Consider the following 56,120-nt stretch of genomic DNA (forward strand, 5'->3'; position numbering starts at 1 on the left):
ATTCTCACCAATGTCTGAGTCTGATTTTGCTAAATTACACATTTTAGTCGGTGATAAACCTGATTTAGAAAATATTGTTCAATACAAAGAAAAACTAATTGAAGCGAGTGATATTATTCAAGCTACTTATGACTTTAATGCTGAAAATGTTGTTAACTGGTAAGTAATATTTAATATTTTCAATTTAAAGGTTAGTGTTTTAGGCACTAACCTTTTTGTTGTTTTTAAACTTAGGAATTATAATGGCTCTCAATTTTCGCTTTAACGCTCTATGCCTGACAATTTGTACTACCTTAATATTGACTGCCTGTGGTGAAAGCACCTCTAGTAGCTCAGGTGCCGGCTTTGGTACTAAAAATCCTGATAATGGTGGTACAACACCGACATTTGATGAATCTAAGTTAATTGCAAATTTAGTCGATCAAGTGATCACCCCCACTTTTACAGCATTTTCTGAGCAATCAAAAAATCAATTAACAGCAATTACTGATTATTGCACAATTGAGTCAAACTTTACCCCAGATGTTGATGATAATGCACCCGTTTTAGCGTCACTCAGCACTGCAAAATTAAGTTGGCAAAATACGATGTCAATTTGGCAACAAGCTGAAGTGATGCAAATGGGTCCTTTAATTGAAAATGAAAGTGAGCTAAGAAATAGAATTTATTCATGGCCTGCAATTAGTTATTGCGGCATTGACCAAGATGTTGCTTATTTTGAAGACGGCATTATTAATTTAGATTCAAATAAACCTTATGATATAAAATCACGTACATCTACACGTCGCGGACTATTTACCATACAAAGGTTATTATTCAGTACTGATTATAGTCATGCTTGTACTACAGCGAATGATGCATTAAGTGATTGGAATAGCCGAAGCATTCAAGAAAGAAAAGTAGCACGTTGTAAATTCGCTCAAGAAGTTTCTAAAGACCTTATTGATAATGCTGAAGAGCTATTAACAAAATGGAATGGTACACAAGGTTACGCTAATACCCTTAAAAATGCCGGTGAGCCAGGTAATAGCTTTGAAAATACGCATCAGGCAATTAACCTGATTTCTGATGCCATGTTTTATACAGACTCTATTGTAAAAGATAAAAAATTAGGCACACCTTTAGGTAAATTTCCTAACTCATGTGGCCTTGAGTCATGCCCTCAAGATGTTGAGTCATTAGACTCAGGCTTTTCATTAGCAAATATAAAAGCCAACTTAGTTGCATTTGAAATGTTATTTCTTGGCAACAGCGCTGATGCACAAGAAAGAACGGGGTTTGATGATTTTTTAGTTGAAGAAGGAGCCAGCGACACTAAAGATGCACTCATAAAAGGCATCACTGATGCTAAAAATGCCACTGACGCGATTGAGTCTAGCCTTAATGATGCGCTGACTTCTCAAACTGAAAAAGTCGAACATGCACATTCCAAAGTCAAAGATATTACTGATCAACTTAAAAATGACTTTATTAATAAATTAGCATTAGAACTACCAAAATCTTCTGCTGGCGATAACGATTAAAGCAAGGTCTTAACATGAAAAAAACAATATTAGCTTTATCTGTTGCAACTTTGCTTAATCCATTAAATGTAACTGCAGATGAAAAAGAAGTACAAGTACAAAGCAAAGCTGTTGAGCACATGCAAATTATCAGTCACAGCGATAAGTTAAGAACAGAGTCTGGCTCTGCTACTTTACTAACCGAACTTGAACTTGAGAAACATGAGTATGATGATATTCACCGTATATTAGCATCAGTACCAGGTGTGAATATTCGTGAAGAAGACGGTTTTGGTTTAAGACCTAACATCGGGTTTCGTGGTGTAAACCCTGAACGCAGTAAAAAAATAACCATATTAGAAGATGGGATTTTGATTGGCCCAGCGCCCTACTCGGCTCCTGCAGCCTATTATTTCCCTGTTACAACTCGCATGAGTGCTGTTGAAGTATTTAAAGGTCCAGCAGCGATAAAATATGGTCCACAAACAGTTGCTGGTACATTAAATTTAGTCACACGTCAGGTACCAATTGACTCTGAAGGTGCAATCGATTTATCTTTGGGTTCTGAAGGTTATGCTAAAGCACATGCCTATTTTGGTGAAACCCATGATGATATTGGTGTTTTAGTTGAAGCTGTACACCTTGAAGCCGATGGTTTTAAAGAACTTGATGGCGGTGGTGATACAGGTTTTGAAAAAAATGATATTTTAGCAAAATTTAATTATTTAATTGATGGCGATAAATTTGATCAAAAATTTGAGCTTAAACTGTCTTATGCTGATGAGTTATCGGATGAAACTTATTTAGGTTTAACCGATACAGACTTTAAAGAAAACCCATATCGTAGATATGCAGCCAGTCAGCCGGCACAAATGGATACCGAACATAAACAAGTCATGTTTACCCATAATTTAAGCTCTGATGATATTAATATTACAACCCGTATTTACCGTAATGAATACCAAAGAGCTTGGCGTAAGTTAAATGGCTTAACGAATACAGATCTCAGTATTTCTGAAATATTAGATGCTCCTGAAGAACACCAGCGTCAGTATCAAGTCATTTCAGGAGGCCAGAACTCAATATTCAATGGTGAAACGCCGACACATTTAATTATGGGTACAAATGATCGTTCTTATTTTTCACAAGGTATTCAATTTAATGCTGACTTTGGTTTCAATTTATTTAATTTAGAGCATGATATCTCTGTGGGTGTAAGGGTGCATGAAGATGAAATAAATCGCAATCATTTTGAAGAAAATTATGAGATGCAAGATGGTTTTGCAAAGCTAGTTGAAGGCTCAGCTAAAGATGCAGCTCAAAATATTGAATCTACAAAAGCCGTTTCTATTTACTTGGAAGACTCTGTAACCATAAATAACTTAACCGTATCTGCTGGGCTTCGTGGTGAGTATATGGATATGCACTATAACGACAAGGTAGATACAACTAATTGGCAGGATAAAACGACGCGTATTTTATTACCCGGACTCAGTGGTTTTTATAAATTATCTGAAAATTCAGGGCTTTTAGCGGGTATATATCAAGGGTTTTCACCAACGAGCCCACAGCAAAAGTCTGAAATTAAGGTAGAAAAAAGCATCAACTATGAATTTGGTGGTCGTTATAATAATGATGACTTTCAAGCTGAAGTAGTCAGTTTTTTTAACAATTACAGTAATCTAAAAGCAAGTTGTTCACAGTCCAGCTGTAGTGATGCAAATGATCTTGATACAGAGTTTAATGCTGGTGAAGTACATGTTTATGGTCTGGAAGCCCAGTTTAGACAAAGTTATTCTTTAAATTCACAAATCGATATGCCTGTTAGTTTAGTTTATACCTATACTGAAAGTGAATTCAAAGAAGAAATATATTCTGAATTTGAGCAATGGGGACATGTTAAGCCTGGCGATGAATTACCTTATTTAGCCAATAACCAAGCTACTTTAAATTTAGGGTTAGATGCAAATAATTGGCAAGTAAACTTATCTATTAAATATGTTGGTGCCATGACTGAAGCTTCTGGCACAAGTTGGGCAAGCGATGACAAAACAACGTATGTTAATGTTATCCATGAAGGCCAAAGCACCGATAATTCAATAATACTCGACTTTTCTGCTAGTTATGAGTTAGGTGATTATGGAAAAGTATATGGTAAAATAGATAACTTAACCGATGAAGTTAAAGTTGTGAGCAGAATTCCATACGGTGCAAGACCCGGAAAACCAAGATTGTTTTCTGTAGGTTATAAATACCAGTTTTAACCTTTAATAAAATGATATATCAAAAAGACAGCTTAGGCTGTCTTTTTGATTATTTATTGATATAAATTAAACAATATAAAGTAAATATATTTCATAATAGTTAGAAATAAGCGTTCGGAGATTTTTGTGTTAGATATATTGTCAAAAAGTTTATTAGAACTGCCTTATTATTTTACCGATGCTAATAAACGTATTTTCGCAATTTATTTAATATCCGCCATTACTTTATCCATACCCGTTTTTATAAAAGTGAGTAAAATTAAAACCCTGCCCGCTTTTTTCAGATATTTATTACCAAAAGAAATTTGGCTCCATGAAAGTGCAAAACAAGATTATAAACTTTGGATCATTAATAAAATTTTAAAAGCCTTTTTATTTGCTCCAATTGTTTTAACTATGGTGCCCATAGCATTAGGGTTATCAGATTTACTTGAATCAAGTTTTGGAAAGTTAGAGCCCTTCACATTACCTAACTGGACCATAATTGGCATTTTTACGACAGCACTTTTTTTAGTGGATGACTTTACACGATTTCTCTTACATTGGATTTTGCATAAAGTGCCATTTTTATGGGAGTTTCATAAGGTACACCATTCAGCAAAAGTGTTAACCCCCTTTACAATATATCGTTCACATCCCGTAGAAAGCTATTTATATGCTTGTAGAATGGCAATAGTGCAAGGCGTTGTCGTTGGATTTGGCTATTATTTATTTGGTGCAACTTTAAGCATGTACGATATTTTAGGTGCTAATGTTTTTGTCTTTCTATTTAACTTTTTTGGCTCTAACTTACGCCACTCTCATGTTTGGCTAAGCTGGGGTGATAAAATTGAGTCTGTATTTATAAGTCCAGCACAACATCAAATACATCATAGTGACAACCCCGTGCATTTTGATAAAAATTTAGGTGCAGCCCTTGCTATTTGGGATAGATTATTTGGAACTTACATAAAAGCATCAAAGGTGGGGAAGCTCTCTTTTGGTGCTGGGCAGTATGACGCAGGACATAATAGTATTTTAGCGATTTATGTAAAACCATTTATTATGGCCCTAAAAACATTTAAATTAAAATCACATAAATAATGCCTTAAGCTGTGCATTTATCAATTCTGAGTATTTGTTTTTGTAAGGTATTATAGTTAAAAGGCTTCACAATAAAACCAGTGACTTTTGCTGCAATGATTTCTTTTACTTTCGCTCTTTCATCTTCTGATGAAATCATTAAAACGGGCAATTTTGAAAACTCTGTTTCTGCTCTTATCTTTTCTAACAATTGTTTACCATCTAAGTTTGGCATATGTAAGTCTGTAATGAGTAAATCATATTGTTTTTTATACAATAATGATAATGCTTGTAGACCATCTGTGGCTTCATCACAATCTGAATGGCCTATATCACGTAACATATGCATTAAAACATGACGCATCGAGGTCATATCATCAACTATTAAAATTTTCATAACAGACAAATCCTTTTGTTCTTTTATTTAGCTTTTAAATATAGTTCACTACTATTTGTTCTACAATCACTCAACGCCTCCTTTGGTAAAAAGATATTTTCTTCATTATTAACAACCTTTATTAAAATGACATTGCGTCTTATTTATACTTATATTTGAATGGCGAAATATGAATACCTAATCTATGATCACAACTCAAATTTTGGTTTTAAACATGCTCGTTAAGGATCATCATGCGCTATTTTTTTAATTGCAAACCTACTCTACTGCCCACATTTATTCTTTTAGTATTATCGAGTCAAACTATGGCTAAAGAGACTAATAAAAATTTCGAGCATATTGCTATTTTTGGTGATCAAAATACGGTCAATGACATTCCTGGAAGCGCACATTTAATATCAGAATCTGAACTAGAAAAATTTGATTTTACCGATATTATGCGTACCTTAACTGCTATTCCCGGTGTATATATTTTAGAAGAAGACGGCTATGGTTTGCGACCTAATATAGGTATGAGAGGGACAGGGCAAAACCGAAGTGAAAAAGTAACAATAATGGAAGATGGTGTACTAGCAGCTCCTGCACCATATGCAGCCCCTTCGGCATATTACTTTCCTACAGCTGGAAGAATGCAACAAATTGAAGTATTAAAAGGAACTTCAAGTGCGATATACGGACCAAGAACCACAGGTGGTGTTATAAATTTACTTTCTCGTAAGATCCCTGATGAAACGCTTTCTGGTGAATTAAAAGTTACCGCAGGTGAAGATAACTTTGCAAAATTCCATGCTTTTGCAGGAGGTTCAGGCCAAAACATCGCATCTTTGGTTGAGTTGTTCAATTATCAAGCCGATGGGTTCAAAAATATTAATCATACTAATACTGATAGCGGATTTGAAAAAAATGATATTTTGACAAAAGTAAAAATTAACAGTGATCCTAGTTCAGGGTATTACCAAGAATTAGAGTTCAAAGTTAAATACTCAGATGAAAAGTCAAACGATACCTATATGGGACTCACTGATAATGATTTCAAAACTTCACCCTACTCTCGATATTCTGCTTCACAACTTGATAACATGACAACAACGCATAAGCAGTTACAGATAAATCACAGTGTTAAGTTTTCTGAACTCTATCAACTAGGGACATCATTTTACTACAATGATTTTGCTAGAAATTGGTATAAGAGCAATAAAATTGATGGACAAAGCATAGGCGGAGAAGGTATTAAAATAGCTTCAAATTTTGATAAAGCAAACCAAGAAACTCCGCTTGAAGTTCAGATTAAAGCAAATAATCGTAACTACTTATCAAAAGGAGTGCAATCTATACTCAGTGCAGACTTAAATGAGCATCAAGTAAAGTTTGGCATACGTTATCATCAAGATGAAATGGATAGATACCAGTGGGTAGATAAGTATTTGTTGGACAATAATTATATCATCTCTTTAACTGATCCTGGGATCCCTGGTACTGACTCAAATAGAGTCGATAGCGCTAAAGCCCTTGCTATCTATATACATGATGAAGTTTCATATAATGACTTTATGATAAACCTAGGTTTAAGATATGAAGATATGACTATTGAACGTCACGATTGGGGTAAGAATGATCCTAAAAGAGGGATTTCACCTAGTTATAAAGTTAATAAACTAGATGTGTGGCTTCCTTCAGTTGCACTGACTTATAGGTTTGATAAAGACATAGTGCTATTAGCTGGAATACAAAAAGGGTTTGCGCCTCCAGCTCCAGGAAATGAAACAGCACAAGATGAAGAAAGTATAAATTATGAAATGGGTGTTAGATTAAATAAACAAGTATTTCATGGTGAAATCATTTCATTTTATTCTGATTATAATAATATGCATGGTAACTGTACTGCCAGTCAAGGTTGTGAAGACGATAATGTAGGTAATCAATACAATGCAGGTGAAGTAAAAGTGACTGGCTTAGAGCTAAAAACAGGATATGAATTTAAAAATGTGTCTTTCAGTATTCCTTTAGATTTCACATATACTTATACACAAACTGAATTTTTGACTGATTTTAATTCTAATTTGGATACTTGGAGTAATGTTTCTAAAGGTGATAACTTGCCTTATGTGCCTTCAAATCAATTTCAATTATCAACGGGTTTAGTATTCGAGCAGTGGCGATCTGATGTGATAATACGTTATACAGATGATATGCGTACAACCGCTGGGACAGGAACCATACCTAGTGAACAACTGATTAAAAGTCGTACAGTTGTTGATTTATCTGCGCACTATTATTTAACAAAAAATCAGGGAGTGACTTTCGCCGTAGATAACCTGTTAGATAATGAATATATATCAACCCGTACCCATGGCTCTATTATGGTTGGTAAACCTCGTACTTTTTCTTTAGGCTATAAATACCAGTTTTAAATCATAGGTATAGTTGATTTATTCAATTTTCCTAAGTACTAAAATAATTATACGCTGTCGTTAGCAATTATGTTAATCGAAATATATTTGCTAATTTGCTATGATAGCAATAACTCAAATTTTTAACTTTATATATGACTCAAAAACAAGCAAATAACCCTCTTCATGGTATTACACTAGAACAAATTATCATTAAACTTGAAAAAGAAATGGGCTGGGCTGAAATGGGGGAACAAGTAAAAATAAACTGTTTCACCAAAGATCCAAGCATAAAATCAAGTTTAAAGTTTTTGAGAAAGACCCCATGGGCAAGAACTCAGGTAGAACAGCTTTTTATTAATTTAAACCTAACTGAAACACCAAACAACAGCTTTTCCTGGTCAAAAAACAAACACAAATAGGCGTAAAAGCCATTTTTGAACTAGTCTTGTAGGTGAATTATAATCACGCGGGATTATTTCAATGAAATCACATCAATTACTTGCGTTGATCATCATGTCAGCGCTTTATTCCTTTAGTACTTTAGCCGAAGTTCGCATAAATGGATTTGCGTCAATTGTTGCAGGTAAAGATACATCCAGCAAAAACTTCAGAAACTCACCATACAACGATGAAATTAGTTTTAAACCAGAAACTAAATTTGCACTACAAGTCACAGCCGATTTATCCGAAGGTCTCAGTGCCACAGCCCAAATTATGGCTCGAGGTTCTAATGATTTTGATGCTAAATTTGAATGGGCATATTTAAGTTACGAAATAAACGATCATCATACACTCAGAGGAGGTAGGCTTAGATTACCCTTTTATAAATATTCAGATTATTTAGATGTTGGATATGCCTACCCTTGGGTTCGCCCTCCTCGTGCTATGTATAGTCTACTTTTTAGCTCTTACGATGGACTCAGCTTAATAAGTAATTATTCCGTGTTCGATTGGGATATTACAAGTAACCTTGTTTACGGTACCGTTGAGGATACTTTTTTTTCAACTACTTCACCAACTGAAGGTAAACTTGATGACCTTTATGCAATCAATGTACAGTTTTCTAAAGACTGGTTTAGTGCCTATGTAGCCTATCTTGGTACAGATGTACTTGTACCAAGAGCCGATATAGAAACAGTTGCAGCCATTACCGATGCTGTTGCGCCAGGAAGAGGGACTGATATTCGAATAGACTCTGATTATGGTGACTTTTTAGGTTTGGGTTTTACACTAGACTTTGAAAACTGGCTGTTTAATACAGAGTGGTCCACTGTTGCTATTGAGAACAGTTTATCCTTAGATGCTGATCAGTGGTATGCCAGTTTAGGCTATCGATTTGATAATATAATGCCTTATGTTTCTTATCAGGAAACTGAAAATAAAAGACAAACGGTATCTATATCAAATACTCCATTACCGGCTCAAATTCACCCGGGACAACCGCCATTAAATACTTTTTTACAAGGCGTATTTGATGGATTAAAATTTGAATATATCGCCTATACTATAGGTGTAAGGTACGACTTTCATCCAAGTGCAGCACTAAAAGTAGAATATAACCGTTACGAGGATATTATTGATGCAGGGAGCTTAGGCAGCATTTCAGATCCTGAAAGTTCAGGTAATTTTTCTGTCGCTGTAGATCTTGTTTTTTAGGGGATTAACATGAAGCTTAAACTATGTTTTGTAACACTCACCCTCATGAGTCATCTTGCTATTGCTGATATTGCTGTAATAGTACATCCATCAAATGCCAATGCGATGGATGCATCAGCCATTTCTCGGTTATTTTTAGGAAAATCTAAAAAATTTCCGGATGGAACTGTTGCAATACCTTTAAATCAAGCTGAAGCAAGTAGTGCCACGGGTTTATTTAATTCTAAAGCATTGAAAAAATCATCAAGTCAATTAAAAGCTTATTGGTCAAAATTAGTTTTTACTGGTAAAGGAACGCCGCCAAGAAGTGTTGAAAGTGATATTGATGTATTAGATCTTGTTGCATCAAACCCCAATATTATCGGTTATATAGACTCTGCAGCCTTGACCGACAAAGTTAAAGTACTCACTACATTTTAAAACTGTGGTTTCACTCAGTTTATGATGTTTAAAATGAATAAACTGAGTGAATTTAAAGCATTTATAAATATAATATTAGCTATGATGTTTTTTCTTAGAGTCTAATAGCATTTTCCAATGCATAATCGGCTCAGGTAACTCTGGAGTGCTCTCATTAAAATTTGCAACCTTCAATAATTCATCAATTTCAATGCGCCTTCCTTTATGTATAAATACACCTCGAACATATGCTACCGCATGTAAGGTATTTTCAGATTCAAATCTTTGCTCTATGTAATAGTACTTTTCATCCCAACCAATCATTTTTGTCTTAATATCAAATTTTTGAAAAGGCTTCACTTCTCTTATATAGGTAACAGTACAAGCATTCATGATAGGCATCCATTTATCTTTAATAAATAAATGTAACAATCCCATTTCGGCCATCAGCCAAGTTCGAGCTAAATCCATCATAGCTAAATATCGGGAGTTATTTAGATGAAAGTTAATATCACAGTCACTTGGTAAGGCACGAAATGATATTTTGCCTTCATCAAGTAATCCAATGCGATATCGTAATCTCTTAACTTTGAACAGTAAAATATAAAACAATCTAAAATATAAATTCATTAAGCACGCCTCTTTAAATTAAAGCTAGCTTACCAGTTTAATAGAATAAAAACTCTATATAAATTTAATGCTAGTTTAAAAATAAAAAAACAGACCTAAAGGTCTGCTTCATTATATTCTATAACTTTATATTAAAAGTTAAAACTCTGCGTTGTGATATACATTTTGTACATCATCACAGTCTTCTAGCATTTCGAGAAAACGTTCAAAAACGTCTACATCTTCACCGGATATAGCCGTCATAGACTGTGGAACAAAAGAAATTTCTTCAACATCTAATGTTACATTCATACCATCAAGAACAGTTTTAGTTTTGTTAAACTCTGTATGAGGTGCAAAAACAGTGATTTTACCCTCTTCGCATTCAACATCTGTTACATCTACATCAGCCATCATTAATGCTTCAAGAACAACTTCATCATCATCACCATCAAAAACAAAAATCGCTAAATGATCAAACATATGTGCCACAGAATTTTGTGCACCAATTTTTGACTTTGCTTTTGTAAAACAAACTCGTACATCAGCAAATGTACGACTATTATTATCGGTTAAACAATCTACTATTATCATAGTATTGCCAGGTGCATAACCTTCATAGCGCGTCGCACTGTAATCTTCGCCACCGCCGCCTTTTGCTTTATCAATAGCACGGTCTATAACATGTGTTGGTACTTGATCTTTTTTTGCTCGCTCAATTAAACGACGCAGAGCTAAATTCCCATCAGGATCTACTCCGCCATTTTTGGCACTCACATAAATTTCTTTACCGTATTTAGAGTAAATTTTAGTTTTTTGACCAGCTGTTTTAGCTATATCATTTTTTTTATTCTGGAAAGCTCTGCCCATCTGAATCCTACCTAATATGTGACAATAAAAATAATGAGCCAATTTTAACGGTAAAGAGGGGTCAAACTCCAGCATAATGATACGAATTTATGTCAGAAATCTATATATTTATACTTAAATAAAGGCGTTTTTTATTAAAGAGAGAAATTTAGCAGTTAGTTTTAAATCCTTCGTCGTTAAATACACTATCTAATGAAACAACTATGCTTGCTCGATTGAATTCGTGATTGTTTCTAAATACTTTACTCATATATAATAATGAATTAACTACAGGTGAAAAACGATATGAACAAAGTAAATATTGATGATATGCAAAAGAGTGCAATCAAAGCGGCTAAAATTCTTAAAGCGATGAGCAATGAAAGCCGTTTAATCATTCTCTGTCATTTAGGTATGGAAGAAATGTCAGTCACTCAGTTAAATAAGCATGTTCTATTAAGTCAATCTAGCCTATCGCAACATTTAGCAAAACTTCGCCAAGATGGTTTGGTGAAAACCCGACGCGAATCACAAACGATTTATTATAGTATTGCTGACGAAATTGTTGGAAAGATAATTACTTTACTACAAAACGAATATTGCTAATTGCTCACCAGTATTGTTCAACGGTGATATTCCCAGGCGTTCGTCTGCGATTACGTTCATAGCCTAACTTATTTAATGTTAAACTCGTTTCTTTGACCATATCTGGATTCCCGCAGATCATGAACTGACTCAATTTTGGCTCAGGTTTTAAATCAATAAATTTCATTAATTCACCAGACGCTATTAATGAAGGTATTCGTCCAGTTAAGCCACTTGGGTTTTTTTGTCTGCTTAATATTGAGACAAATTTTAATTGCGGGTTTTCATCACAGAGTGTTTGAATCAAGTATTGATAAGATAAATCTTCTTTCTCCCTAACACCATGTACTAATATCACTTCTTTAAATTTATGCCAGACTTCACCTTGTTGTAAAATTGATAAAAAGGGCCCTATTGCTGTGCCTGTTGACAATAACCATAATTGTTCACTTTTAGGAACCTCATCTAGTGTGAAAAAGCCTGATGCAGTTTGCGAAATTTCAATTTTATCTCCTACTTTCAAATCAGACAAAGGGCATGTCAGTTTTCCTTGTTCTACTTTAACTAAATAAAACTCTAAATCCTTATTATTAGAAGCATTTACAAATGAATAAGCCCTAGCAATTCTTTTAGAATTTACATTCATGGCTAACTTTGTAAACTGCCCGGCTTGAAATGAATTGATCGGAGCATTAACAATTATCGAAAATAACTTATCATTCCACCACTTTATGTTTTTAACTTTTGCGGTCAACCACTTAGCCATTTTAATATTCCAAACTATAAGTTACTTTAAAAATGGGCTTAAATTGTCTTTTTATCAAGGTTTTAACAATAAAAAAAGGACAACAGTCGTTGTCCTTTATAAACTTATTTGGGGAAAATGAGTTTAATTTATTTTGGTGTAGCTTCTAGCTTTAATGTCATACCAGATGCAGCTGAATAACCATAGATATCTATGTACCATTTACCTGCTGTTGGCGTCGTGAATGCACAAGATTCAGAATTCCCATTTTCAAATGGACGACAGTCATATGAAGACGATGTCGATTGTCTACCTTGAGTAACATACAAATCTGCATCACCTGTACCACCAGAAATAGCAACGTTTAAATCAGCATATCCTTCAGCTAAGTCGAAGGTATAACGCGTCCAACTTCTTCTTGAAACAGATACATCGTTAATAGTTTCATTAACTGGCTGAACAATACCACCATTTCCGCTATCTGCTGTGTAACTTCCTGTTAAGCTAACACCTGAAAAACCGCTATATGCTTTAATACGAACATGATAGGTTCCCGCTGTTTGAGTTACAGTACAAGACTCTGTATTGCCATTTTCAAATGGGCGGCAATCATAGCTGCTATCAGTGGGTGCTGAACCAAACTTAACGTACATGTCTGCATCACCTGAGCCACCGCTCATAGAAAATGAAATCTTGGTCGCACCAGCTGGCACTTCCATAGTGTAAACAACATCACTTCCAGTTATTGCTTCTAAACCCGTTGCTGCAACACCATTTTCAAGCACATTATTGCCTACTGGTGGCTCAACTGGTCCCGTGCCATTTCCATCACAACCGTTAGCTGTAATAGAGTCTATTGCATCTTTAGTTTGTACTAAACCATAACCAAACTTAACATCTCGCCCTGCTGCACCTAAATCTTGCGCTGTTGAGTTAAGTACATTACGAATTTCTACGTTAGTACATGAGGGATGATGACTCCATACTAATGCCGCAACACCAGCTACATGTGGAGAAGCCATTGAAGTACCACTCTTTTTACCATAGTTGCCAGCACCGATATTAATGCTTGTACTTGAATCAAGGTTAGCTAGCATAGTTGCGCCATCAGAATCTGATACTGTTACGCCAGGTATTGTTGTCGCATTAGTATCTCCTAATGTGCCACCAAAAGCGCCTGATGCATTATTGTATATAATTGCACCAATACCACCGCTATCTTCACAGGCTTTCACTTTATCATGAAAAGAAATATTACCTCGTTGAATTAAACAAATGCGACCTGATGCGCCATTATCTATCGCTTCACCTGTCCCTAAATTATAAAGTGTTCCACTTGCTGAACCTTTATTTTCCATTGCATTTGCCGTATAGCTAACACCCGCAACTGAAACTTCAATTACAGAGCCTAAGCCATCTGGATAAGTTGAATAAACATCCACACCAGGGCCTGAAATTTCAACTGGATTATTTTTTTGTGAAAAATCAGCAAGGGCTTTATTGCTATCTATAGCAGCAAATGACATTACAGAATCATAAGAAGCAGGGAAACTTTCGACATCAGTTGTATTAGTTGCAACCCCATCGTTACCAGCTGCTGCAATTAATAATACACCAGCATCATAAGCTGCTTTATACCATTTTTCTCTGCTGTGCTTGAACCTGTGCCACCTAAGCTCATATTAATGACATCTGCACCATTCGTTTTACAGGTATTAATTGCATTCACTAAATCAGATGAATAACCCCAAATACTTTAATAATATGCATGCTTGGGTTTGTTCCAATAACATTACGAACACCAATACCATTATTTAATGCCGCAATAGTACCTGCAACATGAGTTCCGTGTGGACCGCCGTGATCAAACCAGTTACCCGTTCCACTATCATTAGTGCCAGAAATGGTGTCACCTTTAAGGCCCATATCTTCATGTGGTAAGTTTAAACCTGAATCAATCACACATATTTTTTACCACCTGAACTAGCTGATGCGACACTATCATCGACTTGATCCGCTTGAACCATCGCAATGCCATAAGGTGAACTTTGTCCCATAAAACGTCGTGGTAAATCTTCTTCAACGTACTGCACATTATTATCAAAACTTAACACAATGGCATCTGTTGCACTTAGCTCTGCTGCGATCACATTAGTATTTGCATGCTCGGCTTTTATTTTACCCCCTAGCATTTTATTACCCTGGATGATTTCAATTATAATTCTTGTCTGCCCTAAAACGGAGCATGAATGCAACACTTGAAACAAAAATGAAATATATATTTAATACTCAAACTGTGAATGAATGTAAACACATACGATATACAATTCACCCTTGTTTTTACTAGGTTTAGGTTGCCTCTCTCATTGTTTCTATTTAATATACAATTTTTTCACTTCTTCTATGGAAGTTATTTCTTAAATTTAATTCGAATTTCAAAGAAAAAATTTACAATCTAACAAGCATTGCTTAGCAAATGTAAACAATGTGATTTTTATATTTTTTGGTAGAGAAAAAATGAATAACAGATGTTTTAATCATTTTTATTAAAATATTTTATTGAGGAAATACTCGAAATGAGTGAATTTCGATGTAAAAATATGCTTTGTACGGACATATTGAAATCATTTGCGTCATTTTATAAAAAACCGGTCCCGATGATCGGTTCTTTTATAAAATGATTGAAGTAAATACAGTTAATTACACAAGTTTTGGTGTTTTTACAAATTGGCTTGCTATTAAAGACATTAGCGCAAAACCAGTACCAGCATAAAAAACATATGACTTATCATATAGCCAAATTAAACCAAATGATGCAGGGATCACTACAGCTGCAATATGATTTATCGTAAAACTCACCCCAGCACTTGAAGCTATATCTTTAGGATCGGCTATTTTTTGAAAATATGTTTTAAGTGCAATTGCCATTGCAAAAAATAGATGATCAACAACATATAATATTGCAGCGAGATCAGCAGACTCAACCAAAGCATATCCTGTAAATACAACTGCTAACCCTATATATTCAACACTAAGTGCCCTACGTTCTCCCACCTTTGAAATCCACTTTCCAATCTTTGGTGCCAAGAAAAAGTTAATAATATGATTGATCATAAATAACAGAGTTATGTTTTGCACGCTATAGCCAAATTTTTCTACCATTAAAAAGCCTGCAAAAACCATAAATATTTGTCTGCGTGCACCTGATAAAAAAGTTAAAAAGTAATATAAACTGTAGCGTTTTCTTAAAATGAGCTTTTTATGTTGTACATGTTCCATTTTAAATTTAGGCATGGTTAATGCGAGCCAAAAGGTTAATATAACACCGATAGCACCCACTAAGAGATACATAAACTGATAATCAGTAGAAAATATACTAAACCCAAACCAAATAATGCCATAGCAAATCAAATGTGAAGCTGATTTAATTGACATGAGCTTTCCTAATTTTTCTGGCGCTTCATGTTTATTAAACCATTGTAAACTCAAAGAGGTATTTACAGTTTCATAATAATGATAGCCAATAGACATTAAAACAGTCGTTGCATATAAGCCATATACACTGGGAAATAACCCTGTTATTGCAACACCAATAGAGAGAATACATAAAGAAATTAATGCAAAAGTTTGCTCTATTAAAACCAATAAAACAAAAACAGCAGTAAAAGCTAAAAAACCGGGTATCTCACGTAAAGACTGTAAAATACCAATTTCAGCGCCTGTAAAAAAGACTTGTTCAATTGCAAAATTATTTAGCATGGCAACCCAAGCTGCAAATGTAATTGACATTATAATGCTTGCAATTGCTAAGAATGCAAACGGTGTTTGCCATAGCTTCTCATTTTTATTTATTATTTCAATTTTATGTGTCTGCATTTGAAAATTATTTGTTGACCCTAAGTGAAGCCAGTATATTATTTAAAAAAGGTGACCAAAAGGCAGATTATGACAGTTAGTTTATCAAATCAGACAAAATCAAAATGGTTAAAGCTTTCCAGAAATAAAAGTTATGATGTGCTGCCACGACCTGTAGTTCCCTTAATTGGTGAGTTTCGGGCCATGACTCAAATTCAGACTCATTCACATATATGGTCACAACTGGCATATTCATGTAAAGGAGTCATGCATATCGAAACAAATGAAGGTGTTTTTGTGATCCCCCCTGAGCAGGCTTTATGGTTACCACCAAATATAGAACATCAACATTTTTGTAGAACAGCAGTAAGCTATCGTAGCTTACATATAGATCCTACATGGAGTGATATTTTAGGAAACTGTGTAAAACCTTTAACTGTAGACCCTTTATTAAAAGCACTTATCTTAGAAGTATCAAACTGGGGTAAAGATTATACAGAAACAGCTCAAACCAATCGGCTATTACGTGTCTTGCTCGATAGACTTGCTCAAGCTCCCAGTAATGAGCTTTTTATACCAAAAATAAATGACAAAAGACTTTTACCTATCGTTGAATCTTTAAATCACGATCCTTCAAATAAACTCACAATCGAAGAATGGGCTGAGATTGTGGGTGCATCCAGTCGTACATTAAATCGGTTATTTAACAAAAGTTATGGCATGGGTTTTAGCCGTTGGAAACAAAAAATCAGAATCCTTAAATCATTAGAAATGATTAATTCAAATATGAATCTCAGTGACATTGCTTTTTCCTTAGGTTATGAATCAACCTCTTCATTTATCACTGGATTTAAAAAACAACTAGGCTGCTCTCCAAAACGTTATGCTCTTAAAACACATTAAAACTTAAACAAGGGGTTTACTCCCTGACAAAATAGAGTTTTTCTCCTAAGCTTGAAGTATTCAAGTGCCCCTATTCGGTTCCATATTTGATTCTCTTTCACTATTCATGTAATTAAAAAATACTCTGAAATTTTTGTATATGCAATCAATATGTGATCAACAAATATTAAAGTAAGTTTAAATGGAGAGTTTTACAATGAAACGTCATCTATTAATAAGTATATTGTTTGTATTTATCAGTGCATGCGGTGGATCAGGAGGAAGTGGTAACGATACTGTCGTTGAAGTGCCTACATCTGTTGGCAATTTAAATATTAGTGTTTCAGGCTTGCCTGAAGGTGAAAATGCAAGTATTACAATTTCAGGACCGGAAGGGTTTAGTCAATCTATAACAAATTCTATTGTCTTATCCGGATTAAAAATTGGTAGCTATTCAGTGACTATCAGTGACGTTATGATTTCAGGTATTAACTACCAAGGGTTTGATTCCAGTCTAGATTTATCACTGTCAGCTAACCTCACTTTAGATGCAAATATCACATATGGTGCATTAACACAAAGCCAAGGTGTTATTTCAGGATTTGGGAGTGTATTTGTTAATGGAACACGTTTTAATACCGATACTTCAATAATTACAACCGATGATACATTAAATGGTACAGATTCAGATCTAGACATAGGTATGTTGGTCTCAATTCAAGGATTAGTCTCTCATGATGGTAGTTTAGCCAAAGCAACAGTCATAGATTATTCTGTAAGAGCAAGAGGACCAGTAGATAACATTAATTTATTAGATAACAAAATCACTGTATTAGGCCAAGTTTTTTTAATCGATGAGTTAACTGAATTTAAAGATACGGACTTTGAATCATTATTAGTAGGTGACATAGTCGATATCAGTGCAATATTAAATACGGAAAATAATTTATTAGCCACTTTAATCAAGAAACGAGATGCAGGTGAATCAACATATATTGTAAGAGGCGAAGTCTCAAGTTTAGATACTGATGCGCACACTTTCATGCTTGATAATTTAACAATCAACTTTGCCAATGCAGAGGTTAAAGGTGAATTGGTAGAAGCTGTGACAGTTAAAGTTAAAGCCGATACAGCTCCAGTTGACAATATATTGCATGCCATTGAGGTCGAAATTGAAACCAGTGAACTAGCTCAAGGTCAATTTATTGCACTTGATGGTATTATTAATGAGTTTACGAATACCCAAGAGTTTAAAGTGAATAGCCAAGCTATTATGCTAACGACAGATACTAAAATAGAAAATGGCACTCTATCTGATATCAGTTTAAATAAAAGAGTCAAAGTATTCGGTCAACTTAATGAAAACCAAATTTTAGTCGCTAATAAAATACGGTTAGATAAACCAGGGATCATAAAAGTAGAAGGTCAAATAGGTGCAATCAATTTAAATGATGATTCGGTAACTGTGCTAGGTATTACTTTTTTAACGGATAAACACTCACACTTTTTAGATAAGTCTTCGGCTAAAGTAAAACGTTTTAGTTTATCTGATTTAGCTATTGATGATCGGGTTGAAATAAAGGCATTTGAACAAGAATCACAATTTATAATACGCCAACTCAAACGTAATAATCCAAACTCAGATATGGTTAAACTAGAGGGCATGATCAGCAATATCTCTGAAACTTCATTTGAACTTCAAGGTGTACTTATCATCACAACTGATATTACAAAATTTGAAGGTAATGAAGATGATGACATTACTCAAACTGAGTTTTTTGCACTCATTTCTGAAGGTGACGAAGTTGAAGTAAAAGGTCAGTTTCAAGAAAATGGCAGCTTGTTAGCCCTTAAAGTTGAACTTGGTGATGATGACAGCAATAGGGTTGAAGTGAGCGGCACAATAGATGATGGTTTTATTTCTAGTGCTGAATTCTCAGTAAACGGTCACGCTATCACAACAAATTCAAATACTGTTTATGAGGATGGCTCAGAATCAGACCTTCAAGCAGGGGTTGAAGTCAAAATAAAAGGTCAGCAAAGTGAGTCCGGTGTTATTTTAGCAACAAAAATTGAATTTAAATTATCAGATGATGATAACAAGGTGGAGTTAAAAGGTACTATTGATAGCTTTGTTTCTGCGACACAATTTAGCGTTAATAATCATCATATTACAACAGATGATAATATTGAATTTAAGCACGGTGCTATTGATGATTTAGAAGTGGGAGTCAACATCGAGATTGAAGGTATATTATTAGCATCAGGCACTATTCTTGCCAAAAAAATTGAATTTGAAGAAGATGACGAACACGAAATTAAAGGAACTGTTGCCAATTTCAATTCTATTACTGACTTCATGCTTGAAACACACGATGGCACATTACAAGCTGTCACGACCACTGAGCAAACTGAATATAAAGATGGTGATGAAGGTATGCTTGAAAATGGGGTGATGCTTGAAGTAAAAGGCCGTATTGAAAATAATATTTTAATAGCCAATAAAATTGAGTTTGAAGAGGCTGAAAAGATTGAATATACAGGCATTATTTCAGATTTTATTTCAACAACCGAATTTAAGGTTGATGGGAAAGCGGTGACAACAAACGAGTTTACTCACTTTAAAGGAGGTACAGTTGATGATCTTAATAATGGCATCTTGGTTGAAGTAAAAGGGACTTTAGATAGTAATCAGGCTTTAGTTGCTATAAAGCTTGAGTTTGATGATTAGTTATTTATTTTTAAAGTTAATCTATTAGTATGATAAATATAGATTAACTTTATTATCCAATGAATAGTAAATACAAGTTTAACGAGTTAGCGATAGCTTATTTATGACCTTAAAAAAGGTGGCTTCAAACCAAGGGGTAAATTGCTCCGGGTGACTTTTTAATGCTTGTTCTATTTCATTGATGCTTAGCCATTTTATATTATTTACTTCAACAGGATTTGGCCGAACCTCTAAATTATCAGATTCACTTTGTGTTAAGAGATTGACAAATAAATGATCAAACTCATGTTCAATTAAAGAGTTTTCAAGCTGCGCTTGATAGATATGGCTATCAACCCAAGTAATGCTATTTAATTTAAAACCCAACTCTTCTTCTAAACGTTTAAGTGCTGAATGTTGTAAATTATCATTCGGTTGTGGGTGAGAACAACAAGTATTACTCCATAAACCGGCACAATGATACTTAGTTAAAGCGCGTTGTTGTAATAGAATTTCAGTCTTATCATGAAATTTACGCATAATGAAAATAGAGAATGCGCGGTGTAATAAACCAGCTTCATGGGCTTGCATTTTATCAGCATACCCAAGTGAATTGTCATTCACATCAACCAATATTACTTTATTTCGTTCCATACACATACCTAAAAATAACCGCGCAGTATTATACCTAAATTCATCTAACTCAAGCTAGTAAAAATAATAAAGTAGCTATTAATAAAAATAATTGATATTTTGTTTATTAAATAAATTAGAATAAAAACTCTATTCGTGAGCGTTCCCAAAATGCCAAAACCTATTATTAACTTTGTACATGCCAATGGCTTTCCCGCTGCAAGCTATAATACCTTTTTAGAGTATATAAAACCTGACTATCAAATTATGGCCTTGCCACAATATGGTCACAATCCTTTATATGGCATTACTCATAATTGGCAATACTTAGTGGATGAATTAATAGAGTTTGTACTAATACAGAACCAAATAATAAAAGATAAAAATCAAAAGGTTATTAATGTCGGGCACTCTTTTGGCGGCGTTATTTCTTTCATGGCAGCTTGCCAACGACCCGACTTGTTTAAAGGTTTAATCATGTTAGATCCTCCTGCTTTCACTGGTTCAACTGCCTTTTTGATGAAACTCCTTAAGAATACGCGATTTATCGACCATATTACCCCTGCTGGTAGAACCAAAATGAGACGTAAACAGTGGCCATTAAGTGCAAATATGGTTAACCAATTTAAGCACAAGGCATTATTTAAAAATTTTGATCCCCGTTGCCTAGCTGATTATGCCCATAATGCTATCGTTCAGCGCAATCAAAAACTTGAATTAGCCTTTTCGGCTGAGGTTGAAACTGATATTTTTAGAAATTTACCCGTTAACCTTAATCAATTTAAAAATAAGCTAACAATTCCTGCAACGCTGATTTATGCGGAGAATGGCGTTTGTAGCCCACGTTTAGTTCATAAATTTTCATCTAAAAATAATATCAATGTTATTAAAAGACCTAACATTGGGCATATGTTTCCACTTGAACAACCTGAAGAAACCGCTTTATTAATAAAACACACTATTAAGAGTTGGCAATGATAGCACTTTGGTTAAAAAAGTTATTTTTTGGAAAAAAACTGATCTAATTTTACGGCACCTTTTCGTGAAAAGCGCTGAAATTTACTTAACCAAACTTTTGCCACAGGATACTCTTTACTCAATAAAACGAGTGCTATGGGAATAAAAATAATTGCAGGACCTGGCAAAATTATAAATATTAAACCTATTAATAATAAAATTCCGCCCATCAATGTTATTGCTAGTTTTTTCATTTAAAGACCTTAAAATTTCAATCGTAAATTTAATAAGGCAAACTTCATTCCAGATAAATATAGTAAATAAATCAATGAACTATAATTTACATGCTTTAAATTTAGGTGGGTTTCACTAAAAATTAGTCAATTAAACACATGAGTATTACTAATTTTTTGTAATGCTCAAAGGTAAATGTAAAATAAATTCAGTGCCCTTGCCAAGGGTAGAGTTCACGGTCACATCACCCTGATGTTCTTCTAAAATTGACCGGACAATATATAAGCCTAGACCGGTCCCTTTTCCAACAGACTTTGTGGTAAAAAATGGGTCAAATAACTTTTTAATATTATCGGGTGAAATACCCTGACCATCATCCTTAATACTAATGTTTATCTCTGAATCAAGAACAGTAGAACTTATCCATACTTTTCCTGATGTTTCTATAGCATGTGATGCATTCACTAACAAATTTATAAAAACCTGTAGTAGCTTTTGTGGGTAACCAAATACTACCGAGGACGCTTGTAAGTTCGTGATAAGTTCAACTTTATATTTCAATTCATTTGCAACTAATACTAAACTTTTTTTAATTAGTTCATCAATATTGACAGGCTCCATTTTTTCATTGTCTTGATGCGCGTAACTGCCTAAATCTTTAATAATTTTTGATACTCGCCCTGTTCCTTCCTGGCATGATTTAATGACAGCAACAATATCGTTAAATATATATTCTAGGTCCTGATCTTTATAATACTGTTCAGCTTCATTCATATTTTTATTTTCAACTACTAAAGTTTTATATCCCAAAATAACATCATAATATTCACTTAAAATTTCAATGTTACTTTGAATATAACCTACAGGGTTATTGATTTCATGGGCGATACCTGCAGCCAATTGCCCTATGGATGCCATTTTCTCAGCCTGAACAAGCTGTTGATTTAACTGTGTTAAAGCAAGCTGGTTGTTTTTCCTTTCATTTATATCACTTATTGCGATCAGGTAATGGTTTTCGCCAAGAATAGAAATCAAACATCCTGAGTATTCTATATATGGTTTAGCTATTGAGGGGGCCAGTATGCCTTCTTGCATGGTTTTAGTTGCACAATTTTTGTCAAAGTCACCATTTGTCATTGCAAGTATAGGTAAAAAGTCACTAATTTTTCTTTCCAATATCTCAGTATCAATACCTGAAAATAACTTATTAACCGCTTTATTTATTTCTTTAATGACACCCATTTCATTTACCAAGATTATTGATGTTGGCACTGAGTTCATAATGCTTGAGATTCTGATATTTGCTTCATCAGCGTTTTTTTTAAGTAATTCAGCTTGTGTAATTTCCCTTTTTATATGCTGGGTTAAGTTCTGAATTGTTTGCGACAGTTCAATCACTTCTAAAGGACCATGGTGCTGTAAAAATTCAATATCTTGCTCTGTATCTAATTGCTTATTTGCACTTGAAGTAATATTTTCTAATGGTTTTACAATATTCTTGCTGATCCAACGTGTACCAAATACTATGGCAAATAGATAAATGCCAATCAAGCCCGATACCCAAGCTTTTAATTTATTAATTGCATTTTTATGTTTGATAGAAAATTTGAGTTCTTCTGTTTTAAATTTCTGCTTTAACTCTTCAATTAATAGAATCGTTTTTGTTGTAATCGTATCTGAATGTTTAATGGCAATTTGCCATTTATTATCAGCCTGATTTGATAATGTTAACAATGAAGAAATAATCTCATCATTGTTTTTTATAAATATCATAAGTTGTGCTAACTTTTGAGTTTGAGTTGACCCCTTTAGTGATAAATTATTTAACTCTTTTAGGAGTATATCGGTTTGCTGATGTATTCCCTGGGCTAAATAAGCTTGTTTACCCGAGAAAAATAAATCTTGTGTTGTTAACCAGGTCTGAAACATCGTCGAAAAATGCCCGAAGGATTTGGATGATATACTTGACTGAAAGTGAACTCGAGATTGCAGTTCAACATTTTGATATTTACTCCAAATAAAACCAAATATACAACTCCCTATAACAAGAGTGAAAACGGCAATGATCTGATTATAATGAGATATCTTCATATTTTGTTTTTCTATTTATAAGGTATTCTCTAATTCAGTTTTCCATACTAACTCTGTCAATAATAATGTTTTTAATGCACACCTTAAAATAACATTGGCAAGTTCAGGGGCATCTCCCGCGTGACTTAACAGGTCTTGATTTGCAGTGAAACCGTCATCAGATAAATAAGTTTTTAGTTGATATAAATTTTTACCTATAAACATATTCTTAAATTTTTGATTATTAATCAATTTCTTTTTTGGGCTTCGACATCTTTGAAAAGCAAAGTCTTTAATTCTATACTCTTTATCAATTGCCCAAATGATCTCTACTAGTCCCCACTGACTTTGCTCCGATCTGACATGAATATATCCTAGTTTGGTTTTTTCTTGTAATGCAACATACAAGGTATGCTTCCCTAACTCTCCAAAATGAAGGTCGTTGTTAGGTAAAGCATGCTTGAGTTGCTGCCTAATGCCTTCATTTATTTGTTTAATGATAGAAAGCTGATTCGTTTTTTGCGGATATAAGAGTTTTATTTGTGCGACGGGATCTCTTAAAGCACAATATGCGTCGCCAAAGGCATTCGAAGAATAAACAATCGCAATTAGCATCAGAACATATCTCATATTAATACCTATATCTTATTTGTGCTCTAAATAATTCGTTCTTAATATTATTTGTACTTTTTATTTGTTTTTTATATTCGATACTTGCTTCTAACTGAGTATTAAGCTGATAACTCAAGCCAAAAACGCCCTGCTGTAAGGCTGAGTTTAAACTATCTTTATCTGTGTAAATATATTGACCATACATTTTTATGGCATCATCTAAAGAGTGTTTGTTGATTTCAAATAATGCGTAACTCTCATCAATATTATCTAATTCTCCTTGTGCTAATTCCGCTTTTACGCCCCATGTTTGAATATAATACTGTAAATCAAAAGCGATACGCTTCCTTTTTATATTATCGAGCTCTCCATTATAAAATGACAAACCAAATATATAATCATAATGACTTAACGTACTAAATCGTCCTGTAACTAATGAAGAGCCATCTACACTTTTAGGGTCATCTTTTCCACCTAAGGTATAACTCACTTTGTATTCAAAAGTATCATGCACTTTATTAATCAAAATCCCCCAATCAAGCTTAGTACCAAGATTTGCACTATGCCCGTAATCAAGTAAGCGGCCATTGGTATCATTACTATCTTCTAAACCAAATGGCATCGTAAAATGGCCAATACGTACATTGGGCAAAGCATATTTTGACTGCGTATAATTTAAATGCGCTTCCCTAACAATGACTTTTCCATCATCAGGTGAATCAAACATAAAGGGATAAGGGTTCTGATCTGATAATCTAGTGTAATAAAATTGCATTACGCTATATCCAAGATCTCCATTTTCATTTGAAAATACTTTATGACTATCTAAACCAAAAAAATAAATTTGGCTCGTTTTATCTGGCGTAATAAATTGATTATGGCGAATACTTGCATCAAGTGCCCAACGTAAATTGTCACTAAACAGGGCATTTGCACATCCTGGGAGAAATAAAAGTATGGAAAAACACAGTTTAGACTTCAATAGACAACACCTTAAATCATTAATATTTCCTTAAGTATAGGCAAGTTATGAATTTGTACTAAGATGTATATTTAAAATATATAAAAAAGCATGGCAAATGCCATGCTTTTAGGTGGGATTACAATTTAAACAGTTTTATTTATGTCATTACTGTTTTGTTGCGTTAATTTCCGCCTCACTATTCTCTAAAGCGAGCTTATAACCCAATGATACATGATGGTAACGTGCACTAGAATAATCGTCATGAATCGCAAAACCAAAGTTATATAATTTTCCTGGTTCTATATCTATATCCCCAGGCTTATTGGATTTTAGTTTACGTTTAATAACAACTGACCAAGTTCCTGATTTTAAAGATGCTTCAACTTCAGCGCCTTGCCCTCCGTGCATATCTCGTTTTTCTAAGATTTGACCATCTTCTATTTCACCAGTTCCTGATTTGTAACGAATTAAATCCATATATTGTCTGTTACCTTGCGCTGCTTTAATTTCATCTGAACCTTTAAGCTTATCCCAACCACCCAATGGTTTCTTCCTGCGTCCTTTCAACTCTAATTTAGAACGTGATTCTTTTAAGTATTTAGTTACACCTGAATTAAGGTTTAAACGTTCGACTAAGTCAGAACCAATGAGCGCTTCTTTTTTAGGTTCAAATGGCATACTGTTAGCATCAGCATGACAAGTTCCCCAACAGCCTGCTCTATCTGCAAACTCAACTTCATCGGTTGCTAGCATAAAGGCTAGCTTCATTGGGTTTTCTGGATCCATTTTTCCACCATCAACAAATGGCACAGCAATATGATCTCCATCAGCCCAACTAAAGCGTAGATATAAGTTTTCAAAATCATAGGTTGCATCTATTTGAACAGGAATACTCCCTCTTTTGCCAGGGATAACATTAGGTTCTGCTATTTTGTCACTTTCACCACTAACAATTAATTGGCCAATATCGGCTGTTTCTTCACCATGACATTCAACACAGCGATCTCCTTTTGTAAAAGCACGCTTACCACCGTGTTTACGGCCTAAAACCCATTCAATAGAGGCCGTTCCAGGGTAAAAGACTGTAATATCTTTTGATTGAGACTTAGCCCAGTCAACATGTATGCTATTTGTATTTTTAGCTGGTACATTATCTTTAATTTCAAGTGCAGCAAGTTTAACTGTTCCAACATTTGCCATAGCCAATTTAACCGCTTCACTAATTCTTTGCTCAACTTTAGCTTTATCTGCTAAATTCTTGGCTTTCAAATCTGCTGTCGATTTTGCTTCTCTGGCTTCAACTCTTGCTAAACCATCAATATATTCTTGTGGTACTTCACGAATATAATCTGGGTTTGGTGCTTCAAGCTCTTCTAATTGTTCATCAGTTAATAAATCTCTAACATCATGATGGGCAATGCCTTTATGGCAATCAATACAGGTTTGACCCGTTTCAAATGCATTCAGGTGCTGTTTTCGCGCGCGTGGCTTTTGAAATTCAGGATTCATAGATTCAAAATTGTGACAATTTCGACACTCTCTAGAGTCAGTGTTTTTCATTGCACCCCAAACACTTTGTGCTAATTCAAATCTATGTTCATTAAATTTTTCTTTTGTATCTAACTTACCTGTTAGCCAAGAAAAGACTTCTTTTGATGCTTGAATTTTACGAATTATCTTATGGATCCAAGGTTTAGGCACGTGGCAATCAGGGCAACCAGCTCTAACACCTGTTCGGTTCGAAAAATGAATGGTGGGTTTATATTCTTGGTATACGTTGTCTTGCATTTCATGACAACCAATACAAAATTCTGTGGTATTAGTCGCTTCCATTGCAGTATTAAAACCGCCCCAGAAAATGATACCTACTACAAAAAAAATTACTGCACCGGCTACAGTTGTGCCAAACATCAGTCGACGAGACCAAAAGCTTGGTTTATTTAAATTATTTTTAGCCATAATTTTTATCCTAACTTGCTCTATAAAATGTGACGGTTCAAAAAAGTAACGGGCAACACGCCCGCTACATTTTGTTATTCAATAGACTAAGTTTTATGGTTCATACGGTTGTAAACATTAAATTTACCTGTCGGCGTTGTTAAACCTTTAATGCGCTTAATTTCTTTAAGTGTTTTTGCATCGTAAACAACAATTTCACCTGTTGGATTTTTAGCATCTTTACGATTCCAAACTGACACCCAAACCTCAGTGCCACCTTTGTTAAATTCCATATGCAGTGCCGCTTTACCCGGCTCTGTTGTGACGCGTATCGTTTTAACAATTTCATGAGTGTCTTTATCAAATACTTGCACTGATTGTTGTATTTCTGGCTCTGGATGTTTTAGCTGATCGGCCCAAACAAATTGTGAGTTTTCATGAGTACGAATAAATGCACCAGCACCATCTGTTTCAACTTCATAACATAGTTTCCACGCTTTATCAGGGTGGCCAATTGGGTCATTTCCCCACACTGAAACGAGACCAGTACCCAAGTGAGTTGTACCACCTACAGGACCGCACTCTTTATCATTCCAGTTAGCGCCAGGTCCAGGATGCGGTAATGACTCAACATCAATCATCGCCTCTAATTTACGTGTTTGGCTATCAACTATGACCATTTTATTTGACGCATTCGCTGCAATTTGGAAATAACGCCCAGTAGGATCAAAGAAACCATCGTGTAAGAATTCTGTTGAATCAATTTGAGTAATTGTTAAATTTTCAATATCTCTATAATCAACTTGCCACATTTGTCCTAATTCTTTAACAGCAACCATGAAAGTTGGCTCATTAGGTGTAGTATAAATAGCCGCGACACGTGCTTCGTTAATGAACTCACCTTTAGTATTGACACCACGCGTTGAAATCACTTTAAGTGGATTTAAAGTTTCAGCGTCCATAATTACAAAGTGAGCAGGCCAATACCCCCCGGCTATCACATATTTTCCGTCTCCTGAAACTGCAATATCACGGGCGTCATAAGCCATTTTAGTCTCAGCAACTAACATTTTTTCTGGTGTTTGCCATAAATCGATTTTGTTAACTTTACCGTCACGACCAATTGTATACCAAAAACGACCAACATCTTTTGCATGATCAACTTTATGATGCTCTGTACCTTTAATAACATGAACCGCATATCCTGTATCTATATGGGTGATTATTTTTTTAGTATCACCATCAATAATGGCTGCAGTGCCTGCATCTCTTTCTATAACAACAAAAAAGTTTTTCCAATTTAAACCGTGCATTGGTTTAGTTGGGTAATCTTTAAGTGCTACATATTCCTTTGTGTGGGAGCGCATTTGCTCGATTGACATTTCTGGTGGTACAGGCGGCGTCATTTGAATAAAAGTGGCCAAATTTGAAATTTCATTTTTACTAAAGATATCATCAAAGTTATTCATACCACCTTCAGTGCCGTATGAAATAATTTTTTCTAAACGTTTCTGACCCTTCTTCAAGGTGTTCTTAGGTTCTAAATTTTTACCTGTTGCACCTTTACGTAATACACCATGACAACCAGCACAGCGTTGAAAATAATGTAATTGCGCTTTTTCAAAATCAGCCTTCGAAAGCGTAGGTTCAGCTGCAGAAACAGACACACTGATCCCTGTCGCGGCAAAACCAATCGCCATGGTGAGAACTGATAATGCGGTTTTTACTTTTTTCATCATTTATCCCTCAGGTTTACTTTTTAAAAATAAGCTAGGGTTACTTATTCTAATAATGCCCTGTTGTTTGACAGTGAATAAATATTCCCCTTTGAGCGCACTATCAAACATATTTGTTTCAAACAACCTGACCTAGATCAATTTTTCAAACTGATTAAAATTTAATTAAACCTTAAGTAAAATTTATTTGATCTAAGACAATAATTTGACCCGCATAAATTCATATTGTGGTAACAGATGTTACAAAAACCACATTAAAATTAAGGGTATAGCGAAATGAAAAAACACTCTAAGGCACTGATATATGCTGCAATTATAGGGCTTATTATCGTAGCAATATTTTTAGGCTTTTTATCAGGTATGAACAACCCCATTTCTTGGATTTTAATCCTAGCCCTACTACTAATACCTTTTATTTATAATAAAACAAAATCAGATACACAATTGAAATGGAAGGAAGAATATAGTGTCAACATTGAAGTATTAGATTCAGATCATAAAAAACTGATTAACCTATTAAACCAGTTTACCACCGCTTATGACTATGCCATGAGTGAAGAATTTGAACGCCAAGCATTATCTGACTTGATTGATTACACAAAATATCACTTTAATCGAGAAGAACAAATTATGCTTGATAACGATTACCCCGATTTTGAATCTCATAAACAGCAACACCAAGATATGATTCAGAAAATTTCACAAATGGAGAATAAATATAATGAAAAAGGTCATGAAGTATTCGAAGAAGTATGTGAATTTTTAACGAATTGGTTAATCAAGCATATAAATGGTACTGATAAACAGTATTCCCAACATTTAAATAGTCGAGGAATTAAATAGGCTAAAATGTATTATGCTATGCCCAATTGATAGCAACGAAAAACAAGACATTGATCAACTTTATTAAATTTAATCCTTGATAGAATTAGTTAATGTCTTAATATTTACTTCACACACTATGACTTATCAACACGCACGCACAGTTACTCGAACATTATTTTTCTTGTTGTTTTTATTCGCCCCTTTGCTCAATATATTTCGTTTTGATTTAACTTTAGGTCATTTTATTTTTTTTGGTCAACAGTGGACTTTAGGCTTAGACAGTGTCTTATATGGTGAGGCTGGGGCAATACAAGCTACTGAAATTATATTTTTAAAAGTTTTTTTACCTGCAATTGCCTTTATCAGTATTTCACTTATTTTAATATATAAATATGGCCGTATATATTGCGGCTGGTTATGCCCTCACTTTTCAGTTGTTGAAATGATCAATCAAGTCATGTTGAAACAACTTAACCGTGTCACTTTGTGGGAAAAGCCAAGTAAACAAAATAATAGTATTTTTGCCCGCGTAGTTGTTGCAGCAGTGAGTGTTTTTATGGCATTCATTTGGGCTCTTGGTTTATTAAGTTATCTGATGCCTCCTATTCCATTATTAATAGATTTAGTTAATTTTGAAGTTGCGTTTGGTTCAACGATTTTTTTGTGCGTTGCAACCTGTATATTTTCATTTGATTTTATTTTTGCTCGTCATGTTTTTTGTAAATATGGGTGTGCTTTGGGTTTATTTCAAAGTTTAATTTGGATGGCAAATAAGCAAGCCATGGCCGTGAAGTTTGATAGGAGTAGGGCTAAAGCTTGCCGAGACTGTGATAAAGCGTGTGATAAGGCCTGCCCTATGCGATTACCAACTCGAAACATGAAACGTGCAAAGTTTACTTGCACTCAATGTGCCCAATGTATTTCTGCTTGCCAAAAAGTTCAAAAAAACAACCCAGAAGGTACTTTATTAAACTGGGTCAATGGCCCAGAAGCAATTGATATCGACAGACCAGCCGTGCAGTATAAACCAAAAAATAATTTATAAGGTCGTTGACTAATACTGGAATAGTTATCAGTTGGCTTGATCAAAATCAAAACCTAAATACGATAACAAGGTTATTTTAGTGTCCTAAAATGAATGTTCTTAAGGCTTCCTTAGTATGACTCAAACATCTGTAGTGCTATCAAACAGTATCATTAACATACAGTCTGATAATAAAGATTTATTTTATCAGGAGCAAAAAAATGAAGTCTCATTATTTGAATATGCTTATGCACATCAATTACCCGTATTGATCAAAGGTCCTACTGGGTGTGGAAAAACTCGGTTTGTTCAGCACATGGCTCAAAAACTAAATAAACCTTTATATACCGTTGCGTGTCATGATGATTTAACCGCAGCCGACTTAGTTGGTCGACATCTAATCGGGCCTAATGGTACTTATTGGCAAGATGGACCTTTAACACGTGCAGTGCGAGAAGGTGGCATTTGTTATTTAGATGAAGTTGTTGAAGCGCGAAAAGATACCACAGTTGTATTACACCCACTTGCAGATGATCGTCGCATTTTGCCATTGGAACGTACAGGCGAGCTATTAGAAGCCGCTCCTGGGTTCATGTTAGTTGTATCATATAATCCGGGTTATCAAAATTTACTAAAGGGCATGAAGCCGAGTACGCGCCAGCGATTTGTGGCTCTGAGGTTTGACTACCCAAAACCAAAAATAGAGCAAGAAATTTTAATGCAAGAATGTAATATCGATGCACATCTTGCATTTAAACTTATTGAACTTGCAGGTGCATTACGCCGTCTGGAAGATAATGATTTAGATGAGGTTGCATCAACACGGTTACTTATTTATGCAGGTCGCATGATGTCAAGTGGCATGCCCGCACTTGAAGTGTGTCGCTGCTGTTTAGCCGAGCCCCTAACAGACGACCCTTTAACAGTAGAAGCATTAATGGATGTAGCTCGTATTTACTTTGATGAGTGATATGAATTCTTTTATGCAAACAATTGATAAACCGCGACCTATGGAAACACATACTATCAATAAAAAACTACCAGGCGATTTAGCCATGTGGTTTTTTATTCTGGCTGAGCTTACGGTATTTGCGATTCTATTTATTACATTTGCAGTAACACGACAACTTCATCCTACTATGTTTATTGAGGGGCAAAGCCAGCTTCATCCAATAGCTGGCATTATAAATACACTGTCTTTGATCTGCAGCAGTTATTTTATTGTTTTGAGTGTGGATGCCATCAAAAATGGGCTTAATCTTAAAGCCAGAAATAACATTATTATTGCACTATTAATTGCCTCCATTTATGTCGTGACTAAATTATGGGAATACAATATGCTCAGTGATGCTGGTTTTGGCATTTCAACTAATACATTTTTTATGTTGTATTTTTTCATTACTTTCTTCCATTTTATGCATGTTTTATTAGGCATGATCATCTTAATGTTTATTGCTAATAAATCATCTCAAGCTAAATATCAAAAAAATAACACAGCAGGTTTTGAGTCTGGCGTATGTTATTGGCATATGGTCGATTTAGTATGGATTATTTTGTTTCCTTTAATTTACATCATTGCCTAAAGGGCCTGTAATGACAAAAATGAATGCAACTATTAGCTTGATTGTTTTAATGAGCCTGACTTTGACATCTGTTTTCATCGGTTTCTTTATGAGTGATGGCATACTCCTTAACAATGGTCTTGAAATATGGCTTATATTAATAACTATCATTATTAAAGGTCAGCAAATTGTTGATATATTTATGGAGCTTAAATGCGCCCCCAGACTTTGGCGTGCGCTATTATTAAGTTATGTAATAATAATACCCATTATAATTGGTTTAATTTATTGGGTTTAATTTATTGGGTTTAATACTAAACTGGATTTATCTCTAAATTACGATTTCAGTTCGACCAAACAACGAACTCATTACAACACGAGGGCTGAACTATTGTTATTTTTATTGACTGACTAGCAGTCAAAGATCAAAAAATCTAAGGAAAGCCAAATGAAAAATACAACAGATCCTCAAAAAAAAATGTCTGTGATAGCACAATCACTTTATTTGGCGAATTTACTTCTTTTACCTGGACTGTCTTTTTTATTGTTACTCAATTATTTTATTAAATTTAAATCTCAATCAGGTTTAGCACGAATTCACCTATATCGCGCCATGCAGTTATGCATTGTAAATGGTGTTTTGTTAGCGATTGTGCCTCTCATTTATATTTTCGTTTTTTCAGAAAAACCTGATACAGCCATAATGATCATGATTTTTTATTTTGTATGTGTGCACGCAGTATTTGTATTATTAGGCATGCTTAATTTATCTCGTGCAATGGCTAAAAAACTGCCTCTTTTCTAACATATTGTATTTATTAATATAAGTTCCAAGGCCCTGCGCTCCATAAATAATCAATAAAACCTTATTTTATATAAGGTTATTAACCTTTATAAATCTTATAGTTACAAACATTGATACAAATCAAGTTACATTTGCTCACAGTTTAGAAAACTTGATGCAAGTCAAATAACCCCCTGCTCCCATGACTTACTATTTATTTGTTCAACAACCGTTAGCTTTTTTATTAATAATTGGGGATGAGACAATGTCCGAAACCTTTACAAAAAGCATGGCGCGAAACATTTATTACGGGGGAAGCATGTTCTTCTTCCTATTGTTTCTCGGATTAACCATGCATACAACCAAAGAGATGCCAAAAACGGATCACCGTGAAAATATTACAGAATCGGTGGAACGTGGTAAGGCTTTATGGGAAGACAACAACTGTATTGGTTGTCATACATTGATAGGTGAAGGGGCATATTTTGCACCTGAACTTGGTAATGTATTTTACCGTCGTGGCGCGGGCAATCATGAAACATTTAAAGCCTTCATGAATGGCTGGATGAAAGCCCAACCTCTTCGCATACCTGGCCGTCGCCAAATGCCACAATTCAACTTAAATGACCAAGAAATTGATGACCTAGCAGACTTCCTGAAGTTCACTGCTGAAATGGACGTTAATAGCTGGCCACCAAACATTGAGGGTTAATGAAGTGAATACATTAAAATTTCAATCTCAATCTGTTGCAAAACCATATTTTATTTTTGCATTAATGCTCTTTACTGGCCAAATCCTATTTGGTTTAGTAATGGGACTACAATATGTTGTTGGTGACTTTTTAGGTGATGCAATCCCTTTTAATGTTGCACGCATGGTCCATACTAATTTACTGATCGTTTGGTTATTATTTGGATTTATGGGGGCTGCGTACTACTTAGTACCTGAAGAAGCTGAAACTGAACTTTATAGTCCTAAGTTAGCAATTGCATTATTTTGGATATTTGCAGCAGCGGGGACTTTAACAATTTTAGGTTACTTGTTAGTACCTTACTCTACCCTCGCTCATATGACAGGTAATGATATACTGCCGACTATGGGACGTGAGTTTTTAGAACAACCTACAATTACTAAAATTGGCATTGTTGTTGTTTGTTTAGGCTTCTTATTTAATTTAGGTATGACGATACTTAAAGGCCGGAAAACAGTTATCAACCTTGTGCTTATCACTGGCTTAATTGGTTTAGCTGTGTTTTTCTTATTCTCTTTTTATAACCCAGCTAACATCGCACTTGATAAGTTATTCTGGTGGTTTGTTGTTCATTTATGGGTAGAAGGTGTGTGGGAATTAATAATGGGCGCAATATTAGCTTTCATTCTCATTAAAGTAACAGGCGTTGACCGTGAAGTAATTGAAAAGTGGTTATATGTTATTATTGCTATGGCTTTGATCACAGGGATTTTAGGAACTGGTCACCACTTCTACTGGCTAAGCACACCAGAGTACTGGCAATGGATTGGCTCTATCTTCTCTGCACTTGAGCCGTTACCTTTCTTTGCTATGGTATTATATGCATTTAATATGGTTAATCGTCGTCGTCGTGAACATCCCAATAAAGCTGCTACATTATGGGCATTAGGCACTGCGGTTATGGCATTCTTAGGCGCGGGTGTTTGGGGTTTCCTTCATACACTTGCTCCTGTTAACTTTTATACTCATGGTACACAAATTACAGCGGCACACGGCCATATGGCGTTCTATGGTGCTTATGTGATGATAGTACTTACCATTATTTCTTACGCTATGCCCAAGCTTCGTGGTATTGGTGAGTCATCAAGCCCTAAAGCACAAGTTGTTGAAATGTGGGGTTTCTGGTTAATGACTATTGCCATGGTATTTATCACCTTATTCTTAACAGGTGCAGGTATTTTACAAGTTTGGCTACAACGTATGCCAGAATCAGCTGAAGCATTAGGCTTTATGGCAACACAAGATAAGCTTGCAATATTCTACTGGTTACGTGAAGCAGCAGGTGTGGTATTTATGATAGGTTTATTAACTTATTTAGCTAACTTCTTAGTAGACAGAAAAAAAGTCGCAGTTACCAGCGGTATGCCTGATACAAGTGGATTACAAACTGATACTTAACTCATGACATAATCGTTAAAATATAGTTTCAACCATTTAAGCCCTAAACATTGTTTGGGGCTTTTTTATTAATCAAAATTGTGATTTCTTTTTATTTCATACTGATTTAATTTTTTATGTAAATAGCTGCGGTCAACTGCTAATGACTTAGCTACTTGAGTGATATTTCCATTAAAAAACTTCAGTTTTTTTATAAGTAATTCACGCTCCATCATAATACGAAACTCTTTTAGACTTACTTCATCATCAATATATACATTATTTTTTTTATTTGTTATTTCATCTGGTAAATCAGACAAAGTAATTTTTTGATCCCCCATGATAAGCATTCTTTCAACAATATTAAGTAATTCCCGTACATTCCCTGGCCAATCATACTGACACATTATAGGGTAACAATTTGTATCGATAGATTTCTGAGCAACACCATTACGTTTACATAATAAATTAATAAAATAATTAACTAATAATGGAATATCACTTCGACGATCACGTAATGCAGGTGAAACAATTGGAATAACGTTGATCCTGTAATATAAATCCTCTCTAAATAAGCCTAATTTTATTTGCTCTTTTAAATCCTTGTGACTCGCAGCTAAAATTCTAACATCAACTTTAGTAACCTTTTCTGATCCTACTTTTTGAATTTCTTTACTTTCGAGTACCCTTAATAAACTTGCTTGAGAAGACATCGGCATGTCTCCAATTTCATCAAGAAATAGCGTACTTTTATCTGCCATTTCAAAAAAACCTTTTTTATGTTGTTCAGCCCCCGTAAAAGCACCTTTAACATGACCAAATAAAGCACTATCAATTAAATTTTCTGGAATTGCCGAACAATTAACTTTTACCAAAAGGTTTTTAGAACGATGGCTTTGTTGGTGAATGCTGTGTGCTATTAACTCTTTACCAGTACCACTTTCTCCAGCAATTAACACTGCGGCTTCAGATTGTGCAACTTTACAAATATCATTACGTAATATCTTCATCAATTTATGATCGCCAAACAACATATCATGCTGTTGTGAACCTTCCAATACTTTCACTCGTGACCTTAAATGATAAAACTCGATACAGTTTTTTAATGTATTAATCAATTTATCTGCACTAAAAGGCTTTTCTAAAAAATCATATGCACCCAACTTCAAAGACTGTACAGCTTCATCTAATGAAGCATTTCCTGAAATAAAAATAACCGGAATATTAATTTTATCATTGCACATTTGTTCAAATAACTTAATACCGCTTTGTTTTCCTAATCTAATATCAATAATTGCGGCATCATAAAGCTCATCATGCATACTTTTTAGCGCCGAACTAGGCTCTGTAAAACTTACAACGGTATAACCTTCAGGAGTCAAACAAGCCTTCATACTACGACAAATATTAACTTCATCATCAACTATGATTATATTTTTATTGTTCATTTAAAATCATCTTATTTATTTATTTATTTATTTATTTATTTATTTATTTATTTTTATAGGTAAACTTATTTTAAATGCAGCACCTTCTAGTATAGATCGACAAATAATATTCCCCCCATGATCTAACACTATTTTCCTCACTATCGCTAAACCTAAACCCATGTTTTCTTTTGTGCTTTTGCTGCTGTAATGCATTTTAAATATGACTTCTGTGTTTGAAATATCAATTGGCATTCCATCATTAAATATTTCAATTGTAATATCAGATTCATTTTCAAGACTTAATATTAACGATATATTTAATTGTTCAGATTCTTGATTAGCCTGAACTGCGTTAGTGATCACATTAATCAAGCATTGGTTAAATAATAAATGATCTATATCTACTGATACATTACTTACTTGAGCTTTAATTTCTAAAGTAAAAACAACATTCGGCCAAGCATTTTGGTGTTGACGAATAAAAGTAGTGCAATATTGTGCAATTTCACAGGACTTGAATACTGGCATTGGCAATTTAGAAAACTGAGAAAAATGGCTGACCATATTTTTAAGTTTATAAATTTCTTCACTGACTACATCTTTTGTATCATTCAAACTTTCTTCAAATACTTTAGGGGTTGTATTTTCATAAGTTCGAGATAAATTACTGACCATCATTTCTATTGGTGTGAGTGGGTTATTTATTTCGTGCGCCAACTTACTTGCTATAGCCTGCCATTCATCAAAATAAACTAGCTCTTGAATTTTTTCTGCCTTTTTGACATCACTTGCAGAAAGAACTTTATATGAACGCGCTACTTTATGACTCAGCCATATCGCTGTTAATAACGATAAAAGTAATACAGCAATGAATAAAACTAAATAATATGTAAGATAAGTATCTTGTAATATTTTCTTTAATAATTGTGGTTTTTCATAAATTAATAATTCATCAGTAGCTTGCAAAAATCGCACTTTATATTCTTTTTGATTATCAGGATCTAATCTTTTTAGAGTTTTTAAATCATCACGATAATTACGCAATAACTGCTGAGTATCAGGTTTAACTACCAAGGCTATTGCGCTATGTAAAACTTCACCTAATAGCCAGTATGACGCTAACAGAGGGCTTACTGCTAACGTCAATATAGCACCTATTAGATAGATATTTATTTGCTTATTTCTCATCTAAAAGATTCTGAATATTAATATCGTTTTTAATAATTTTACTACGCCACAATGCAGGTACTTCATCAGATGACATATATTGCTCTAAAATTTGATCGAATAACTTTTGAAAACGAGGCCTAGCGGCATTTAAATTCTCTGATGAATTATTTGATATATTATCAATCTTTCCTACTTTTAAGGCTCTAGATTCATTAGAAAGTGGAGCTCGGTTGTGCTGACTCTCATTTGAGTTATAGGTATATCCTTGACTAGTAGCGATCCAATTTTGGATTTTTTCTATTCTTTTTGAATTTACTGGGTTCACTAAAATCTGAGCATTTATTTCATAGGTGACATTAGGTTCTAATTGCTTTAAGGCATTAGAACTAAGCATACCAATATTGCTAATAAACTCTCTTAATTCAGAAGCTGTTTTAATAACTTCTAAATGTGAACTTTTTTCACTGGTTGAGGTTTTAATAATATATATTTCATCCCATAGATCATAAGTAATTTGATGGTTTAGTGTAAATATAAATACCTTTTCCCCTTGAACGCTAGCAGATAAATGTAAACTGATATTATTCGGTAAACCACTATTTAATTCTTTGTCTAATATAGACTTTGGATAGTTAATATCAGTCATTTTTATATTCAGTTGCTCATTCTTAACGGACTGTTTAACTGTAATTGCAAATGAAGTGTGACTCATAAAAACAATTAAAACGAGAAGTAATAGCAAAACAGGTTTTAAAAGATAAATCTTCACTATTTATACTCCTGCTTATCATAACCCAGCGTAAAACGATAAATCATGTTATCAGTTTGATGTGTATAACCAGCATTTACATTCAATATCAAAGAGTTTGCATCATGATTAGGCCAAATTGTATTTCCAATTTTTGTGCCTATATACCAACCTGAATAACGACCATTTATTTTGTCAATTGAACTAATGTGTGTAAATCGAGCAGATAATTCACCACCATAACCGTAATTATTAGATGAGTGCTTAGATTGCGTATATATGACACTACTACCTAAAGAGAATATTTTATTCTCAGCTAAATCAAAATTATATTTATAATAAACACTGCCTTCTTCACGTGTTTCAGTTGATGTGATACTGCTAGAAAAAATCTCACCTTGAGTAGGAAATAACGCATCATCTTCAGTATTCCAACCATAACTCATGCTATAAATTTTATGAGCAGAACCAAATGGATTCGATTTCCTGCTTACATCCAAGCTTATATAAGAATGACTAGCAAAACGACGACCTAATGAAAAATCAATATTTGTGAGCTTATATTTTGTTGGTGTAGATATTGAGAAGGCATAAATACCGTTAGAATATAATTTGTTATTTTTTTGTTTATGTGTGTATTTGGATTCACGAATATTTGCACTTAAATAATAACGCGAAGAATCAAATAAGTGAGGATCATAGTAATGTAATGAGAAATCGTAATTATCATTATCTGATTTTGATGGTTCGCTTATGTTTTTTAAATAAAAACTATTGTTCATGAATGAATCGGCTGGGCTTGCTTTAACCTCTGAATTTCCACGCTTGCCAAAAAACATAAAGGATAACTCTTTACCATTACCAAGGAAGTTAAAATCTGTAATTTTAGCATTGATTTGATAATCCGATTGTTTAATATTAGTAGTCACAAAAAAACATGAACTGCTTTCACTGCCTAGGTCAGAGTAACAGTATTGTTCTCTTGATTTTTCTGAATTTTGTTCCGCATATTGATATCCTGCACCTAGGTCATATTGAATGTTACTGGCTTCTGTTATATCAAAGACAACAACAACATGCCCCCGTTGACCTCCTTTTTCTAAATATATGTCTACACTTTTAAATTGAAATAAAGTGCCAAGGCGTAACTTTGCATCAGCAATTTCATCTGTATCTAGAATATCCCCTATTTGTTGATAATATTTTTTAGTAACAAAACTACATTCTGTTGTTTCATTACCATTACATCTAATATCATCGATAACTAATGTGGGTGTGCTTACTTCAGATACATTTTTTGTTTCAATCACCTTTCCCATAACTGAACCAGGCATTAACATTAACAAACAAAAGACAAAAAATAATTTTTTTGCAACAAGGCTGTGCATTTTCATATTATAAATTCCTATTTAAAATTATTGTTAGTTAATGGAATTGCAAAGGATATACCAAAAGAAAACTTAAAACGGTAAATTTATAACTACTTGTTTTATAATGAGAATAAATTAATTTAACTATACTAATTTTAAATACTCTAAAATTCTGTGTGGAGAAAAAACAACACGTGTAAAATAAATACCTCATTTATGAACTGGAAAATTTTCCGTAATATAAACATGCAATTAAACTCAGTCAACCGTTACTGGCTAGCAAATCATGAAATTTATAATAATTTATTTTTCGTTTTGTTATGCAATAAAAATTAGATTTAACAAATCTATGTAAAACACCTTTATATTGAGGTAAATCAGCTAAATCTATCTTTGTAATTGTTATTATTTCTACGTTGTAAGCTTAATGAGAATTAATTATGGAAGAATGGGTTGGTAGTGTTTGGCATAAATATATCACTAAAAAAGCCAGTACAGATTTTGATGATGCTAAAGTAACATTTTCGCAAGTGAGTAAGTCTGCGGGTATGATATTTAGGGCCCTTGGCGGATCTCCTGCAAAACGCATAGAAGCTGCAGCACCTCGCGACTATTTAGTACGGCGCTCATTTTTACAAAAAGTATCAGGGTCACACCATCAACTTAGTTTGGCTTGGCAAGATAAAACGAGCTTGAGGCTGCCAGAGTCTATTGCCGTTTTTCCAACAAAATCTTTAAATAAAGATCTTTATTTATGGCTTGCTGCATTGGCAGCACATTCTGAGGAAAACTTTCAACACTGGGCTAAAGACAATCAGGAAAGAGTACAAAATATTTTACAGGCCTACCCAAGTTTAAATAAACGTTATTTTGCCATGCTAGATGCTTTGCTATTACTTAGACCATCAATCAGTACCTTGCCAAAAGAGCATCAACCACTCGAAAAAGCGGTTATTCAGGCACTTAAAAAACCAGGTTCCGTGAGTGAGTTCCCTATGACTAATTATGCACCTCAGGCCATCTATTTATGGCTTTATCCAAGTGCTAAAGTGCAAATGGCGCCTCCTGTAGATAATAATAAAAATCACGATGAAAAAGAGTCTGTAGAAAATAAACAACAGAGTGATGCTGCACGAAAAAAAACTGAGCGTATACAAGACCCTCAAACACGTGATGGCATGATGATTTTCAGGTTAGAAAATTTATTTTCATGGAGTGAATTTTCAAAAATGAATCGCGCTGAGGATGATACTGAAGATGATGACGCACAAAGAGTGGCTGAAGACCTTGATAAAATCACCTTATCGCAGCAACAAGACCAAAAAAGCGCTAAATTAAAAGTTGATTTAGACCTACCTTGTGCAGCTGAAGATGATATTCCTCTTGGACCTGGTATAAAACTCCCTGAATGGGATTATAAATCTCAACGTTTAAAAGCCGACCGTTGCTTATTACAACCTATGTTACCAAAGAATAGTTTTGCTCAAAAGTTGCCTATTACATTATCTGCTACGGCTAAAAAAATACGTTCTCAGTTTCAGCAATTACAAAGTGTCAAACAATGGTATAAAGCACAACCTCAAGGTGAAGAGCTCGATATATCAGCATGGCTAGACTTTCATATTCAATCAAAGCAAGGCCCTGCCCCAGAAAAAGGTTTATATAGAAGTTTTAAAAGTAACCATAGAGATTTATCTTGCTTACTATTAGCAGATATATCTATGTCAACCGATGCACATATAGACAATACTAATCGCGTAATTGATGTTATTCAAAGTAGCATGTTGCTATTTGGTGAAGCGCTTGAGGCTGTAGGTGATGATTTTGCAATGTACGGATTCTCATCGGTCAAAAGGCATCATGTCAGATTTACTATGCTGAAAAATTTTTCTGAAAAATATACTGATGATGTTCGAGGTCGTATTCAAGCTTTACAACCCGGGTTTTATACTCGCATGGGTGCAGCTATTCGCCAAGCAACTAAGGTATTATCTATACAGAAAAACACACAAAAATTATTACTGATTTTAACCGATGGTAAACCCAATGATATCGATCATTATGAAGGTCGCTTTGGCATTGAAGATACGCATCAGGCCATATTAGAGGCAAAACGTTTAGGGTTAAGACCATTTTGTATAACAATAGATCAGCAAGCTGATGAATATTTACCTTATTTATTTGGCAGTGATGGTTTTACCGTTATTTTAAACCCTACGCAATTGCCAACCAAATTGCCTCAGTTATATCACCAGTTAACAAGCTAGGAGTATTTTATATGATAGAAACCATACATTGCCTTTATTGTGATACTGAAAATACCTTAGCCCAAGGTCAAACTGATTTAAATTCTATATCTCCAAATCAAACAACAACCCAGTCTAAATGTTTAAACTGTGGTATGCCCTTACCTAAATGTCATCCTCATAGCGGTACATACAGAAGGCGCATATTCAGATATGCCTTTTGGCCTATAGCCCTTTTTTGTATTCTTATGATGATTTATTTACCAAGGTAGGTTTAAAGTAGCCAGTTAATTCAATAGGCTTTTAAATTCACGTAACAAAATTTTGATGGATATAAACTGCCTGTTCAAAGAAATGTAGTGGTACAGTCATTTTGGCCACCTAGTTAGAGGTGATATCATTCATCTCAGTATTTTTATAGGTGACACAATGAAGAAAACAGATAGGCAGTTCATTTAATAAACTAATGAGTCTATCAAATAAGTAAAGCTTACAAATTTATTTCATGGGTATAGGAAATTGTCACAGTATAATCATCCTCTATTTCATCTTCACTGACATGGCTAACCATAAAACTAAATCCGCCTTTACTTAAACTGATATTATAATCTTGGTAATCTCTTCCCTTATCATATTCATAGCCGCCTATATGTATTCCTAACTCTACATCTTTTATAGCTTCAAAACTGAAATTTATTTCATAATATGTATCATCACCAAAATCAGAATCCCAGTCACTATCAGCCAAAGTAGAAATACCAATTGAAACAAAATTCCACGAAATTGATGCCATTACCTCAGAGAAGTTGACGTTATCACCATCGGGGTATTCGTAGTATATATAGCCAAAATCATATGAAATATCACCTAGCTTATTGGCAAAACCTGCATATAAATCAACCTCTGTTGATGCATCGGAACCAGATCCGAAGTCTACATTAGAGCCCCATACACCTGCATAAAATCCAGAGTTATGGCTATAATCTAAACCACCTGATACTGCAGGTTTTTTATCGCTTTGTGTAATACCGCGCCATAAATAATTATTTGTAACCCCAACATTAGCAGTCACTCCTCCATCAGCAGATGCATTAAACGAAACCCCTGAAAATAAAGCGCAAACAAAGCTAGCCAAGCATATATAATATTTCATTATCTTCCCTTCTTATTTGAAAAGTATTGTAATTCATACAACTTAGGTAACACTGCTTATTTCGTTACACCACAATAGTTAACTTTAGACCAATTTCTAAATTTATCTCTTTAGTATTTATATTTTATTTTCTTAAGCTTGATTTAGGTCGTATTTCTCAAAATATGTCTGATATACCATAACAGCAGAAATTTTAAGGTTATTGGTTTTCTAAAATGATTCCTGAATTTGGACACTTAGCACTGATCATCGCATTAGCATTTGCAATGTGTTTAAGTACACTTCCGCTGTTTGGCATTTATCTAAAAAACAATACAGTAATGCGTTACGCTTGGCCTTTAACTTATTTTATGTTCATTTTTACTTTAATTAGCATTACTATTTTGGCTTATTGTTTTGTCTTAGATGACTTTTCAGTTAAATATATCGCCAGTCACTCAAACACTCAATTACCCTATTATTTTAAAATAAGTGCCGTTTGGGGCGGACATGAAGGCTCTTTACTCTTTTGGGTATTCTCACTTACTTGTTGGGCTGCCCTTGTTGCTCGATTTAGTAAAAAAATTGACCGTCAATTTATTGCGCAAGTACTATCTGTTATGGGTATGATAGCTGTTGGCTTTATTGCTTTCACTTTATTAACTTCAAACCCATTCGAACGTTTACTACCTAACTTCCCACTTGAAGGACGGGACTTAAACCCTTTATTGCAAGATGTGGGTCTAATATTCCATCCACCTTTGCTGTATCTGGGTTATGTAGGGTTTTCGGTTGTATTTGCATTTGCAATATCTGCTTTGATCAGTGGAAAAATGGACTCTACCTGGGCTAAATGGTCTAGACCTTGGACTATTTCCGCTTGGGGATTTTTAACTTTAGGCATCACACTGGGCAGTTGGTGGGCCTATTATGAACTTGGTTGGGGAGGCTGGTGGTTTTGGGATCCTGTTGAAAACGCATCTTTTATGCCTTGGCTTGTTGGTACAGCCTTATTACACTCTTTGGCTGTTACAGAAAAAAGGGGGATTTTTATAAATTGGACAATATTGCTAGCCATTATTACATTTAGTTTGAGTTTATTAGGCACTTTTTTAGTACGCTCAGGGGTGCTAACTTCCGTTCATTCATTTGCATCAGATCCAACACGTGGCGCATTTATTTTGATTTTACTGGCCATTGCTGTTTCAGGTTCATTACTACTTTTTGCATTTAAAGCCAGTAATATTCAAAATGTTCGTGAGTATGCATTATTTTCTCGAGAAACAACGCTGTTAATCGCAAATATTATCTTAATCATAGCAGCAGCAACTGTGTTACTCGGGACTCTCTATCCCTTACTAATAGATGCATTAGGCATGGGTAAAATATCCGTAGGCCCGCCTTATTTCAACACTGTATTTGTACCTATCATGGCTTTATTATGTGTATTTATGGGGTTTGGTCCTCTTCTTCGATGGAAAAAAACGAAACTCAAAGCATTAAAAAATACGATCAAGCTTATTCTGTTAATCAGTTTAATTTTAGGTTTTTTATTTCCTATTTTATATACAGGGAAATTTAACTTTATTGTTTCTTTGTCTATGTCATTAGCATTTTGGATATTGTTAACAAATATTAAAGCCTTACATGCAGAAAAAAAACGACCTTTAAGTTTATACGGTATGTTTAGTGCGCATATTGGCATTGCCTTTTGTATCATTGGTATCACCTTAGTATCCACCTATGAAAATGAAATTAATGTTCGGATAGCCTTAAATGAACGCGTCGATATATCTGGCTATCAAATTGAATTTAAAGGTATAAAAATGATTGAAGGAGCAAATTATGTTGCCGAACAAGGTTTGATAAATGTATATAAAAACAACCAATTAATCGCCTCACTTCATCCACAGCGACGCAGTTACAATACCCGAGGAATGGGCATGACAGAAGCGGGTATTGATGCAGGGTTATTTCGTGATATTTATGTTGCGCTTGGAGAGCCTTTAGAGTCTTTAAACCCAAAAGAGCAGCCTTGGGCAATTCGCATTAGTTATAAACCTTTTGTTCGCTGGATTTGGCTGGGCGGAATATTTATGGCACTAGGCGCTTTATTTTCTGTATTAGATAAACGTTATTATCGTCAAAAATCTTTGTCTTGTTATAAGAGTTTGACTACTCACAATAGCGTATTAATAAGTCCTCAAAATAAGGAGATAACAAATGAATAAATTAATACGCTTTTTACCCTTATTTTTGGTCATAGCCTTATTTAGCTTTTTATATAAAAGCTTATCAATCAATCCAAAGGTATTACCATCTGCTTTAATTAATAAACCTTTTCCTGAATTTAATTTACCTGATTTATTATCAAGTACACAGCAAGATAGTTTTATAAATAAATCAGATCTAAAAGGAAAAATTATACTGCTAAATGTATGGGCTACTTGGTGCAGTAACTGTAAATATGAACAGCCTTATTTGATGAAACTAGCCCAAAACCCAAGTTATTTTTTATATGGCTTGAACTATAAAGATGATAAACAAGCAGCAATAAACTGGCTCTCCCAGTATAAAAACCCATTTATCAAAACAATTTATGATAAGCAAGGAAGCTTAGGATTAGATTTAGGTGTATACGGTGCACCAGAAACATTTTTAATAGATCAAAGTGGCACAATTCGAAAACGCTACGCAGGTCCAATTGATGAAATCACATGGCAAAAAGAATTTTTAAATTTAGTAAATAAAATAAAAAATGAACAACAAATGATTGCTCTGGAGGATTAAATGAATCAAATAATAAAATTGTGCCTCTTACTCTTATTATCTTACTGTTCGATACATACAACTCAAGCAACTCCAATAGACACTTTTCAATTTAATGATGAACTGACAAAACGCAGATTTAAAAATTTATCACAAGCGCTTCGTTGCCCAAAATGTCAAAACCAAAACTTATCTGACTCAAACTCCCCTATTGCCACAGATCTTCGTTTAACTGTTTACAACCAATTACAACAAGGTAAATCAGATCAACAAATTATAGACTTTATGCTTGCTAGGTATGGTGACTTTGTTTTATATAAACCCAGAATAACAAAAAATACCTATGTATTATGGTTTACCCCTATTGGCTTAATTTTAATGGGATTATGTTTTGTAGTTTTTATCATTAAAAAAAAACCTGTTCAGCAATATGTTCTAACGCAAAAAAATACAGTAATTGAACAGCAAAATAATCACCTTAAAACAATATTAAAATACCCAGTTAACAAAAATAAAAGTGTCTTTTTACCTATGGGATTACTTGGTTTTATTATTATTTTTAGTGGGATTTTGTACCAAAAGATAGGAGCTTATGAACAAGTACAAGCGCAAAAGTTAATGCCAGCAAATATCACAGCAAAAAGAGCCCAAGCGCTATATGATAGAAACAATCAAATAATGACACCTATGATAATGCAGTTGTTAAAAAAATCTCTCTCATTAGACAAAAATGATCCTACAGCCAATTTGCTTTTAGGTATGCATCATTTTTCAAATAAAAAATATAGCTTAGCCGTCAAACGTTGGGAAATGGTCAAAAATAGTAAACGAAATAATATTGATATCACAGCTTTAACTCAAGCTATAAATGAAGCTAAAATAAGAATCCAACAAGGCACTGATGAAACTAAAACACACATTACAATGCAACAAAAAATTGAATTTAACTTAACCCTAAATGTTTCTTTGAGTGATAAAGTGTCTGCAACTTTAAGTGAAAATAAAAACATCTTTGTTTACGCTGTTACAAGAAATGGCGCGCGTATGCCGCTTAGTGTTGTGAAAATAAAATCAACTGAGCTGCCTCAAACAATTATATTTAATAATGAAAATATCATGTTAGATATCGATAGTTTAGCTTCAATCGATTCTGTAAATGTATACGCTGTTTTATCACAATCAGGCAATGCCGGTATAAAAGCCGGAGATTTTAAAGTGCAAAAAAATAATATACCCATTTCACACGTTCAAACTATTGAGTTAATAATAGAAAAACAAGTTGAATGATTTTAAAGTGATAAGTTATGACTTAAATTAAAGCCACTTGCTTAACAGGAAACGCTTGTATTAGATTATCAGCAGGAAAATGATTCTGACTTATTTGAACCTGAACTTGATCATCAAATAATTGCAATAAGTGCCCTTTTGCAATTATCAAGTCTTTATTATTATGATCATAAATATTGACCTCAATACCTAGCCCACTTTGTAGCTTATTATGAAAACTATCGGTTTTAAAATCCGAGATTTTTTCTTGCTCTAGAAAAAAATCAGAGCAAAACTTTTTAGCACGGTTAATAACTTCATCATGTACTTTAATGACATCAACATTTTGTAAAAAGTGCATCAATGCAGTTTCATTATGACTAAATTTTGAGTCTAAATTCGGTAAGTTTTTATTAAATGACCATTGTCGACTAACGTTATAATTTTGCTTATTTTCAGACAAAAAACTTGTTGTCGCACCAGTCATCTTGCTATACCAAGTCATTTTATATGATTTGTTCTGATGCAAAAATAATTTAATTTCAATGGTGCTAAATAATCTTGTTTTTATGCAAGGTAGATTTTCCAATTTATTTCAATTCACATTTTTTATAAAAAACATATATTAATGTCAAAATGTGTAGGAAGTATGGACATATAAGTAACTATTATCTTATTTTAACATCAGGTGTTATATCTGTTTCACCACAACGATTGACAGTTGCGATTTTTTCCCCGCAAGATAAAATTGCGATACAGTTTGAATATTTTCCTCTGACAAATCGCAACAAATACCCAAAACGCCCTAGCTCACTGATTGTTACTTTTTGCGCTAAAGATAGCTTATCGTAGTAGACTCTTTTTTCAACTTGTTGTTCTCGTCTTTCATAGTTTTTATAGGGAAGATCTAAATATGTTCTTGGAACTGATGAATGTGAATTTTGACGCTCAATCAGGTTCTTTAAATTTTGTTCATCATTAGGTACACAGTTCATAGCAATTTCCATGTCAAGTATATGACTCATTGTATTTTTAAATTATGAATTAAATATGGAGTAAACTATTATTTGTATCTAATAAATCATTTTTTAACGTTTGGTTTATGTGTGAAGTAAGGGTTATTACCATTTTTACCCCGCCCAAATCTGAAGATACCGCACTGATCTCGCCCTTTTGTGCTGCCATTAAACCTTTACAAATTGCTAATCCAAGTCCTGCTCCCCCTGTTTTTCTATTTCTAGATGTTTCAACTCGATAAAGCCTCTCAAAAATTAAATCATATTCTGATCCGTTTATACCAGGGCTTGAGTCTTCAAGCGCTATAATCAAATTTTTGTTATCTATTTTGGCTGTTAGCTTTATCTGGCCTGGACTGTGAGTGTATCTCAAGGCGTTATTTACAAGATGGTCTAATACTGACTTTAATTTTGAGATATCAAGCGACAAAACCAATTGCTCGGGTAGATAATTTTCAAAAGACCAAACTAAATTACGCTCTTTAGCTGAGTCGGAAAATTCTTTGCTCCAAAGATTAAGCACCATTGCGATATCAATGTGTGAATAACTTAAATTTACCGCATTAATGTCTAATTGCCCTAGTTGATACAAATTTGAAATAAACGTCTCCATATCGAAGACTTTAAGCGCTAATTTTTGATAACTGGATTTTAAGTCTTCTTCCAATCCATTTTGCAATAATTCGACTTGTAATTTTAAAATAGTAAGGGGGGTTCTTAATTCGTGAGATACATCGACAAGGAATTTATTTTTACTATCAAGCATTTCCTGCATTAAATCAGCATTATGTTGTAGGTGAGCTTGTTTTTGTTGTTCTAATGCTTTTTGTGCAACAAGTTCCCTATTTTCAACTTCAATTAAATGAAGTGATTTCTCATTTTCAATATTGATACGCTCTATATTTAATAGCTTTTGCTGTACTGACCATGCATAACTGAGTAAAGCGGCAGTAAAAGCAAAAATTTCGACTATAAAGCCAATTTTAGTAAAAAATAAAACATTGATATTTGGAGAGTAGAATATATTAAGTGCAAATAATCCTGCAATAATATTGTTGAGTAATACATTGCATATACACCCGAATAAAAAAAATTTTGAAGCCCATAATTTATTTTTAACAGCCCAAATTGCTGTAAAAAGTGGTAACGGGGCTGTGAGAATCGCAATCGAAACGGCTATTTGAATTGAATCTGTTATTAAACAAGTACCAAATAAGATAGTGGTAAATACTATCAGAGCATAATACGCACGATATAAAAACGTTGATTTTCTCTTTAAGTCAAAGATATGCATTGTAAAGTATAAGTAGCTGACATATAAGAGATTAATTAGAATGGGGGGCATAAATGTATTTATTTTTGGAATCTCAGGCCAAACGTATTGATAATTAAAACCTGACGTTTCTGATAAATATAAAGCAATAAGCGTTGAGAATAAGGTGAACGCAATTACTTTAATTTCTGGTTTTAATAATATGTAAATTAAACTAAACAAGCTTATAACGAGGCATAAAATTATAAAAATACTGTTTGAAATTACATGTTTAACAGAGGCTTGCTGTAAATTATTTTCATTATAGAGCTTAAAGTTTAATGGTACATTTATCATATTTTCATAGGCAACAAGCATTATTATTTTTTTTGAATTTTTTGGTGTAAATTTAAAAGTTTGTAATGGGTGGGAATAACCACGTTTATTAAAAGTTTTCTCATCATCAAATACTAAATTCCATTTATTTGGGTGGCTACTTGAGTGTGTGGAATGAAAAGCCTTTAGATAAGGGGCATTGGGAAACTGTGTTTGGATAAAGAGTGGTTGTGTGTATTTTTTACTGATTTCAAACTCTATCTTATACCAGACTCTTTTTGTTGTGCTTGTAAAGTTTTTAGCTGCTAAAGGCTTAAATTTAGGTTTTTGTTGTAATAAATCTTTAGGTGAATCAGCTTCTGAATATACAAAACTGACATATGGCGCTAATACAAAGCCATCAAGTAACTTTTCATCAATGATATTTTGTGCATTTACATTTTTGTGGATTAAAAATATTGCGATAAATACCGTTAATAAATTACGTGCAAATTGTAAACTCAAAAATCACCTTCAAAATTATCTTTAGCCTCATACCCAGATTAAAATAAATCAACCTTGTAATATAAAATCAAGTTTAACGTTCAAATATGGAGCAAATGTGTAGGCTTACTTAACTTAAAAAGTTTTATCATATATACCAAAAAAGGATTAATACTTATAGTATTAATCCTTTGATTTCAGGTAATAAAATTAATTAACGACACTCTGATTTATCAAAATCAACAATAATTGTACTATTTGTCGCACCGCCAGATACTTTAATATATGACCAATATTGGTTGCCTGCCGTTAAGTTGATACAAGTTGCAGTTGAACCTGATGCCGATGCATCCTTATTATTCGCACTTGGCCATCCACCATTTTTATACAATAAATCTAATGTACCTTGACCATGGCCTGTTGTAATTGAAATTGTTTGATGGATTTTCACATCAGGAATACTAAACCACATAACACTTGAATTTCCAAGGCATGTTGCAACACCATTTTCTAAACGACCGCCGGTAACTGCATTTTGCGTTAAGCATGCATTGTCTAAACGAGTTGCAGGACCAGAGACACTCGCATTCGTTGTGCTTAAACTTGTTAATCCATCATTATCTGTCACACGCAAAGTTACAATATACTCTCCTGCAGCAGTATAAATATGCTCAGGGTTTGGATTTATACTTGTTTGTCCGTCTCCAAAATTCCAAAGGTAACTTACGAGTGTACCGTCTGAGTCATTAGAACCGACACTCGTCATATTAATTACTTGACCAGAACTTCCCAAATATGGACCATTTATAATTGCAGTCGGTGCCTTATTTTCTACTTTTATAACTACCTTTGCGGTATCAGTTCCTATGTTATTTTCATTATCTTTTACTGTTAAAGTGGCAATATATGATCCAATAGATGAATATGCATACACAGGGTTAATTTGGTTGCTGGTATTCCCATCACCAAAATCCCATATATAACTGACAATATTGCCATCAGTATCAGCAGATCCCGCACTACTAAATTGAATCGCATTATCTAAAGTGCCAGAATAATCACCATTTGCTTCGGCTAAAGGTAAGCCTGAGTCACCTGCACGTTCATAATACACTCTAAAAGTAACATCACTGTAATCTAAAAATGGTTTGATCATTACATTTAAAGTACCGCCTCCAGTTGTTAATTCACAAAATTCACTTAATCTAGGCGCACTAAAAGGGCCGCAATCAAATGTATTGGTATCTGGTATTGAATTCATACTTACATACATATCAGGATCACCCTGATAACCACCAGCTAAAACAGCAACAACTCTTGTGGCATCCATTGGTATATCAAACTGATATGACTTATCTGCATCTCCTTTGTTCGCTTTTAAATTATTTTCTTCAGCTAAAAAAATACGTTCACAACCTTGGCACAAAGTTTCATCATCAACAGCTAATACTTGCAGTCTTGCATTGCTATAATCAGTGAATGCATCAATTGCACTATGATAATTAACGTTTGATGATGGTGCTGAAATAGTCACAAGCTCTGGTACCCCCGCAGATTTAAAAGAAATAAAATCTGAAACCCATGTATCACCGTTTTTAGAAGGCGCTGTACCTTTTGACACATATAAATCAGGATCTTGTGTATAACCATCTAAATAAAATGCAACTGCTTGAGTACCTTTAGGTATTGTCACTTGATGATTATCAATATTTCCCTTATTGCCTGATAAATTTGTTTGCTCACTGATAACATCACCTGTCGGCGCAATATCTAAACCAGAGCCATCCCAGTAATGGTTACTGGTACTCGTTAAATCACCTAAACCTGTTGATATTAAATTATTATTTGACCATAAAGTTGCACGCGCAGCCCCATGAAGTGCAGCGGTCATTCTTTGTACTTGGCCTTGAGTATACATAGCGTAATTATCAGAATAATGCATGAAGTTTTCTGTATTTGTAGCCTGACCTAAACAGTTTGGAGCATTATCTTGTAAAATACTGCTACTCATTTGCGGTGTATCACAGTTATTATCACCTGTTGCCGCACAAAAAGCGGCTTGATGGATTGAGCAAACATCACCATCAAATGTATGAGGTAAGTTTAACCAATGACCAAATTCATGGGTTAATACACTCCGAAAGTTTTCACTTGCGTTTTTACCTAAATATTTACCGTTATATACAACGCGAGATAACCCCGCTTCTGACATACTCAATTGCGGGTACCAAGCAACACCAGAGTTATTAGTCTTACCATCACTATACAAGTCTTGCTGAATATAAACATTCATGTACTTAAAATTGTCCCAGGCATCAGCTGCAATTTGATTATCAAATTTAGCGCCATCACCATACCCTGATTGTGCATTATGACGAACAATACCATTTGTGACATTGCCAGAAGGGTCTTTTTTAGCTAATACGAATTCAATATTTAAATTCTCGCGAATGGCGCTAAAAGTATCAGAAATTGGGCCATCTAACGTATTTGTCCCTAAAAAATCTTCATTCGTACGATTGAGTCCATCTATAATTTTAGCTTCAGTTAAACACATCGCAGTTTCATCAGTACAATTAAATTCATCCCCATAAACATGTACGACTACGGGTATATAATAACGTCCAGCTACACCATTACCTGTTACAACTTGTGTATTCGTTTCTTTTTTTGATAACGTATTTAATCTAATACTTGCTTGGCTAAATTTATCTTTTAAATCAAATTTATTGCGCTTTTGAATTTGATTCCAATTTTGTGAATTAGTATCTGTACCACATACATTTCCTACGCTCTGTTTTGCCACTTGATTTAAATTAAACTGTGCATTGTCTATTTTAGCGTTTTTTAAACTTGAACCAGCGAGTGCCGTTGCACTTGATAGTGTTAGTAATAACGTCATTAACTTCACTGAATTATTTTTATGTGTCACTGTTATCTCCTCATATTTTATATTTTTGTTTTAATAAATATTTATGTACCAAATATCAGTAGCTTAACCTCTATAGCACGCGAGTTTGATAAAGCTAATATAATAGTTTTAAGAGGTACAAAATGAAATGTATACAATATTCAATATAATATCAACAAAATATTTACATTTATTGATATGTTGCAAAATACGAAAGAGAAAGAGTCATAGAAAAAATAAATTTAAAAGTAGGTAAATACGTATCTCATTATGCGCATAAACTTGAAACACAATTTCGGTTAATAACAAGTCCGACGCTAATGAAACTCTTCGATGTCAAAATAATTAAAAGCAATAAATAACACTAAAATGTGAATATTTATAATGGGAGCTCTAGGTTAGCCGTTCAAAGCGATGTAAGTTACTTTTATTGAATGTTAAATTATGTAGAGAAATAATGTTGGATATTCAAAAGGAGGTTAAAGAATTTAGACTCAGGTATTGTTATAAAGCTTAAAAATAATCACATGAATTATCTGCAAAAATTTATTAAGTTAATCAAATAGAGACACTAATAATAGGCTGTTAATGTGTAAGTCTAAAAGGCGTTTCGAGTCACTCTGCTGCACAGGTAACTCAAACAAATGTAAAATTCCTTAACCTTCAGTCGTATTATTGAGTGTTACACCTTTCATAAAACATTCTAAGGTTTGGTCAGTACACGCTTTATAGTGTTTATTACCTGGTTTTCTGAAAAAAGCACTAATTTCATGTTTACTTAATGTTAAACCGGCTAATTGAAAATGTTTTATTAAGTCTTCAGCTTTCAAGTTTAACGCTATTTTCAGTTTATTTAAGATAATATTGTTATTTAGTTTTTTCGAAAGTCCAGGTAAACCTTTGTCACTCGGGCCGCGTTTATGCACAATATACCCATTCAAAAAAGACTCAAGATTTTCATCATCACACGTTACACACCCTTCATCATCAACTTTTAATACCCAAGATCCAACCTGCTCAGAAGTGACTGTTTTTTCAGCAAGTTTGAAAATTTTAATCATGTCATCTGTAGAATGATCAAAGATTGTATGAATTTTATATAATAAATCGTTATTGGTCATGAATATATTCCATTAAACTATAAGGTATTATGTGATAGTAAAAATAATGGCGCGATTCTAACAGGTTTAGTTCAAACACGTTAGGTTAATGTTTAATTGGTAAAACAATATCAAAACACACGCCTGTTGATGATTGCCCTAAACTGATATCACCAGCAAGTTGCATAGTGATTATTTTTTTTACAACACTTAAACCCAGCCCATGACCTAACTTCATATCTGTCGTAAAAAAAGGATCAAATATTTTATCTGTTAGTTCAGGTGCAATGCCACACCCATTATCACTATATTTAATATGAATTGTATTTTCATGATGAGATATTGTTATTTCAATGTTTTTATCCGTTGTGCTATTGATGAACGCATATAGAATACTATTTTGTATTAAATGATTAACGACTTGGAAGATTAAATTTGGGCATGTATTAAATTTGAGGTTTGCATCACATCTTATTTTAACACTGATATTTTCTTGAGATAATTGAGATAATTGAGATAATTGAGATGATCTCGTTTTTGTTATATTTTCAAAAAAGCTTTTTAAGTTTAATAAAAGAGGCTCATCTTTATTTTGTTGAATTGAAATCTCACGATATTCATCAACTAAATCAGCTGTTATTTTTAGATTCTTTTGAGCAAGTTCAACGCTTGCTGTCATATGAGATAACTGATTACTTAATGTATTCATTGTAAGCGTTTTATTAAGTAAAGATTTATTAACTGACGCTATATTATCTTGGATAACACTTAAACATGTGATCCCCAACCCAATAGGTGTATTGAGATGATGCGCCATTCCCCATACAAGAGAGTCTATACTTGATAGTGCTCTTTCATCAGCTTGCTTTTGTTGCTTTTTAAAGAATAATAATTGTGCTTCAAGGCCTTTTTTAATCTCATTAATTAAGGCAATAAATTTAGGTTCAATTGTTCTTTCTTTTTTATCTAATACACATAAAGTACCAAAAGATTCATTATCATCCGTATTTAAAGGCACGCCATAATAATAAATCATATCTAAAGCAATATCAGGGTTGTTGCACCAATTAGGGTCTGTTAAAGCATTCACAACTTCTAATGGTTTTTGATTTTTGATCACATGTTCACAATACAAACCGGAACCCTCAAAAACTTCAGAGTCTCCAATTGTATAAGGATTAGAGTCTAGGTTGTTTTTTGCAAAAACCTCAATACGTGTTTCACCGTGAAGGTCGGCGTACCCGCACCTACAATAAACCTAAACTAATCGTTAGCCTATAACCCAATTTAAACTTGGGAGAGCATTATGGCCAGGCGAACACTCGAAGATTGGCAAACCATTATTGAAGCGCAGTTGGCCAGTGGCCTGACAATTGTTAAATACTGCGAACAAAATAAAATAAATCCAAAAACCTTTAGTTCACGTAAAGCGACATTAAAACAAAGAGATGCGCAGCCCGGCACCTCTGAACAAAATGGTTTTGTTCAAGTTCAAAGTGATATGAAAACCTCTGC

Annotated in this window: 53 protein-coding genes and 1 pseudogene (1 of these 54 cut by a window edge); 26 read left to right on the forward strand and 28 right to left on the reverse strand. The window is 33.9% G+C overall.

Features of this window, described 5'->3' with window-relative positions; all coding sequences use genetic code 11:
- From BM088_RS03430 to BM088_RS03445, 4 genes are all read left to right on the forward strand, one after another.
- Positions 1-163, forward strand: partial view of a DUF4856 domain-containing protein gene (locus BM088_RS03430; protein ID WP_091979948.1) — the 3' end only. 1,538 nt of this gene lie to the left of the window's left edge; only the last 163 of its 1,701 coding nucleotides appear in the window; its start codon lies off the left edge, out of view; the stop codon is at positions 161-163.
- Positions 164-242: 79 nt separating this feature from the next.
- Positions 243-1,523 carry an imelysin family protein gene (locus tag BM088_RS03435; RefSeq protein ID WP_091979950.1) on the forward strand — a complete coding sequence of 427 codons (1,281 nt, stop codon included), beginning with the start codon at positions 243-245 and terminating at the stop codon, positions 1,521-1,523.
- Positions 1,524-1,537: 14 nt separating this feature from the next.
- On the forward strand, positions 1,538-3,766 hold the full coding sequence (locus tag BM088_RS03440; protein WP_091979952.1) for a TonB-dependent receptor family protein: 2,229 nt from the start codon (positions 1,538-1,540) through the stop codon (positions 3,764-3,766).
- A 126-nt stretch (positions 3,767-3,892) separates the two neighbouring features.
- A complete protein-coding gene (locus BM088_RS03445; protein ID WP_091979954.1) occupies positions 3,893-4,849 on the forward strand; it encodes a sterol desaturase family protein in 957 nt (318 codons plus the stop codon).
- Between the two features lie 4 nt (positions 4,850-4,853).
- On the opposite strand, the gene BM088_RS03450 is transcribed toward BM088_RS03445, so the two are convergent.
- A complete protein-coding gene (locus BM088_RS03450) occupies positions 4,854-5,225 on the reverse strand; it encodes a response regulator (protein ID WP_091979956.1) in 372 nt (123 codons plus the stop codon).
- A gap of 233 nt (positions 5,226-5,458) precedes the next feature.
- Between BM088_RS03450 and BM088_RS03455 the strand changes: the two genes are divergently transcribed.
- The 4 genes from BM088_RS03455 (at position 5,459) to BM088_RS03470 (ending at position 9,694) form a co-directional block, all read left to right on the forward strand.
- The gene (locus BM088_RS03455; RefSeq protein ID WP_091979958.1) at positions 5,459-7,636 is read left to right on the forward strand and encodes a TonB-dependent receptor family protein; all 2,178 of its coding nucleotides are present in this window, start codon (positions 5,459-5,461) and stop codon (positions 7,634-7,636) included.
- Positions 7,637-7,770: 134 nt separating this feature from the next.
- Positions 7,771-8,037 carry a VF530 family protein gene (locus BM088_RS03460; RefSeq protein WP_091979960.1) on the forward strand — a complete coding sequence of 89 codons (267 nt, stop codon included), beginning with the start codon at positions 7,771-7,773 and terminating at the stop codon, positions 8,035-8,037.
- A gap of 61 nt (positions 8,038-8,098) precedes the next feature.
- On the forward strand, positions 8,099-9,274 hold the full coding sequence (locus BM088_RS03465; protein WP_091979963.1) for a porin: 1,176 nt from the start codon (positions 8,099-8,101) through the stop codon (positions 9,272-9,274).
- 9 nt (positions 9,275-9,283) lie between these two features.
- Positions 9,284-9,694, forward strand: coding sequence for a type 2 periplasmic-binding domain-containing protein (locus BM088_RS03470; RefSeq protein WP_091979965.1), 411 nt, complete (start codon positions 9,284-9,286; stop codon positions 9,692-9,694).
- Between the two features lie 75 nt (positions 9,695-9,769).
- Here the strand turns inward: BM088_RS03470 and BM088_RS03475 are convergent, their stop codons facing one another.
- Together BM088_RS03475 and BM088_RS03480 are read right to left on the reverse strand one after the other, a co-directional pair.
- Positions 9,770-10,303: a thioesterase family protein gene (locus tag BM088_RS03475; protein ID WP_091979967.1), complete on the reverse strand. Its 534-nt coding sequence runs from the start codon at positions 10,301-10,303 to the stop codon at positions 9,770-9,772.
- A gap of 138 nt (positions 10,304-10,441) precedes the next feature.
- Positions 10,442-11,152, reverse strand: coding sequence for a YebC/PmpR family DNA-binding transcriptional regulator (locus BM088_RS03480; RefSeq protein ID WP_091979969.1), 711 nt, complete (start codon positions 11,150-11,152; stop codon positions 10,442-10,444).
- 285 nt (positions 11,153-11,437) lie between these two features.
- Between BM088_RS03480 and BM088_RS03485 the strand changes: the two genes are divergently transcribed.
- Entirely contained in the window at positions 11,438-11,737 is a 300-nt protein-coding gene (locus BM088_RS03485) for an ArsR/SmtB family transcription factor (RefSeq protein ID WP_091979971.1), read from the forward strand.
- Between the two features lie 4 nt (positions 11,738-11,741).
- Here the strand turns inward: BM088_RS03485 and BM088_RS03490 are convergent, their stop codons facing one another.
- The 6 genes from BM088_RS03490 to BM088_RS03500 form a co-directional block, all read right to left on the reverse strand.
- Positions 11,742-12,482, reverse strand: coding sequence for a ferredoxin--NADP reductase (locus BM088_RS03490; RefSeq protein ID WP_091979973.1), 741 nt, complete (start codon positions 12,480-12,482; stop codon positions 11,742-11,744).
- A gap of 128 nt (positions 12,483-12,610) precedes the next feature.
- The gene (locus BM088_RS03495) at positions 12,611-14,065 is read right to left on the reverse strand and encodes a pre-peptidase C-terminal domain-containing protein (protein WP_342742227.1); all 1,455 of its coding nucleotides are present in this window, start codon (positions 14,063-14,065) and stop codon (positions 12,611-12,613) included.
- Positions 14,065-14,190: a hypothetical protein gene (locus BM088_RS28000; RefSeq protein WP_342742223.1), complete on the reverse strand. Its 126-nt coding sequence runs from the start codon at positions 14,188-14,190 to the stop codon at positions 14,065-14,067. The genes BM088_RS03495 and BM088_RS28000 overlap by 1 nt, the downstream gene beginning before the upstream one ends.
- The gene (locus BM088_RS28005) at positions 14,190-14,423 is read right to left on the reverse strand and encodes a S8 family serine peptidase (protein ID WP_342742224.1); all 234 of its coding nucleotides are present in this window, start codon (positions 14,421-14,423) and stop codon (positions 14,190-14,192) included. The genes BM088_RS28000 and BM088_RS28005 overlap by 1 nt, the downstream gene beginning before the upstream one ends.
- A complete protein-coding gene (locus BM088_RS28010; RefSeq protein WP_342742225.1) occupies positions 14,420-14,653 on the reverse strand; it encodes a hypothetical protein in 234 nt (77 codons plus the stop codon). Before BM088_RS28010 ends, BM088_RS28005 begins: the two co-directional genes overlap by 4 nt.
- Positions 14,654-15,161: 508 nt before the next feature.
- The gene (locus BM088_RS03500; RefSeq protein WP_091979975.1) at positions 15,162-16,337 is read right to left on the reverse strand and encodes an MFS transporter; all 1,176 of its coding nucleotides are present in this window, start codon (positions 16,335-16,337) and stop codon (positions 15,162-15,164) included.
- Positions 16,338-16,406: 69 nt separating this feature from the next.
- On the opposite strand from BM088_RS03500, the gene BM088_RS03505 reads away from it, so the two are divergent.
- Entirely contained in the window at positions 16,407-17,219 is an 813-nt protein-coding gene (locus tag BM088_RS03505; protein ID WP_091979977.1) for an AraC family transcriptional regulator, read from the forward strand.
- Positions 17,220-17,415: 196 nt separating this feature from the next.
- The gene (locus BM088_RS03510; protein ID WP_091979979.1) at positions 17,416-19,929 is read left to right on the forward strand and encodes a DUF5666 domain-containing protein; all 2,514 of its coding nucleotides are present in this window, start codon (positions 17,416-17,418) and stop codon (positions 19,927-19,929) included.
- Between the two features lie 78 nt (positions 19,930-20,007).
- Here BM088_RS03510 and idi read toward each other — a convergent pair whose 3' ends face one another.
- Positions 20,008-20,562, reverse strand: a complete 555-nt coding sequence (idi, locus tag BM088_RS03515; protein ID WP_091979981.1) for an isopentenyl-diphosphate Delta-isomerase — start codon at positions 20,560-20,562, stop codon at positions 20,008-20,010.
- Between the two features lie 150 nt (positions 20,563-20,712).
- Between idi and BM088_RS03520 the strand changes: the two genes are divergently transcribed.
- Positions 20,713-21,519 (forward strand): alpha/beta hydrolase, encoded by an 807-nt coding sequence (locus BM088_RS03520; RefSeq protein ID WP_091979983.1) that lies wholly within the window; start codon positions 20,713-20,715, stop codon positions 21,517-21,519.
- Between the two features lie 20 nt (positions 21,520-21,539).
- Here BM088_RS03520 and BM088_RS03525 read toward each other — a convergent pair whose 3' ends face one another.
- The 7 genes and pseudogenes from BM088_RS03525 to BM088_RS03550 form a co-directional block, all read right to left on the reverse strand.
- Complete coding sequence (locus tag BM088_RS03525; RefSeq protein ID WP_091979985.1) at positions 21,540-21,752, reverse strand: PGPGW domain-containing protein; 213 nt, start codon at positions 21,750-21,752, stop codon at positions 21,540-21,542.
- A gap of 148 nt (positions 21,753-21,900) precedes the next feature.
- Complete coding sequence (locus BM088_RS03530) at positions 21,901-23,823, reverse strand: PAS domain-containing sensor histidine kinase (protein ID WP_091979987.1); 1,923 nt, start codon at positions 23,821-23,823, stop codon at positions 21,901-21,903.
- A 15-nt stretch (positions 23,824-23,838) separates the two neighbouring features.
- Positions 23,839-24,432, reverse strand: a complete 594-nt coding sequence (locus BM088_RS03535; protein WP_091979989.1) for a hypothetical protein — start codon at positions 24,430-24,432, stop codon at positions 23,839-23,841.
- A gap of 1 nt (position 24,433) precedes the next feature.
- Positions 24,434-25,396 (reverse strand): hypothetical protein, encoded by a 963-nt coding sequence (locus BM088_RS03540; protein ID WP_091979991.1) that lies wholly within the window; start codon positions 25,394-25,396, stop codon positions 24,434-24,436.
- A 147-nt stretch (positions 25,397-25,543) separates the two neighbouring features.
- Positions 25,544-26,578 carry an ethylbenzene dehydrogenase-related protein gene (locus tag BM088_RS27650; RefSeq protein WP_245763747.1) on the reverse strand — a complete coding sequence of 345 codons (1,035 nt, stop codon included), beginning with the start codon at positions 26,576-26,578 and terminating at the stop codon, positions 25,544-25,546.
- A gap of 207 nt (positions 26,579-26,785) precedes the next feature.
- Positions 26,786-27,289: pseudogene (locus BM088_RS27655) on the reverse strand (NapC/NirT family cytochrome c); the annotation flags it as partial.
- A 134-nt stretch (positions 27,290-27,423) separates the two neighbouring features.
- Positions 27,424-29,052, reverse strand: coding sequence for a cytochrome D1 domain-containing protein (locus BM088_RS03550; RefSeq protein ID WP_091979995.1), 1,629 nt, complete (start codon positions 29,050-29,052; stop codon positions 27,424-27,426).
- Between the two features lie 276 nt (positions 29,053-29,328).
- Here BM088_RS03550 and BM088_RS03555 point away from each other — a divergent pair, with 276 nt between their 5' ends.
- The 8 genes from BM088_RS03555 (at position 29,329) to BM088_RS03590 (ending at position 35,397) form a co-directional block, all read left to right on the forward strand.
- Positions 29,329-29,895 carry a bacteriohemerythrin gene (locus BM088_RS03555; RefSeq protein WP_091979997.1) on the forward strand — a complete coding sequence of 189 codons (567 nt, stop codon included), beginning with the start codon at positions 29,329-29,331 and terminating at the stop codon, positions 29,893-29,895.
- 76 nt (positions 29,896-29,971) lie between these two features.
- On the forward strand, positions 29,972-30,922 hold the full coding sequence (locus BM088_RS03560) for a 4Fe-4S binding protein (protein WP_143085030.1): 951 nt from the start codon (positions 29,972-29,974) through the stop codon (positions 30,920-30,922).
- 115 nt (positions 30,923-31,037) lie between these two features.
- Positions 31,038-31,871 (forward strand): CbbQ/NirQ/NorQ/GpvN family protein, encoded by an 834-nt coding sequence (locus tag BM088_RS03565; protein ID WP_091980001.1) that lies wholly within the window; start codon positions 31,038-31,040, stop codon positions 31,869-31,871.
- A 1-nt stretch (position 31,872) separates the two neighbouring features.
- The gene (locus tag BM088_RS03570; RefSeq protein ID WP_245763745.1) at positions 31,873-32,484 is read left to right on the forward strand and encodes a cytochrome c oxidase subunit 3 family protein; all 612 of its coding nucleotides are present in this window, start codon (positions 31,873-31,875) and stop codon (positions 32,482-32,484) included.
- A 10-nt stretch (positions 32,485-32,494) separates the two neighbouring features.
- Positions 32,495-32,761 carry a cytochrome C oxidase subunit IV family protein gene (locus BM088_RS03575; protein ID WP_091980005.1) on the forward strand — a complete coding sequence of 89 codons (267 nt, stop codon included), beginning with the start codon at positions 32,495-32,497 and terminating at the stop codon, positions 32,759-32,761.
- Positions 32,762-32,911: 150 nt separating this feature from the next.
- Positions 32,912-33,268 (forward strand): hypothetical protein, encoded by a 357-nt coding sequence (locus BM088_RS03580; protein WP_091980007.1) that lies wholly within the window; start codon positions 32,912-32,914, stop codon positions 33,266-33,268.
- Between the two features lie 331 nt (positions 33,269-33,599).
- Positions 33,600-33,959: a c-type cytochrome gene (locus BM088_RS03585; protein ID WP_281247136.1), complete on the forward strand. Its 360-nt coding sequence runs from the start codon at positions 33,600-33,602 to the stop codon at positions 33,957-33,959.
- Between the two features lie 4 nt (positions 33,960-33,963).
- On the forward strand, positions 33,964-35,397 hold the full coding sequence (locus BM088_RS03590) for a cbb3-type cytochrome c oxidase subunit I (protein WP_091980011.1): 1,434 nt from the start codon (positions 33,964-33,966) through the stop codon (positions 35,395-35,397).
- 68 nt (positions 35,398-35,465) lie between these two features.
- Here BM088_RS03590 and BM088_RS03595 read toward each other — a convergent pair whose 3' ends face one another.
- The 4 genes from BM088_RS03595 to BM088_RS03610 are packed head-to-tail and all read right to left on the reverse strand — an operon-like array spanning position 35,466 to position 40,118.
- Positions 35,466-36,824, reverse strand: coding sequence for a sigma-54-dependent transcriptional regulator (locus BM088_RS03595; RefSeq protein ID WP_091980013.1), 1,359 nt, complete (start codon positions 36,822-36,824; stop codon positions 35,466-35,468).
- 39 nt (positions 36,825-36,863) lie between these two features.
- Positions 36,864-37,952, reverse strand: a complete 1,089-nt coding sequence (locus BM088_RS03600; protein ID WP_177207942.1) for a sensor histidine kinase — start codon at positions 37,950-37,952, stop codon at positions 36,864-36,866.
- A gap of 31 nt (positions 37,953-37,983) precedes the next feature.
- Positions 37,984-38,745 carry a hypothetical protein gene (locus BM088_RS03605; RefSeq protein ID WP_091980018.1) on the reverse strand — a complete coding sequence of 254 codons (762 nt, stop codon included), beginning with the start codon at positions 38,743-38,745 and terminating at the stop codon, positions 37,984-37,986.
- Positions 38,745-40,118, reverse strand: coding sequence for a BamA/TamA family outer membrane protein (locus BM088_RS03610; protein ID WP_091980020.1), 1,374 nt, complete (start codon positions 40,116-40,118; stop codon positions 38,745-38,747). Before BM088_RS03610 ends, BM088_RS03605 begins: the two co-directional genes overlap by 1 nt.
- 416 nt (positions 40,119-40,534) lie before the next feature.
- Here BM088_RS03610 and BM088_RS03615 point away from each other — a divergent pair, with 416 nt between their 5' ends.
- Positions 40,535-42,361 carry a nitric oxide reductase activation protein NorD gene (locus tag BM088_RS03615; protein ID WP_091980022.1) on the forward strand — a complete coding sequence of 609 codons (1,827 nt, stop codon included), beginning with the start codon at positions 40,535-40,537 and terminating at the stop codon, positions 42,359-42,361.
- 11 nt (positions 42,362-42,372) lie between these two features.
- Complete coding sequence (locus tag BM088_RS03620; RefSeq protein ID WP_091980024.1) at positions 42,373-42,612, forward strand: hypothetical protein; 240 nt, start codon at positions 42,373-42,375, stop codon at positions 42,610-42,612.
- A 218-nt stretch (positions 42,613-42,830) separates the two neighbouring features.
- Here the strand turns inward: BM088_RS03620 and BM088_RS03625 are convergent, their stop codons facing one another.
- Positions 42,831-43,493 carry a TorF family putative porin gene (locus BM088_RS03625; RefSeq protein WP_091980026.1) on the reverse strand — a complete coding sequence of 221 codons (663 nt, stop codon included), beginning with the start codon at positions 43,491-43,493 and terminating at the stop codon, positions 42,831-42,833.
- A gap of 215 nt (positions 43,494-43,708) precedes the next feature.
- On the opposite strand from BM088_RS03625, the gene BM088_RS03630 reads away from it, so the two are divergent.
- Genes BM088_RS03630 through BM088_RS03640 form a run of 3 tightly spaced genes read left to right on the forward strand, consistent with a single transcriptional unit; the run spans position 43,709 to position 47,528 of the window.
- The gene (locus BM088_RS03630) at positions 43,709-45,703 is read left to right on the forward strand and encodes a heme lyase CcmF/NrfE family subunit (RefSeq protein ID WP_091980028.1); all 1,995 of its coding nucleotides are present in this window, start codon (positions 43,709-43,711) and stop codon (positions 45,701-45,703) included.
- A complete protein-coding gene (locus BM088_RS03635) occupies positions 45,696-46,262 on the forward strand; it encodes a DsbE family thiol:disulfide interchange protein (RefSeq protein ID WP_091980030.1) in 567 nt (188 codons plus the stop codon). The genes BM088_RS03630 and BM088_RS03635 overlap by 8 nt, the downstream gene beginning before the upstream one ends.
- A complete protein-coding gene (locus tag BM088_RS03640) occupies positions 46,263-47,528 on the forward strand; it encodes a cytochrome c-type biogenesis protein CcmH (RefSeq protein WP_091980032.1) in 1,266 nt (421 codons plus the stop codon). It abuts the gene before it with no gap.
- A 22-nt stretch (positions 47,529-47,550) separates the two neighbouring features.
- On the opposite strand, the gene BM088_RS03645 is transcribed toward BM088_RS03640, so the two are convergent.
- The 6 genes from BM088_RS03645 to BM088_RS03670 all read right to left on the reverse strand — a co-directional run bounded on the left by BM088_RS03645 (position 47,551) and on the right by BM088_RS03670 (position 55,740).
- On the reverse strand, positions 47,551-47,994 hold the full coding sequence (locus BM088_RS03645; protein ID WP_091980034.1) for a hypothetical protein: 444 nt from the start codon (positions 47,992-47,994) through the stop codon (positions 47,551-47,553).
- Between the two features lie 181 nt (positions 47,995-48,175).
- Positions 48,176-48,502: a hypothetical protein gene (locus BM088_RS03650; RefSeq protein WP_091980036.1), complete on the reverse strand. Its 327-nt coding sequence runs from the start codon at positions 48,500-48,502 to the stop codon at positions 48,176-48,178.
- 49 nt (positions 48,503-48,551) lie between these two features.
- The gene (locus BM088_RS03655; RefSeq protein WP_091980038.1) at positions 48,552-50,615 is read right to left on the reverse strand and encodes a sensor histidine kinase; all 2,064 of its coding nucleotides are present in this window, start codon (positions 50,613-50,615) and stop codon (positions 48,552-48,554) included.
- A gap of 193 nt (positions 50,616-50,808) precedes the next feature.
- Positions 50,809-53,526, reverse strand: a complete 2,718-nt coding sequence (locus BM088_RS03660) for a M43 family zinc metalloprotease (RefSeq protein WP_245763746.1) — start codon at positions 53,524-53,526, stop codon at positions 50,809-50,811.
- A 635-nt stretch (positions 53,527-54,161) separates the two neighbouring features.
- Positions 54,162-54,626, reverse strand: coding sequence for a YehS family protein (locus BM088_RS03665; protein ID WP_091980040.1), 465 nt, complete (start codon positions 54,624-54,626; stop codon positions 54,162-54,164).
- Between the two features lie 85 nt (positions 54,627-54,711).
- Complete coding sequence (locus BM088_RS03670) at positions 54,712-55,740, reverse strand: GAF domain-containing sensor histidine kinase (protein WP_091980042.1); 1,029 nt, start codon at positions 55,738-55,740, stop codon at positions 54,712-54,714.
- 171 nt (positions 55,741-55,911) lie between these two features.
- Here BM088_RS03670 and tnpA point away from each other — a divergent pair.
- Positions 55,912-56,120 (forward strand): IS66 family insertion sequence element accessory protein TnpA (tnpA, locus tag BM088_RS03675; protein WP_425439271.1); only part of this gene is annotated, 209 nt, incomplete at its 3' end.

Source organism: Pseudoalteromonas denitrificans DSM 6059 (assembly GCF_900112265.1).
GTDB lineage: Bacteria > Pseudomonadota > Gammaproteobacteria > Enterobacterales > Alteromonadaceae > Pseudoalteromonas > Pseudoalteromonas denitrificans.

Coding starts and splice junctions, on each gene's coding strand:
- BM088_RS03665 (WP_091980040.1), bottom strand. CDS start 54,626: ATGACCAATAACGATTTATTATATAAAATTCATACAATCTTTGATCAT.
- BM088_RS03580 (WP_091980007.1), top strand. CDS start 32,912: ATGAAAAATACAACAGATCCTCAAAAAAAAATGTCTGTGATAGCACAA.
- BM088_RS03490 (WP_091979973.1), bottom strand. CDS start 12,482: ATGGCTAAGTGGTTGACCGCAAAAGTTAAAAACATAAAGTGGTGGAAT.
- BM088_RS03555 (WP_091979997.1), top strand. CDS start 29,329: ATGAAAAAACACTCTAAGGCACTGATATATGCTGCAATTATAGGGCTT.
- BM088_RS03525 (WP_091979985.1), bottom strand. CDS start 21,752: ATGAAAAAACTAGCAATAACATTGATGGGCGGAATTTTATTATTAATA.
- BM088_RS03625 (WP_091980026.1), bottom strand. CDS start 43,493: ATGAAATATTATATATGCTTGGCTAGCTTTGTTTGCGCTTTATTTTCA.
- BM088_RS03620 (WP_091980024.1), top strand. CDS start 42,373: ATGATAGAAACCATACATTGCCTTTATTGTGATACTGAAAATACCTTA.
- BM088_RS03530 (WP_091979987.1), bottom strand. CDS start 23,823: ATGAAGATATCTCATTATAATCAGATCATTGCCGTTTTCACTCTTGTT.
- BM088_RS03635 (WP_091980030.1), top strand. CDS start 45,696: ATGAATAAATTAATACGCTTTTTACCCTTATTTTTGGTCATAGCCTTA.
- BM088_RS03610 (WP_091980020.1), bottom strand. CDS start 40,118: ATGAAAATGCACAGCCTTGTTGCAAAAAAATTATTTTTTGTCTTTTGT.
- BM088_RS03500 (WP_091979975.1), bottom strand. CDS start 16,337: ATGCAGACACATAAAATTGAAATAATAAATAAAAATGAGAAGCTATGG.
- BM088_RS03645 (WP_091980034.1), bottom strand. CDS start 47,994: ATGACTGGTGCGACAACAAGTTTTTTGTCTGAAAATAAGCAAAATTAT.
- BM088_RS03480 (WP_091979969.1), bottom strand. CDS start 11,152: ATGGGCAGAGCTTTCCAGAATAAAAAAAATGATATAGCTAAAACAGCT.
- BM088_RS03510 (WP_091979979.1), top strand. CDS start 17,416: ATGAAACGTCATCTATTAATAAGTATATTGTTTGTATTTATCAGTGCA.
- BM088_RS28010 (WP_342742225.1), bottom strand. CDS start 14,653: ATGCTAGGGGGTAAAATAAAAGCCGAGCATGCAAATACTAATGTGATC.
- BM088_RS03455 (WP_091979958.1), top strand. CDS start 5,459: ATGCGCTATTTTTTTAATTGCAAACCTACTCTACTGCCCACATTTATT.
- BM088_RS03440 (WP_091979952.1), top strand. CDS start 1,538: ATGAAAAAAACAATATTAGCTTTATCTGTTGCAACTTTGCTTAATCCA.
- BM088_RS03595 (WP_091980013.1), bottom strand. CDS start 36,824: ATGAACAATAAAAATATAATCATAGTTGATGATGAAGTTAATATTTGT.
- BM088_RS03485 (WP_091979971.1), top strand. CDS start 11,438: ATGAACAAAGTAAATATTGATGATATGCAAAAGAGTGCAATCAAAGCG.
- BM088_RS03615 (WP_091980022.1), top strand. CDS start 40,535: ATGGAAGAATGGGTTGGTAGTGTTTGGCATAAATATATCACTAAAAAA.
- BM088_RS03550 (WP_091979995.1), bottom strand. CDS start 29,052: ATGAAAAAAGTAAAAACCGCATTATCAGTTCTCACCATGGCGATTGGT.
- BM088_RS03505 (WP_091979977.1), top strand. CDS start 16,407: ATGACAGTTAGTTTATCAAATCAGACAAAATCAAAATGGTTAAAGCTT.
- BM088_RS03585 (WP_281247136.1), top strand. CDS start 33,600: ATGCATACAACCAAAGAGATGCCAAAAACGGATCACCGTGAAAATATT.
- BM088_RS03535 (WP_091979989.1), bottom strand. CDS start 24,432: ATGAGATATGTTCTGATGCTAATTGCGATTGTTTATTCTTCGAATGCC.
- BM088_RS03520 (WP_091979983.1), top strand. CDS start 20,713: ATGCCAAAACCTATTATTAACTTTGTACATGCCAATGGCTTTCCCGCT.
- BM088_RS03460 (WP_091979960.1), top strand. CDS start 7,771: ATGACTCAAAAACAAGCAAATAACCCTCTTCATGGTATTACACTAGAA.
- BM088_RS03450 (WP_091979956.1), bottom strand. CDS start 5,225: ATGAAAATTTTAATAGTTGATGATATGACCTCGATGCGTCATGTTTTA.
- BM088_RS03465 (WP_091979963.1), top strand. CDS start 8,099: ATGAAATCACATCAATTACTTGCGTTGATCATCATGTCAGCGCTTTAT.
- idi (WP_091979981.1), bottom strand. CDS start 20,562: ATGGAACGAAATAAAGTAATATTGGTTGATGTGAATGACAATTCACTT.
- BM088_RS03435 (WP_091979950.1), top strand. CDS start 243: ATGGCTCTCAATTTTCGCTTTAACGCTCTATGCCTGACAATTTGTACT.
- BM088_RS03565 (WP_091980001.1), top strand. CDS start 31,038: ATGACTCAAACATCTGTAGTGCTATCAAACAGTATCATTAACATACAG.
- BM088_RS03650 (WP_091980036.1), bottom strand. CDS start 48,502: ATGAACTGTGTACCTAATGATGAACAAAATTTAAAGAACCTGATTGAG.
- BM088_RS03640 (WP_091980032.1), top strand. CDS start 46,263: ATGAATCAAATAATAAAATTGTGCCTCTTACTCTTATTATCTTACTGT.
- BM088_RS03570 (WP_245763745.1), top strand. CDS start 31,873: ATGAATTCTTTTATGCAAACAATTGATAAACCGCGACCTATGGAAACA.
- BM088_RS03470 (WP_091979965.1), top strand. CDS start 9,284: ATGAAGCTTAAACTATGTTTTGTAACACTCACCCTCATGAGTCATCTT.
- BM088_RS03475 (WP_091979967.1), bottom strand. CDS start 10,303: ATGAATTTATATTTTAGATTGTTTTATATTTTACTGTTCAAAGTTAAG.
- BM088_RS27650 (WP_245763747.1), bottom strand. CDS start 26,578: ATGGCAAATGTTGGAACAGTTAAACTTGCTGCACTTGAAATTAAAGAT.
- BM088_RS03630 (WP_091980028.1), top strand. CDS start 43,709: ATGATTCCTGAATTTGGACACTTAGCACTGATCATCGCATTAGCATTT.
- BM088_RS03575 (WP_091980005.1), top strand. CDS start 32,495: ATGACAAAAATGAATGCAACTATTAGCTTGATTGTTTTAATGAGCCTG.